The following is a 50,706-nucleotide window of genomic DNA, read 5'->3' as shown; positions in this document are numbered from 1 at the left end:
TCGCCACTCGCTATGAGAAGCTCGCACGAAACTTTCTTGCAATGGTGAAACTATCGATGATCGGTCGCTATCTTCGAATCATCGCCCCATGGAATTCCGCAATTTAAGGTTTTCAGACAGAGCCTAGGCTTACGATCACATTCATGTCATTGCTGGTATGGACATGCTGCTTTTGTACTACCTCATTGCGGTCGCCATTAACTAGCTTCCATTCGCTAAATAAGTCAGCCGCAACACTTGGACATTGATTTAATGCTTCAATTTCAGAAGGTATTTCGCCTGAGAAAGTCGAGGAGGCAACTATCACGGGGGTGATCGCACCGATTCGCTTTTGGACCAGGGGTGAATTACGGCGTGTTCCTGATTGAATGCCAATATCCACTGGAACCAACGACATATCATCCAACGGATCGGTGAGATGGATTCTCAGCACAATCTGGGGATATCGAGTGGCAAATCGCTCCCAGAACTCATTCAGGGGGCCGCTACCGATATTCGTTGGCATTGCGACAGTGAGTTTGCCCTCCATGCTGGTGATTGACTTTTGCAGGTTGTCGAGACGCGTATTCAATTCGTGAATAAAAGAAGCGCATTCCTGAAAGTACGTTTTGCCCGTAATCGTCAGAGAGAGCCCTTGCGTGGACCGGTGAAACAATTCCACACCCAAGTGCGATTCAAGTTCATGGACACGTCTCGACATCGTGGAGATCGTCATTCCCATCGATCTGGCGGCACTCGTGAAGCTGCCATGTTCCGCGGCAGCGACAAACGCCTTGAAATTATCAAGCATAAATATCCGTCCAACGAACGCTACTAATCCCCAAAACTACACCCCATTTGTAGTTCATGTAACCGGCGGTCTTCTGGGATGACGATACCGAAAAGCACGTTCTCAGCAAAGGCGAAATCGGATTTGCAAATGTGCAAAGCATGCTCTCAATTTCTTGGGTACACAGCTGTTTTGCTCCGTTCTACGATGCGTTGGATCGATCAAAACAGGTCGGTCATTCCGCAAACCCAAAATTGGAGAACCTATGAAACAGCGGATCATATTTGCAATCGCCATGTCGTGTGTATTGACGTTTTTGATGTCAGCCTGGGTGACATTTATCAACATTGGAATGATCGCAGGATTTGCCAATCATTGGATATCTGCTTGGCTGCTGGCGTGGCCGGCGGCAGGCATCATTTCATTTACGATCGGTCCGAGCATCCACCGCTGGTCAAACAAATTCGTCCCATAAAATGGTCAACTTGTTTCCCCTCACCTGTATTCCGCTGGGCCGATATCGAAAGCCGGTAGGCAACGTCCGATTAGATTCCCGGCTCGGAAGTCTTGAGTCATCGTACACGCGTCCCAAAGTTGTCGTCCATTTTTGCCCTCCAAAATCGGATGCAAATGCATTTTTGCGGTACAATCCTGCTCTACACTTCTGGAGAACACGATGAACATCTCTCGCCGAAAATTCTGTGGCACGCTCGCTGCCAGTCTCGCGGTGGCAAACGCCAGTTCATATGCGAATGATTCAACGACCACTCCTCTGCGAGTGATCGCCTACAACATCTATGGACTTACAGGGTGGCCCAAGCAACGCAGCTTGGCGAAGCAGGCGGTGGCGAAAGGCCAAATGGCGAGGCGAATGGCGATGGAGTTGGCTTTGCACGAACCTGACATCATCAACTTCTCAGAATCCCCCTCAGAGGAACTGACTCAAGAAGTTGCGAAGCTGCTGGGAATGAATCACGTCCGCTTTGCGAGCGGCGGAAGTTGGCCAGGCACGCTGCTTAGCAAATATGAAATTAGCGAATTTCACAACGCGCCGATGGCGACCGAACGACCAAAAGAATTGTTCACTCGGCACTGGGGAAGCGCCACGATCCAACTGCCCGGTGGTGAGCCGCTCGTTGTTCACTCGGCTCATCTCTATCCCACCGCCGAGCCCACGGTGCGGCTGAAAGAGATTCGGGTGATGCTCGAATCGATGAAGCCGGATCTTGATGCCGGACGGTCGATGCTTCTCATTGGCGATCTGAATCACGGACCTGACACCGAAGAATACCAGCTTTGGATCGACGCTGGATGGACCGATACATTCGCTCGCGTTGGCAAGGGCGACGGCCCGACGATCAAAGCGGATATCCCTAAGTGGCGGATCGATTACGTCATGGCCGCGGGACCGATCGCAGATCAGATCGTTGAATCGAGACCGCTATTCGAGGGCGCGTTCCGCTTGCATATCGACGACAAGGAATCGTTTGCCTTGAGCGACCATCTGCCACAACTGGCCGTGTTTGACGCAGTAAAACGCTAGCCAACTAACCTTCGTTGCTCCAAAACGCTTAACCCGGAGCATGACCCGCACTCGAAGTCTGCTGCGGGACAAGCTATTGCGGGCGGTCGGCGCGGGGTGAGGCGGCGAGCAATAGCAGTGCGACGACGGCACACAACAACGTCGCCGCTTGGTAGCTTCCAAAACGGTCGTGCGAGACGCTGAACAAGTACGGCCCGACCGCGGTTCCCGCCACCACGATCGAGGTCGAAAATCCCGAGATCGCGCCGAGATGCGTGCGGCCATAGAACCGCGGCCAAGTCACTCCGGAAATGATTCCGAACATGCCTTGCATCAGCCCCATCCCCAACACCACAAAAACAACCGATGGCCCTGGCGACAAGAACGACAAACTCAAGGAAAGCATCACGATGCCTACCAGCTGGACCATCGCCAAGTATTTCAATTTGACAAAGTCGCTGAGCCAGCTGCCGACAAATTCGACAACGACGCTGACACAGGCGGCCGGCACAAAAATGGCAACGGCCTGACTTCGCGACATGCCACCATCGGCAAAGATCGAGACGACATGAAACGAGAAGGCCGTTAACACCAGACCGGACATGACGACGCTGAACGTGAATACCCAAAAACTGTAGGTGCGTCGAGCTTCGGAAAGTGTGAATTGACGTCCGCTTAAGGTTTCGGCATGCGTCTTTCGATCCTTCTTGGCAAAGGGTCCGTCGGGCAGCAAACCGTGGTCTTCCGGTCTTGACCGACCGAAACAAAACGCGAGCAACGCGTAAACCGCAACGACCACCGCAATCGTTTGCCAAGCCCACGACCATCCGCCTCGTTGGATCAGCCATTCAAAAATGGGCGGAGTCACTGAGAAACCGAAGGCGACCGAGATCCCAATGAACGCCAACGCCATTCCACGTCGCTGTTCAAACCACTCCAACACCATGTTCCGCGACGACAGCGTCAACATTCCCTGGCCAAAGAAACGCATCGCAAAAAATCCGAGCGTCAAGACCACAAAGGAGGTGTGATCGCGGTACGTGGCGGGCAAGATCGATGCGACGGACTCGGCAATCACGGCGGAATAGCTCATCCCCGTCAACACGACCGCCAGCATACCGGCCGAGATCGCCGACACCCAGCGGCCGCCGAATCGGTCGTACCAGCGACCGGCGCGGGTGATCAACATCGCACTGGCAATCGTTCCGGCGAGGTAGGCGAAACTAATCCAGCTCCGCGACAACTGGTGTGCTTGGATCAGAAAGTCGGTGAACACCGACACGCCCACGGTCTGTCCTGGGGCACTCGCCAACACCCCCAACGTGCCACACACCATCACCACCGTGCCATAGAAGAACGGTAATCGAGTGGGATTGAAGGGAAAGTTGACCAGCCGCGGGGGGTGGTGGAGCCGCGGCGTTTCGCTATCAGAGTTCATACACGATGCCATCGCAATTCAAGGACGAAGGGATCATTGGAGTTCACTTCGCTCTGCAAGTCAGCGGGGATTGACATGACGATCCCGAACGACCTTGGCGAAAATCGTGGAGTTGTCCTTCCCCCCGTCGATGCATTCAATGCCATCGACTCTGGGTAGCGATCGCGGCGTTTTTCCCGCCCGCTTCGGCGAGTAAAACGTTCGATTTTGACCGGGGGGGAATCCACGCCGCTCCGCTATAAAAACCAGTGGCCGCAAGCACCTCCGCGCGATACGAGATGCCCTGCGTCCTAGTGCGGTTCGGCGGCTTGCTTTCGTTTCGCTCTTTCAATCGCGGCGGTATCGGTGTTCGCCCCGGTCTTCGGATCATCAACTATGATGGATGACACCACAACCGGCACAACTGGCCCTCCCCTTTGTCATCGACATCACAGGCAGACTTGAAAGTGACCCCTCGGACAACATTGCCCCTTGTCGGCCTCTTCGCCGCCCTGACTTCCACCGCGTTCTGCCAAGATCATTGGCCAGAGCATCGTGGGCCTCAGCGAAACTATCACCTGAGCTCGCAGACCGAGTACCCGACGGACTGGAGCGTCGCCACGGGCAAAAACATTCGCTGGAGAATGCCCTTGCCGGAAACAGGTCACAGCGGCATCGCCGTTTGGGGTGACCGGCTGTTTCTGACCTGTTTCCGTCAACTGACCGCAGAAGACATCGGCCCCAAAGGAACGTGGGTATCGGAAACTCGCGGCTATTGTCTCGACGCGAACACGGGCAAGATCCTGTGGAGTTGTGATTTGCCGGGCCAGCGGCCGAACCAGGTCAACGGCACCTTCACCGATTCGACCACGCCAACCCCGGTGACCGATGGCAAGCATGTCTGGTTCGTCAACGCGGGCGGCTTCATGGCGTGCCATACCCTGGACGGCCAACGCGTGTGGGGCAAGGAATTTGAAGTTCGCACCAAACATTCGGCGAAACAATTTCAACCGTTTTTGCACGGCGGCAACCTTTACTACGCAATGATGCGTGACGCGAGCGATCCCCAGCGCCGCGAACAAACGGCGACCGATTACGACAAGAACAGCAAAACCGGTTGGCCGTGGATGTACATCCGATGCTTCGATGCGCTGACCGGACAGCCGACCGCAATCATGCCGGACGGCATCAGCGTGCACAGCAAAGGTGCGCTCGGATTGCTGCACGGCGAGACCGTGTTGCTGCACGCCCGAGGCGGCAGCCACAGCCCTCCGGAAAAACCCTACGGTGTTAGTCTGTCTCGGCTGAACGATGCACACGACTTGGTCTGGGAACGACAGGGATTGTCGTTTGAAGGGACTGACTTTATCGACGAGAAGTACGCCTATTGTTTCGACCGCAACGATTTCTTCGTGCTCGATCTGGCAACGGGCGAGACCGTGAAACAAATCCGCATTCGCGGCACCGGCAGCCTCATCGCGTTCGACGAAAACGTCGGCCGCTACCTAGAGCCCGCAGACGCGCCCGAACTAAAATCACCTCATCTGCTGACGCACCGCACCAACATCGGAGTTGGCAAGTACTACTTCTTCATGGGCGGCCAGCCAGGCATTTTGGGGCGGATCGATATCGAGACCGAGGAAGTCAGCTACCTGCAAGTGCCGATGCAAGTCGTTATCGAGAACGGCAAGAAGAAGTTTTCGTGGAGTGAATTCAAATCCGGCGACATGACGGGTTCTGGATTCACGGTCGAAGGCGATAAACGCCGACTGAATCACGGGTTTGGTCACATCTCGGCCGCCACACCGATTGTGGTGAATGATCGCGTTTACTTTTCAACCGTGCTGGGGACGGTCTACGTTGTCGATGCGACGGCAGAGCAATTTGACGAAAACGCTTTGGTGGCAGTGAACGATCTTGGAATGCCAGGCGAGACGTGGACCTTGAGTCCCTTCTCGGCCGCGGGCGGACGTCTGTACCAACGCACCAGCCGCGAAATCATCTGCATTGGTAGTGGACACTAAGTCAGTGTTAAAAAGCCGACTCCGTACCGACGTCATGTTTGAACTAGTGGCAAACCAACGCTGGGTGTTGGCCTTCGTTTGCGAAACCACATTGCAATCGCGACGATGCCGGCCAGGATCAATCCAGCAATCATCATCCATGATCTGGTTCGCGTCCGCGTGTATTGATAGTCCAGCGTACCTTGGGCCAAGGTGATGTCGGCGATGCTTTTCAGCAGCTCGTCACGCGTGACTTTGGTCGATGCAAAGTCGGGATTTTCGGACAACGCGTAGACCGTGATATGGTATTCCTTAACACCGGGTCCTTTTGATCGCATCGGGTCATAGGTCGCGTGCCCTTTGTCGTTGTAGCCTGCGGTCCCAATCCCGCGTGCATTCGCTGGCAAACGGGTGACATCGGCTGGGATGTCGTAAAGCAACCAATATGATTTAATGTCGCCGGGGCCGGGCGTATGCCACAGGTTGAGCGCATAGCACTGCGTCCCCTCCGGCCCCTTTGTCCATGCCAGCGGAGGCGATTGCCCCACTCCGTCTCCGGTGAACTCGATGGGCATTTCAGAGCCGGCAACAAAGGCTGGGCTGGTGACCGTCAACATGGGCATCCCACTTGGTGAGTGATGGCTCAAATCGACATCGGTTTCCGATGCATCCCGCTGGGGCAGGTAGGGCTTGCCCATGCGACTTTGATAGGACTCGGTTCGCGTATTTCCCGAGGGATCCTGAAACGTGAAATCGACGCTGCCATTTTCCTTGACGACATAATCGATCCTGCCTTTGCGTCCCGAAACGTCGTAGACAAGTTGAAATTGGTTGCCGGTTCGATTGAACCCCGTGATCTTTGCATCGCGAAGGGGTCGCAGCGCAGGGCGTAGCGGTTCGGCCCGGGGTTGCGGATCGACTTGACCGTCTCGTTTGGTGACTTCGCCATAGAAACCGCCATTCAGATAGGGATAGGTTTTCTGGGCGTGATAGTGGTAATTGCCGGAGGCATCTTTGTGTCCCCCCAGGCTGTCGAGCGGCGCGAAATCCGCAGCTTTCTGGTCTTGATAACCAAAGATCGGATAGCCGTCCAAGGCATAGGCAATCGGATTGCCATCACCGGTTGTTTCTTCGAGATGGACCGGAGCGATGTGGTAGTGGTAATCGTCCGCGCGACCACAATGACCACCGTACTGATCCAATTCGCCAAACAAAAATGCGTCGTCGCCACGATTGTTCAGCGGATTAAAGACAGGAACCCCGTTGACTGCCAGCGCGATTGCACCACGCAAAAAGTCATTCTTGGTGGACATCGGATTCTTCGCCGGCACGGGGTGCAGCGGAATTCGCCAAGCGTTGTCGCCAAGGTACTTCTGTGGGATCGGAACCTGCTGTTGCCATGCGCGAATACCGATCATCATCGGATGTTCGGGCAGCCCATTGGAACCAACGTAAAAAAAATCATCGTCCCAACGCAGCTGCAGCATCCGCTCAAACGGCTTGAAGTGCTCGCCAATGGCCGGCATTGACTTGGTATCGGTCGTGTTTCGGTGATCGGTATCGCTCGGCTGATTCAGCATTACAAGTCGCATATCGCGGTGCCGATTCAGAAGTTGGATCTCTTCTTGCCGAGCTTCGATCCAAGCTTGATCCGAAGCGACCAAGCGGTTGATCGCGATCCTCGTCAACTTGCCATCCCCTCGGCGAATCTGGACATCACCATCGATGACGCAGACAAAGGTTCCGTGCAAGTGAGTGCCGTCGGCCGCGACTGACCATGTTCGTGACGCACTGGACACGGGTGAATCATCGTGATGGCCCCCTTCGTGTGCCGACAAATTCACCGAGCCGATGCCCAGCAATAGGCCAGCAACGAGGATAGCGAGGTAGCGAACGTTCATGCGATTGATTTTGTGGTGAGAAAAACGTTTGGTTCGAAATGGCCCGTGCACTCAGCGATCGTACTCGTTCAGCAACGGCAACGTCATCGCTTCGGTTTTCGAGGCGGAGCACTGGGAACGAGGTCATTGAGATTCGAGAAATCGGGGCGAGATTTACCATCGGGCGGTGAGGTGACCACATGGCGAAAGATGACGGTGTTATCGAGTTCGATATCGTCAGTCCAAATGAATCTCGCTCCTGCGAAATCATGGGCAAAGAACGGTTCCTTCGGCCCCACTCGCTCCTGCGTATACTCTTTTGCATTCCCCCACGAGCGATCATCAAAGTCGATCGCGTACCAATCCTCGGGCATCGCTAGGTTTTCGACTCGCGGGTTTTTGGTATCACGATCAATCGGTCCGTGTGAAAACGCCTTCGCTTTCCAGTCGGCATTGGTGACGGTGCCATCGCCAAATTTCAGAATGAAACCGGCGTCCCCGATTTGGGTATTGGCGTACTCCATGCCTGTTTCGGCATCGGCATTGTCCTTCGCCATCACGGCAATCGTCATGGGATAAGCCGGCAAAATATCGACCGAGACAACGTTGTGCGGCATGAATTTAATCGAATCGACTGCGACCAATTCGCCGTTGATGTACATCACAAACCAATTGTCGGCGTAAAGGTTCGCTTTGACGGTGTCGCTCAATTGAGGTTTGCCAATTTTGCCTCGAGAGGAAGTCGGATTCGACGAACGCTGAGCCCAAGCATATTGGGCTAGTTGGACGGTGCAGACGAGTGCTACGATTCCGACCATGCTAAAGACGAGTCGTTTCATATTGTCTTTCTCTCTATTACTCGAATTCCACGACACGTTCACGGTCGTGATGGGATTGGTGATCAAAATAGTTAGGTGCAAGCGTTCGCTCTTCGACCAAGGTCATGCTTAAGGTTACGTTATCGGGTCCGTAGGGCATCTCGAAGAACCGCATCTGACGAATCTGGCCGCTTGCTGCAACGTAACGAATTTCGACTCGGGCAGGCCCTAGAAACCCTGGTTTCTTAACCGCTACCATTAATCGGTTGGGCGCAATGTCCGCTTCGTCGACTGATGTTAAAGACTCTCCGTCGACGGGGATGACGTGCAAATCGTAGGCGGTGTGCAACGCATCAAGTCCGTCATGAAGATTATTGATCGGCAATGAATGCTCGTGACCGGGTAGGTCTCGATTGAATCGCGTCCGATCATCACTGAACCGCACCGGTCCATCTGGCCGCACGGCCCAGCTCGTCAACCCATTGCTTCCTGTGATAAAAAATTCTCCTTGCCCGACTTTTCGCTTCAACACAAATTGGTGTGCCCCACGCAAATCCAAGATCGCACCATCGAGCGATGGTTTGGGAGGACGATGATGCTCGGGCGACTTGCGTTCCCGGTCTCCTTGAGGCCTTCGAGTCTCTTCGACCGAAATCACGAACGTGCGATCCAATGATCGAGCATTGGCTTTCATGATTCGGTCCAGCTCCAATCCCGCCGCGGATGCAGTGGGAGCACTCCAGGAGTGCCAAAACAAAAAGGTGCCGAGCAACACTACGCACGCGGTCGTCGCCAATGCAATCGGGGCACGTTTCCACCATTGGTCTGCAGAGGCGTTTGTCTGCAACTGCACTTGTGGTTCACATTGATCCAAAGCCGCCAATTCGGTCTGCGTCATCCATTCATTACGCAGCCGGTCATGCAGCATCAATTCCGAGGCAAACTGTCGGGCATGCAGCGGATCCGATTGGATCCACTGGCTCAGTTGCTGCAGTTGCTGCTGGGACAGCAAATCGTCGAGGTATCCGTCAATCAAATCTCGCATGTCCGAGTTCATTGAACGCCAGCCTCCAAGCTTTTTCGCTGGACACACTCTCTTAGTTGGTCGCGAACTCGTTGCAATGCCTTGGCGACCGAGTTGGCGGTCATGCCAACGCGATCTGCGATCGCAGCCGGTTTCATGTCTCTCTGGTATCGCAACTCGAACAAACGTTGGGCTCGCCCCTCGAGTCCACCGAGACAATCCTGCAAGAAGTCAAGTTGCAGTGATTTCTCTTTCGCGACTTCATCAATCGCCACGGCAAGACAAGCAGCGGTATCATCGTCAAAAACTAACCGATCTCGCCGCCGACTTCGCAGATAAATCCCCACCTGATTGCGGGCGACGCCAATCGCCCAAGCGACGAACGGGTGGGCAGGATCGTAAGACGCATAGGATTCGATGACGGCCACGGCGATGTCCTGAAGCACATCATCACGATCACGAAAATCGCGAACCATGGACGTCACGAATGCCGATACCGCGGGCTGAGCCAGCGTCCATTGCCGGGCGGCTTGTCGGGCTGTTTCGTCCACACTTGATCTCCATTGAAAAGTAAAAGCCTCACACTCTTACTTATCCGAATGGTCGAATTCATGACCGACTTTTTTCAAAATTGTCGCAAATGACCAGCTCGAGTCTCTCGTCCACTGCTCGTTTGTCACAGGAGAACCCGAGAATCAACGAGGTCGCGATTGGCAGGACACACGGCAGAGCTTTGTCGTCGCCCACGCGACGGCGGCGGGAAAGCAAACACGTAAACCCTTTACGAAAAAGAGGTTACTGCGACGCGGACATGGTTGGCGGTTAATTTGCGATGTTGATATCGAAGCGTCAAGAAAAGTCGCGAAAGAGTCGCAGACACTTTGGGAAGATCCGAAAAAAAACAGCTCGCCGCAAACGAGTGCGACAAGCTGTTTTTCGATAAAAGTCGGGCCGACTGGATTTGAACCAGCGATCTCCACACCCCCAGTGTGGCGCGATATCCAGGCTTCGCTACGGCCCGTGATTCGTCAGAAACACCCCTCAAACGCGGGGAAGACTATCGTCTTTCTCTTCGTTTTTGGGACGTTTGAATCAACGTTCTGAAGATGCTAATCCAATCCGCTCGCTCTCGCTAGCCCGGATTGAGCCGGAAGCCAAATTCTGAAATGCGCCTCAATCGGACCGACGCCAATCCAGGAAAACCAGACGCTCGGTTTTGCGAAATCGTCCCATTGGATAATCTATTGCCTGTCTCGTTCGCTCCCATTTCCCCTGTTACCCCACAGCTGCCACGATGCTCGTTTCTTGGAATTGGCTCTCTCGCTACCTCGATCTGCCGATGAGCCACGAAGAATTGGCTCTCCGCCTGAGTTTGTCAGGGCTGAACCACGAAGAAACCACCACGGTCGATGGCGATGTCGTGATCGATCTGGAAGTGACCAGCAACCGCGGCGATTGTCTCGGTCACCTCGGCGTGGCTCGCGAAATCGGCGTTTTGTACGACTTGAGCGTCAAAACGCCCGAAATCGAACTCAGCGAAGCAGGCCCGAAAATCGAATCGCTGCTGAGCGTCGAAAACCGCTACACCGAGGCTTGCCCTCGCTACACCGCCCGCGTGATCCAAGGGATCAAAGTCGGCCCGAGCCCCGAGTGGATGGCCACGGCACTCAAAGCGGTCGGCATCGGTGTGGTCAACAACGTCGTCGACGCCACGAACTACGTGATGATGGAATGTGGCCAGCCGCTGCATGCGTTCGATTACGCCAAAATCGCGGAGCAAAAAGTGATTGTCCGCCGAGCCGAAGAAAAAGAGACAATCGAGGCGATTGACCATCGCAACTACGAACTCGACGAAGCGATGTGCGTGATCGCGGACGCCAAGGAAGCTCAAGCGGTCGCGGGCGTGATGGGAGGTGCCGTTTCCGAAGTCGACGACATGACCACCGATCTGGTGATCGAAGCGGCTATCTTTACCCCGCTGATGGTGCGTCGTGCGGCTCGCAAATTGAAACTGCAAAGCCCGTCGTCCTACCGATTCGAACGACGCGTCGATCCCGTCGGCGTCGATTGGGCGAGCCGCCGAGTTTGCCAATTGATCCTGGAAACTGCGGGCGGCCAATTGGCCGCAGGCGTGATCGACACGGCGCCCGAAATCACACCGAACCCGCCCGTCACGCTGCGGCTGAGCCAGGTCGAACGTGTGCTGGGGATCAAAATCGAGCGTGAAGAGATCGAGCGAATCTTGGTCAAGCTCGGCTGTGAATCCGAAAGTGGCAGCGACACGTATGTACCACCGTCGTGGCGACACGACTTGGGACGCGAGGCCGATTTGATCGAAGAAGTCGCACGGATTCATGGTTACGAAAACATTCCCGAGGATGCTCCGATTGCCGTCGCGCCGAGCAGCAAACGTGACTTTGATGTCGCGATGGAACGCGTTCGATCGGTGATGACCAGTGCAGGATTCTCCGAAGCGATGACGCCAAGCGTTGTCACGAACAAGCTTGACGAATCGCTCAGCCCGTGGACCGATTTGCCAGCGCTGAAAACCGAAACCGCGATGCTCAAAGGAGCTCGTACGCTGCGTCGGTCCTTGATCCCAAGCCTGTTGGAAGGACGTGCGAACAACTGGGCTTCGGCCAGCATTCATGCCGATCTTTTCGAGATCGCTCACATTTACTTGCCACAACAGAGCAACGAAGCGTTGCCGAGCGAACAATACTCGTTGGCGATGGTTTCGGGTTGCGACTACTTGGAAATGAAGGGAGCGATCGAAACGCTTTGCCAACGCATGGGCGTCGTCGATCCTGTCCAGGTGAAGGCGATCGAGCGGAGTGGGTTTGCCAAGGGCGCCGTGGTCGAAGTCAGCTGTGGCGAGCGAATGGTGGGCTACCTCGGCATCGTCGACCCGAAAGTGTTGAAATCGTGGAAGTTGCCTGTCCCGGTCGTTGCCGCCGAGTTCTCGCTACCGACTCTGCTGGAGGCGGCATCGCTTGTGCCGCAACAGCAGAGCGTCAGCATGTTCCCCTCGGTCGAACGCGACTTGAACTTTGTCGTTGCCGAGTCGGTCCGCTGGAGTGAGCTGGAACGCGTCGTGCGGGCGGCGGTAGGCGAAGAGCTTGCGGGGGTTCGCTACTGTGAAACGTACCGTGACCCGGCCAAAGACGGCAAGGATCGCAAACGCGTCTTGATGTCGGTGTCCTTGCAACTGCACGACGGCACGCTCAGTGGCGAACAAGCCGACCAATTGATTGGTCAAGTCATCGGCGCGTGCAAGCAAGAGTTGGCCGCCGAGTTACTGTCGTAGGCCGGACTCGACGATTGCGAGCGTTCATGCTGCGGCAGACTCAAGTGCTTTCTGAACCTTCACAACGCTGTCGTAGCGATTGACGTCGAAAAGTTCATCGTCCAATACTTTCGAGCAGATGCTCCGGAGAGGTGGATTGCGGTATGTCACCTCTCCCAAACGCAGTTTGGGAGAGGTCGAGCAGAGCCTTCAGCGATTGCTCGGGTGAGGGTCGTCCGAGCAAGCCGGGTCGAACGATACGTCAAGATGGCTCACCGCGGCCCTCACCCGGACGAGGCCTAAAGGGCCCGCCCGACCTCTCCCGAGCAGACGCTCAAGAGAGGTATCTTGCAACATGCCACCTCGCCCAAACGCAGTTTGGGAGAGGTCGAGCAGAGCCTTTAGCGATTGCTCGGGTGAGGGTCGTCCGAGCAAGCCGGGTCGAACGATACGTCAAGATTGCGCGGTCGGCCCTCACCCGGACGAGGCCTAAAGGGCCCGTCCGACCTCTCCCGAGCGGACGCTCGGGAGAGGTGGATTGTCCGCCCCGCCGGCAGCGTTTGTGAAGGTGAGTCGGTTACCGCCGCGTCCCGGCCTACAATGACTACACTTACGACACGAAACGTTCGTGCAAGTCTTTGTAGAGCCCGTTTTGCTTTAGCAGTTCCTCGTGCCGGCCTTGCTCGGCGATTTGTCCGTGCGACATGACCAGGATTTGATCGGCGGTCCGGATCGTACTGAGGCGGTGAGCGATCACGAGACTGGTGCGATTCTCAAGTAGCCGTCCCAGCGCTTTTTGAATTCGCAATTCAGTTAATGTGTCCACCGCACTGGTGGCTTCGTCTAGGATTAAGATCCGTGGGTTGGCGACCAACGCGCGGGCAAAACAGATCAGTTGGCGTTGCCCCAGCGAGACGCGGCCGCCACGTGATCCGGCTTGCGTTTGCAGTCCCTCGGGCAAATCCTCAATCAACCACTCGCAATCGAGCGACCGCAAGGCTTCGACTGCATCGGATTCGGTCGCGCCGGCACGTCCCGCAACAATATTTTGCAGTACGCTGCCCGTGAACAGATAATTCTGTTGCGGAATGACTGAAATGGCACGCGAAATCGACTCGCTTGTCAGCTCGCGAGTATCCAATCCATCGATGAAAATTTTCCCGTGGGTCGGTAAGTAGTAACGAGAGACCAAATTGGCAATCGTCGACTTGCCGCTGCCGGTTTCACCGACAAGTGCCACCATTTGGCGTGGCTCGGCGACGAACGAAACATCCCGCAGCACCCAATGTCCTGGATCATAGGCAAACGAAACGTTTTCGACGGTTAGCTTGCCGTCCACTTGAAGTGGTAACGAAACTGCCGTCGGCAAATCGGTCCATTCGGGCGGCGTATCGAGCAAGCGAAAGACGCGTTCGGCGCCGGCCATCGCCGTCAGTGCTTGGTTGTATTGATTGCCCAAGACTTGGATGGGGCTAAAAAATAATCCTGCCAGGAACCAGAACTGGATCAAATCGCCCACGGGCATTGGATCGCTGGCCACAATCGCTCGGTACGCGCCGACGATCAAAACGAGTCCCAACGAAACTTGGCCCGTTAATTCCAACAGCGGCATTAGCAAGCCGTTATGCCGCGCGCTATTCATGTTGTATTCAGCGTGATCGGCGGTCAATTGGCGAAACAATTCGGCATTGGTATCTTCGCGAGCCAAGGCCTGAGTGACGCGAATCACGGCGACCGATTCGGCAATCGTGGCGGTCACGCGACTGAAACTTTCTTGGACATCGCGATACGCTTCGCTGAGTCGGTTTCGCATCACCCGGCCAATGATCCACATCACGGGACTCATCGCCAACACAACCATCAACAGCGGCAGATCGTACCAGGCCATGATCACCGCGGCGCCGATCATTTGCCCACCCTGGACGAGACTGACGAACAACACGTCCTGGACACCGACGCGGACGGCGTCACAGTCGCTGGTGATACGGCTGATCACTCGCCCTGTTTTCGTCTTCGCATAAAAACTCATCGGCATCTGCTGCAAATGCGAATAGACCGAACCGCGAAGGTCGTGCACGATTGCTTCACCTAACTCCAGTGCCAAGCGTTGACGAAACACCAGCGTGAATTGGGTCCAAGCAGCCAGGGCCAATACGCCAAGCGAAGCGACGATGATGGATGCCATCGTCCCCGCATGAGAGATCGGACCATTGATGACCGCCCCAATCGACCACGCCAGTAGCGGCAATTGGATCGCGCGGAGCAGGACGAGCGTGAGCAGCACGTTTCGCTTAGCCGCATACGGACGCATCAATCCCCACAACCGAGCCACCAGCGACAACGACAGCGGCCGCCGATGCGGATCCGCATCAGGGTCGCGTGTGACGCGGACCATGGGGGCAAAGGTACTGCTCATAAGAAATGCATGATGCTGAAAGGACGTTTGGTTTGGAAAAATTGTCGCTGATCGCTCCGCGATCTTTGCGTTTTGACTGCGGTGCGGTCTACGACGTTAGGAGCTTCGCGTTATGATCGCGGAGCGATCAACGACTTTGATTCAACGACATTGGCTTTGTGCAACTTGGTGGTAGGGGCCGGGCTCTCGCATTAATTCTTCGTGCGTTCCTTGCTGGACAATCTCTCCGCGATCTAACACGATCACGCGATCGGCCCCCCGCAATGTACTGAGCCGGTGTGCGACGATCAGTGTCGTTCGCCCCTTGGACGCTTCCTCGAGTGCCGCAAGGATTTCATGTTCGGTTTCCGGATCAATGGCCGATACGGGATCATCCAACAGCAAAATCGCGGGGTCGGTTAACAATGCTCGGGCCAGAGCAAGCCGTTGCCGTTGGCCGCCCGAAAGCGACATGCCGTATTCGCCGAGGACCGTGTCGTAGCCATCCGGTGTGGCTTCGATAAAGTCGTGAGCGGCGGCAAGCCGAGCGGCCATTCGCACTTGCTCTCGCGTCGCTCCGGGACAACCAAACGCAATGTTCGCTCCGATCGTGTTGCTCAACAACAGCGGTTCTTGCAGCACCAAGGCGACTCGGCGTCGGAGCGTTTTCAGGTCCCACGCTCGGACGTCAACACCATCAATTTCGACCACGCCGAGAGTGGGATCGTAGAACCGCGGAAGCAAACTGAGCAGCGTCGATTTCCCCTGGCCCACTGCGCCCAGAATTGCCACCCGTTCGCCTGGGCGAATGTGTAGCGAAATGTCCTTTAGAACGGGATTACCGGCGACATATTCAAAACTGACATTGTGAAAGTGGATTTCGCCGCGAATCGAATCGGGCAGCCACGCATCGTCGGGTTGCGAGACTTCTTCGGCCGCATCGAGCACCTCGAACACTCGCCGTGCCCCCGTCAATGATTGCTGGATCGTTCCGGTCAAACTTGAAAGGTTGCCGACTTGGTTGCTGAATTGTTGCAGCAGACCGGCAAAGACGATCAGACCGCTGCCCAGTGGCAGACGGCCGATCGAAGTCAGGTAACCACCGTAGATCAACAGCACGACGAGATTGATTTGCGTCAGTAATTGGATCGAGGGCCCAAACCGGCTAACACGCCGAAAGACGTCTTGCTGTTGGTTCAACAGATCATCGTTGGCTCTGTCGAATGATTTTGTTTCGGCCGATTGTCGACCCAGCGACTTGATCACTGCGACTCCGTCCACCGATTCGGCCACCCGCAAAACCAACAGGTCAAACAAATGACGCGACTGGTCGTACATCGGCCGCACGATTCGCGAAAATCGAATACTCGACCACCAAACCACAGGCGTCGTCGCCAAGCAGACCAGCGTCAACATCGCATCGATCCGGATCATGAACGTCAAATAGAAGACCAGCGACATCGCCAGGATCGACAGCTGAATCAACACGCCATCGATGAACGCACGCGTGGCTTGGACGTCACCGGTGACACGGTTGATGATCGTGCCGGCAGGTTGATTGTGATAAAAACTCAAACTCAGCCGCTGCAGTTTCGCATAAACCTCGGCACGCAAATCGACCACAATTTTTCGGTGTACCAGCGTGCCCGAGATGATCGCGTAACTGTAATTCAGCAGCGCACGAACGATCGCGACGACGGTCATGGCGACCGCAATGGCGATGACCTGAGTCAGCGGCGACCAGTGAACCGGAAACAGAATTCCGAAGGGTAGGGTAGGGAAGTTGGGGGTATCGTGCGAATAGAAACGGATCACATCAATCGCGAGTCCGCCGAGTTGGACCAAGGCAACGGCTAACCCCATCAACACCGCTTGCAGGAAAAGCATTGCGGCGCACCAACCACGGTACCGCCACGCCAATTTCAGTAATCGCTGAACGACTTGATAATTTGACATATCGCTCAGCGAGTCTTGTGGAAGCAATGGAGGAAGGGGGGCGAAGCGAGATCGAACAAGGCGTTGCCAAGACTAAATGCAAGAGATGTCCCACTCGATTCCGGTTCGACCGAAACATCTTGCCACAATTCGACGATCCAAACAGTGGCTTTCCGAATGAAAAAGGGGCACTGAAACGGATGATTTTGATAGCTTTCGGTTGCCTTGGATGCGAGAAATGCGGGAAAGACGAGGAAGCTGGGTGATGGTGGCGTGATTCGTCGAGGTGGGGATTCGTAGCCTCATCCACTACGTGTTTTGTGGGGGTGGGGATTCGTAGCCTCATCCACTACGTGTTTTGCTGGGACTTGTTGCCTCGTCCACTACGTGGTTTTGCGGATTTCCTTTTTTGGACCGGTTCCCTGGTTTTGGCGACATTGACGCTTTGCCCTCCGCGGTCGACAATCGTGTCCGCCGTGGTGCGAAGATCGCAAGCTTACTTCTATCCTCCTCCCCCAATTAAAAAAACTCATGAATTGGCTGCAGCAGCAAGACCCTGAAATCTGGGAAACCATCCAAGCCGAAGCCACCCGCCAGCAGGACGGGTTGGAGATGATCGCAAGCGAAAACTACACCAGTTTGGCGGTGATGCAGGCGGCCGGCAGCGTTTTGACCAATAAATACGCCGAAGGCTATCCCGGACGCCGCTACTACGGTGGCTGCGAGCACGTCGACGTGACCGAATCGCTGGCGATCGAACGAGCCAAAAAGCTGTTTGGTGCCGAAGAAGCAAACGTCCAGCCGCATGCGGGATCCCAAGCCAATACCGCCGTTTACCTGTCTTGCCTGGAACCAGGCGATTCGGTTCTCGGGTTGGACTTGGCTCAAGGCGGCCACCTGACTCACGGCATGAAGCTGAACATCAGCGGCCGGCTGTACAATTTCCACTCCTACGGCGTCGATAAAGAGAACCATCGCCTCGATTTTGACCAAATCGCCAAATTGGCTCGCGAGCACAAGCCAAAGCTGATCGTCGCCGGAGCGAGTGCCTACCCACGCGAAATCCCGCACGATCGCTTTGCGGAAATCGCCAACGATGTCGGTGCCAAGTTGATGGTCGACATGGCCCACTACGCCGGCTTGGTCGCCTCGGGACAACACAACAGCCCGGTGCCGTACGCCGACTACGTCACCACGACGACGCACAAAACGCTGCGAGGACCACGCAGCGGCCTGATTTTGTGCAAAAAGGAGCACTTGAAATTGGTCAATCGCAACGTGTTCCCGGGCACCCAAGGCGGCCCGTTGATGCACATCGTCGCGGCCAAAGCGGTCTGTTTCGCCGAAGCGATGACGCCCGCATTCAAAGAGTATGGCAAATCGCTGGTTTCCAATGCCAAAGCTTTGGCGGAAACCTTGATGTCGGCGGGGCTGCCATTGGTCAGCGGCGGCACCGACAATCACTTGATGCTGGTCGACGTCACCGCATTGGGATTGGGTGGCAAGAAAGCCGAAGCGGTGCTCGAAGCATGCGGCATCACGGTCAACATGAACATGATCCCGTTTGACGAGCGTAAGCCGATGGACCCATCGGGAATTCGCATCGGCACCCCCGCGCTGACGACTCGCGGGATGGGCACCGACGAGATGAAGCGAATCGGCGGCTGGATTCATCAAGCATTGTCGAATTCCGATGACGAGTCGCTGCACCAATCGATTCGCAGCGAGATCCGCGAACTCTGCAAGAACTTTCCCGTTCCTGCAGGCGATCACGCCACTGCCTAGTGCGACGTCGAGCACTCGATCGCTAAAATGACGGTGGCAACCCGGTAGTGGGTTGCCACCGGTTCCGCCCCCCTTTTTCACGTCGTCCACGATTCTGACAACGCTATGCACCGCATTCTGATTGCTGATGACAACATCGCGAACCGCGAACTGCTCGAAGCCTACCTGGTAGGCGTCGACTGTGACACGGAAACCTCGGTCGATGGCCAAGACACGCTGGACAAGATCGAATCGTTCAAACCGGACTTGGTCCTGCTTGACGTGATGATGCCCAAGTTGAGCGGTTTCGAGGTCTGCAAGAAAATCAAAGACAATCCGGCGACCAGCCGAGTGATGATTTTGATGGTCACGGCGCTGAACGAATTGGGCGATATCGAGCGAGCCGTCGCTGCGGGCACCGACGACTTCCTCAGCAAGCCGGTCAACAAAGTCGAACTCGTCAAACGAGTCGAAAACATGTTGAAGCTAAAAGGAACCGAGGACGAACTGGAACGACTGCGCCGCTACATCCAAGAGATGGAAGACGGCAACGACCAGATCCAACCGCCCGCGGACGCGTAAAACGACGTCGATGAAGCCGACCATTGTCGCTCGGCTTTCCAAGCCGTTGGCGGTGCCTCAGGCCTGAACGTCAAAACGAGAGCGACTGCGTTCCACCGGCCGAACGTTCGATCGTAACGGTACCAGCTTGGAAAGCTGGCCGAAGATTGTCGCTCGGCTTTCCAAGCCGTTAGCGTGCCTCACGTTTGAACGCCAAAACGAGAGCGTCTGCATTCCACCGGCCGAACGCTCGATCGTAACGGTTCCAGTTTGGAAAGCTGGCCGACCATTGTCGCTCGGCTTTCCAAGCCGTTAGCGAGGCCTCACGTTTGAACGCCAAAACGAGAGCGACTGCGTTCCACCGGCCGAACGCTCGATCGTAACGGTTCCAGCTTGGAAAGCTGGCCGACATTGTCGCTCGGCTTTCCAAGCCGTTAGCGAGGCCTCACGTTTGAACGCCAAAACGAGAGCGTCTGCATTCCACCGGCCGAACACTCGATCGTAACGGCTCCAGCTTGGAAAGCTGGCCGAAGATTGTCGCTCGGCTTTCCAAGCCGTTGGCGAGGCCTCACGCCTGAACGTCAAAACGAGAGCGACTACGTTCCACCGGTCGAACGCTCGATCGTAACGGTTCCAGCTTGGAAAGCTGGCCGAAGATTGTCGCTCGGCTTTCCAAGCCGTCGGCGAGGCCTCACGCCTGAACGTCAAAACGAGAGCGACTACGTTCCACCGGTCGAACGCTCGATCGTAACGGTACCAGCTTGGAAAGCTGGCCGACCATTGTCGCTCGGCTTTCCAAGCCGTTAGCGAGGTCTCACGTCTGAACGCCAAAACGAGAGCGACTACGTTCCACCGGCCGAACGTTCGATCGTAACGGTACCAGCTTGGAAAGATGGCCGACATTGTCGCTCGGCTTCCCAAGCCGTTAGCGAGGTCTCACGTCTGAACGTCAAAACGAGAGCGACTGCGTTCCACCGGCCGAACGTTCGATCGTAACGGTACCAGCTTGGAAAGCTGGCCGAAGATTGTCGCTCGGCTTTCCAAGCCGTTAGCGTGCCTCACGTTTGAACGCCAAAACGAGAGCGACAACGTTCCACCGGCCAAACGCTCGATCGTAACGGTTCCAGCTTAGAAAGCTGGCCGAAGATTGTCGCTCGGCTTTCCAAGCCGCTAGCGTGCCTTACACTTGAACGCCAACGCGAAAGCGACTGCGTTCTACCGGCCGAACGCTCGATCGCAACGGTTCCAGCTTGGAAAGCTGGCCGACCATTGTCGCTCGGCTTTCCAAGCCGTTAGCGGGGCCTCACGTTTGAACGTCAAAACGAGAGCGACTACGTTCCACCGGTTGAACACTCGATCATAACGGTTCCAGCTTGGAAAGCTGGCCGACAATGTCGCTCGGCTTTCCAAGCCGTTGGCGTGCCTCACGTTTGAACGCCTAAACGAGAGCGACTGCATTCCAGCGGCCGAACGTTCGATCGTAACGGTACCAGCTTGGAAAGCTGGCCGACATTGTCGCTCGGCTTTCCAAGCCGTTAGCGGGGCCTCACACTTGAACGCCAAAGCGAGAGCGACTGCGTTCCACCGGCCGAACGATCGATCGTAACGGTTCCAGCTTGGAAAGCTGGCCGACATTGTCACTCGGCTTTCCAAGCCGTTAGCGTGCCTCACGCCTGAACGTCAAAACGAGAGCGACTGCGTTCCACCGGCCGAACGCTCGATCGCAACGGCTCCAGCTTGGAAAGCTGGCCGACATTGTCGCTGTGCTAGAAGTTGCAGCGTCCACGATCATCGCATCCAGCCCTCCCCGGGAAACTCGTTGAAGGCTCGTTCCCCGCCCCTCCCTGGCTTCGCCGGGAGGGTAAAGCTTGTGATGCCTGCGGACGTCGAGCAAGACGAAACGTTTGACGGCTTGTTGAGTTAATGAGCCGCGACGCGTCAGCGGCCGGGTCCCACGCACTACCCGGTGCCTTACGGCCCACGGCTCACAGTTTTGATTTGCGTTTGGATTAAATCAACAAGCCGTTTGCCGAGTTTCGCTTCGGGGCAGCTTACATGCCGCCGAAGGGGTCGGCGCCAAAGGGATCTTCGCCGCCTCCGGGCGCGGCGAATGGATCCGCTCCGGGGGCTGCAAACGGATCGGCTCCGGGAGCCGCGAAGGGGTCGCTCGCAGGGGGAGCACCAAAATCATTCGACTCGGCAGGCTTCTTCTCTTCTTCCTTCTTCTCCTCTTTCTCCTCTCCCTTCTTCGCCTCGCCATGCCCTTCGCTAATGATCGGCAAATCGGCGTCGATGCTACGCAAACACTGAACCGCTCCGGTTTTGCCGATCAGATACAGTCGATCGGTCTTCGAATTACGCAGTAATCGCTGGGGCCGAATCCCAGGAAACGACTCGACCTGCTTTCCGGTCTCCAGATCCAACACGGCAAACGCCCCACTGAGCGTGGTCACGTAAAGCTTGTCACCGATGGTCCCCACCAATTCATCGATGTTGGACGCCGCGTCCTGCCACGTGCTGATCCCATCGTCCAAGCCAAGTGAATACAGACTGCCGTAGGTGGAACGAATCAGTAGCTGATCGCCCGCGACAATCGGTTGATTGTAAAACGGCTCGCCATACGGTCGGCTCCACAACACTTGGCCCGTTCGCGTGCCTTTGATGCCATAGACTTGGCCTGCTTCGGAACCGAAGAAGAACCGATCATCACTCGCTGCGGCAATCCGCGCGCTTACGATGCCATCGGTATTCAGACGAAACATCACCGACGGCTCGCCCGAGGTTTCCATGCAATAGACAAATCCTTGATCGGTCCCCCAAGCGATTCGAGTCGACCCAGGTGCTTTGACAGGCAACGCCAATGCGCGACCGGCCACACGCTCACGAAATGGAAGCTGCGAAGTGTCGTACAACGGATAACCTTCGATCCCATTTTGAATCGTTGCAATCACAGCGAAATCGCCTGCGTTGATCGCACCAAAGATAGGAACATTGATAGTGCGTTGCTGCTGAATCAGCTCGCCGTTGGTCGCATCGATCCTCAACAAGTTGCCGCCATTGACCACGCTGACGAAGGACTCGCCCACGCCAATTGCTTTGTAGCCAAGGCGTTTGACCCCGACGCGAACCATCCAAATCGATTCGCCCGACTCTGCGTCACGGCACTCCAGCGTTCCATCGTTACCCAGCGTGTAAAGGCAAACCCTTGGAACCATTCGGGTTTCCATCTTCGCTTCGATCCCACGACGCTTCAGCCGCCGAATCTCATTTTTTGCCAGCCGCTCGGCTTCCGATTTACCAATCGCTCTGCCGTGGGCATCGACGCGATCGGTGGGGATCCGCACCAGCACGTTCTTGGGCGGGGCCGCTCCGTTCTCGATTGGCTTGGCTGCTTCGTTTACCGCATCCGCCTCTCCGCCATTGGACGGTTTGGGCACAGACTTCACCGCGACGACTTCAACGTACTCGCGTGGATTTTCCGCATGCACATAGATCTGCTGATCGACCATCGACTGGACGCCCGCAGGAACCTCGGTTTGTCGGCGCCACGCTTCGACCAATCCCAAGCGAGTGGCCTGTTGGGCAGTTAAGAAATCAGCCGCCTGGCTGGTGCCGGCACCACCCCCGACGATCATCATCGAAGCGATGAAACAAACAGCAACCGGACAGCTTACGAAACGAAAACCAAGGGGCATGCGCACGGCGAACACCTAGCTCAATCAATTGGAGGCACGAGCAACGAGAATAGTCCCGCTTATTCTAATCGCTTGCTGGGGCGATGGCGAATCCTTGGAAAAATCGTGGTGATGAAACTCCATTTCGAACGGATTACACCGATTTTAAGGTAAAAAGACGCCACCGATGGTGCGGTCGCGACATCGATGATTAAATGTCGACACGGATTCGGGCGGCCCGCTTCCGTCGATTTCAATTTTTAACCAACCAAGCAAAACCGAAGATCATGGCCAACAAACAAATCTTGATGCTCGTGGGAGACTATGTCGAAGACTACGAGGCGATGGTCCCGCTGCAGATCCTGAAAACGTTTGGGCACGAAGTCGCCACGGTATGCCCTGGCAAATCGCCAGGCGATACGGTCGCGACCGCAATCCACGACTTTGACGGCGACCAGACCTATTCGGAAAAGCCCGGACATCGATTCGCCATCACCGCCGACTTTGATGCCATCGACGTCACGAAATTTGACGCTTTGGTGATCCCTGGCGGACGGGCACCGGAATACCTACGGCTAAACGAAAAAGTCCTGGAATTGGTGCGTCACTTCTTTGAGACCAACAAACCGGTTGCTGCGGTCTGCCACGGCCCGCAAATCCTGGCGGCCGCCGGCGTGCTAAAAGGACGCCAGTGCAGCTGCTATCCGGCGTGCAGCCCCGAAGTCACACTCACCGGTGGCCAGTACATCGAACCGGCCGAGACGATGGACTCGGCGCATGTCGACGGCAACCTCGTCACCGCACCGGCTTGGCCCGCCCATCCCGCTTGGATGCGGGCGTTCGTGGACCTGCTATAACCGTTACGAGCGATCGTTCGGCGAAGGGAACACGGGTATTCTCGCTTCGATGTTTAAACGCCGGGCACGCTGACGGCTTGGAAAGCCGTGCGACAATGGCCGGCCTGCTTGCCAGGCTGGAACCGTTACGAGCGATCGTTCGGCGGTTGGAACGCGGGCGGTCTCGCTTCGATGTTTAAACGCCAGGCACGCTGACGGCTTGGAAAGCCGTGCGACAATGGTCAGCCAGCTTTCCAAGCTGGAACCGTTACGAGCGATCGTTCGGCGGTTGGCACAGGGGTACTCTCGCCTCGACGTTCAAACTTCAGGCGCGCTAACGGCTTGGAAAGCCGTGCGACAATGGTCGGCCAGCTTGCCAAGCTGGAACTGTTACGAGCGATCGTTCGGCGAATGGGACGCGGGTATTCTCGCCTCGACGTTCAAACGCAGGACACGCTAACGGCTTGGAAAGCCGTGCGACAATGGTCAGCCAGCTTGCCAAGCTGGAACCGTTGCGAGTGATCGTTCGGCGTATGGGACGCGGGCGGTCTCGCTTCGATGTTTAAACGCCGGGCACGCTGACGGTTTGGAAAGCCGTGCGACAATGGTCGGCCAGCTTGCCAAGCTGGATCCGTTACGAGCGATCGTTCGGCGGATGGAACGCGGGCACTCTCGCCTCGATGTTTAAACGCTAGGCACGCTAACGGCTTGGAAAGCCGTGCGACAATGGTCGGCCAGCTTGCCAAGCTGGAACCGTTACGAGCGATCGTTCGGTGGATGGAACACGGGCGGTCTCGCCTCGACGTTCAAACGCCAGGCACGATGACGGCTTGGAAAGCCGTGCGACAATGGTCAGCCAGCTTTCCAAGCTGGAACCGTTACGAGCGATCGTTCGGCGAATGGAACGCGGGCGGTCTCGCTTCGATGTTTAAACGCTAGGCACGCTGACGGCTTGGAAAGCCGTGCGACAATGAATAGCGGGGACAATTACTTGCTTGGCGGTTGGCTCGAGAGCAGCTGCAATGCCTCGAGCACCTTGGGCCGCAAGTCCTCGCGAACCAAGATGTATCGATCGCGACCGTTCGCAGCAGCCTTGAACGTGGTCACTCCATCATCCGCCATCTCAACCGCCCCCGGCTCGGACAACTCAAAATAGCCGTGGTCGGGGCGGACTCCGTACAACACACTGGTCAGGTCCCAAGTCGGGCGGTCATGCGGCGGTGGCATGTAAAGAATGTAGGCTTCGGCTAGCGGATGATGATCGACGTACCCGTAGTCCTTTAAAATGCTTTGGTGCGGATACGTCAGCGATTTTCCGACCGCGTAGCCGCTCCATACGATCGGCGTTGGCCAATCGGCGACAATTTTCTTTGCCGACGGGATGTCCTTGATCAGGTTGTACTCTTTGTGGTCATCGGTGAACGCGCCAGCCATGATCGACAACAATCGGACTTTCTTTTTGACCAATTCGGTGCCCGAGAGCGGACTGATTTCATCGCCGCTAGAACCAAGCAAGTTTGCCAGGTTCGTGGAAAACCCAACCTGGGCGATCACGACCGAACCATCCTTTGCATCAGCCAATGACTTCCGCAACACCGCGACCGCGTCGGGTGCATCTTTGCCCGAGGTCAAATCGTGTGGATAACGCAGTTTGCCATTGTCCTTCTGAGTTGCCAGCGTATTGAACCGACCAGCAGTGTTGGTGACCCCGCTGCGACAGACACCGATCGGAATGTCTCCGCGACCATAGAACGTATTGACCGCGTCGACAAAGGGTGCGGCAAGTTCATGGTCCTTGGTGATCGTGACGGCCAGCAGTTTGCATTCACCGCGCGACTGCAACGAGTGAATCATGCCTAGCGCCAACGCGTCGTCGACGTCATTGCCGATGTCGGTATCAAAGATCAGCGGAACCGGATCTGGCCGCTGCTGCGAGAACGAGATTGAAGGCGTGAGAGCAAAAAGTGACACGAAAAGTGCGCACAATGACAAACGCATTGAAAGAACCTTTGGGGGTCGAGGGAGGAGGGAGGGAAGGTTGGACCGACCATCATACCTCGCACTCTGTTGACTTGCACGAGCGAGACGCCGGCAAAATCTGCACGCCGTCGATTGGGGGCTGAAAAACCGATAAGATAGACTCCGCGACTTCCATGCCCGCCCTCGTCCCTCGATTGGCAATGACCTCACCATGCCCACACCTTCCACTCCTCCGCTGAATCCTCGTGAACGCATCTTGATGGGACCAGGGCCGAGCACGGTGCCGGCGCGGATCCTTCGTGCGCTTGCCGCGCCGACACTTGGCCATCTCGATCCGCAATTCATCGAGATCATGGACGAAACATGCCAATTGATTCGCGATGCCTACCAAACCAAAAACCTGCTGACGTTCCCGGTTTCCGGAACGGGAATGGCCGGGATGGAAGCGGTCGTCGCCAATCTGATCGAACCGGGTGATGAAGCGATCGTCTGCATCAACGGGGTGTTTGGCGGGCGAATGAAAGACAATATGGAGCGGTGCGGCGCGACCGTGCATGCAATCGAAGTCCCCTGGGGCGAAACGTTCAGCAACGAAGCGATCGCCAAAGCAGTCGAAAAACACCCCAACGCCAAAATGCTTGGCATCGTGCACGCGGAAACCTCTACCGGCGCCCACCAAGATCTAAGCGGGCTGGCCGAGATCGTGCATGATGCAGGAATGCTGCTCGCGGTTGACGCGGTCACCTCACTCGGCGGCCACGAACTAAAGGTGGATCAGTGGGGGATCGATGCGATTTATTCGGGAACCCAGAAGTGCCTGTCGTGCCCTCCGGGTCTTTCGCCCGTCTCGTTTTCCGAAAGGGCGCTCGAGCGAATCGACCAACGCAAAACCAAGGTGCAGAGTTGGTACTTGGACGTTTCGATGCTGAAAAATTACTACACCGGTTCTGGCGGCCGAGCGTATCATCACACCGCCCCGATCAACATGATCTACGCGCTACGTGAATCGCTGGCGATTGTGATCGAAGAAGGACTCGAAAACCGCATCGCTCGGCATCGCGAGATGCACTTGCTGCTTCGCAAGGGACTCGAGGAACTCGGATTCAGTTACATTCCGAAACGATCGCTGTGCACACTGAACTGCGTCGCGTTACCCGATGGCATCGACGACGCTGCGATCCGCAGTCGCTTGCTGAGCGAGTACGACATCGAAATCGGCGGCGGGCTAGGTGTGTTCGCGGGCAAGGCTTGGCGAATCGGATTGATGGGGCACTCGGCAACCAAACGAAACGTCGCCACGCTGTTAGCGGCACTGCGTGACGTGATGTAGAGCCGTGAGGCAGAGCGCATCGGCATGCGAAACTCGTCAACGGCTTGTTGATCTAATGAAGTTCCCTGCGGCAAGGGGTGTATGATGGACTTTCTAGTCCGTCAATGACGCATTCGACGGACTAGGAAGTCCATCGTACGACTAAAACAACAAGCCGTTAAGAGTTTCGTTGACTCAGCCCAAATTCAAATCGCAACGGTGAGCCGTGGGCAGTCAGGGCACCGGGTGCCGCGTGGGCCCCGGCCGCTGACGCGTCGCGGCTAAGTCAATCAACACGCCGTGCACGAAAGTCTTCGCGACTTTCGCTACGAGGCTATCCCACAAGCGCAACACGAAAAGCCCTGGTGAGGACCCACCAGGGCTTTCGGGTGATTCGAGCGATTGTCGAATAACAGCAAGTGGAGCGGCGAACTACTTGAGTTCGACGGTTCCGCCCGCTTCTTCGATTTCGGCCTTGATCTTGTCGCAATCTTCTTTCGATGCGCCTTCCTTCAAGGTGGCTGGAACGCCTTCGACCATCTTCTTGGCTTCCATCAGCGAAGCGCCGGTCAGGTTTTTGACAACCTTCACAACGTTCAGCTTCTTGTCGCCGAAGCCGGTCAGGACGATGTCCCATTCGGTCTTCTCTTCAGCAGCAGCGCCACCACCTTCAGCAGGTGCAGCCATCATCACTCCGCCGCCAGCGGCAGGTTCGATGCCGTGGACATCCTTCAAGTAGTCGCTGAGCTCTTTGGCTTGCTTCAGGGTCATACCGGCGATCTTGTCGCCCATTTCTTTTGCTTCGGCGCTAAATTCGGCGACCGCGGTGCCTTCTTCGGACATTTCTAATACCTCAAAAACAGTTGGTGATTTGTTACGGAACGACTAACAAAAGAGCAACTACTCGTCGCCTTCTGCGATTTTCTTAATTTGACTGTTGAGCTTCTTGCCCGGACCGAGAAGTGCGGCCGACAATTGCGATCCAGGACCAAGAATTTGACCTGACAACATCGAAATTTGCTCTTCGCGGCTTGGCCACTTGCTGACTTCTTTCAAGCGATCCGCATCAAGCTTTTCGCCATCCATGACACCGCCAGCAGCGGTAAATTTCTCGTACTTGCTGCTGTCCTTATCAAGTCGAACGATCTCCTTGACAAGCGAGACGAAATCAGACGCCCCCCAGCATACAGCGACTTGCCCACGAGCTCCCTCGAAGGCAGGTGCCAGCGAGGACCCTTCGGTCGCTCGCCGAGCAAGAGAATTCTTGACGACCAACATGCGAATGTTTTTCGCATCCAGCTCGCCACGAAGTTCGTTGGTAGTGATGGCGTCCATCCCGACATAGCTCACCAGCACGGCGTCTTCGACACCGTCCAGTTCGCGTTTGATGTCGCGAGTCACCAATTCTTTGACGTATTTACTCATCGGTTGGGTTCACTTAAGTGCGATTTGTGCGACAGAACGTCTAGTTCAAAAAGCCTGATACTCTAAAAGACTTGCTAGTACGCAACTCTCACACTGGGGCTCATCGTTGCACAGATGGCAACGCCTTTAATGTAAGTGCCCTTGACGGATTGGGGTTTCATGCCGCTGACAAAGTCAACGAATGCAGCGATGTTCTCGGTAAGCTTCTGTGGCTCGAAGCTCATTTTGCCGACCATCGCGTGAACGTTGCCGCCCTTGTCGTTACGAAACTCGACCTTACCAGCCTTGTATTCGCTAACCACCTTTGCGACGTCCGGGGTGACCGTTCCCGCACGCGGGCTAGGCATCAATCCACGAGGACCGAGGACACGACCAAGCGGCCCCACAAGACCCATCATGTCAGGAGCGGCGATACAAACATCAAAGTCTGTCCAACCGTCTTTGATTTTCTTAGCCAAGTCTTCTTGACCTACTTCATCGGCACCCGCTTCCTCAGCTGCCTTGGCCGCGTCGCCCTTGGCGAACACGACGACTCGCTGAGTCTTGCCGATTCCGTTTGGCAGCACGATGCTGCCACGGATGATTTGATCCGCTTGGTTCGGGTCGACGCCCAAACGCATGTGCACTTCGACCGTTTGGTCGAACTTGGTCAAATCGTATTTTTTGAGTGCGTCAACTGCTTCGCTGAGCGGCAGCAAATTTGCAGGCTGCTTTGCGAGCGCTGCACGATAACGCTTGGATTTCTTACCCATAGGGTCGCGACTCTCTTATATGTCGGGTGGTTCGGCGAGGTCACCTGGCCCTTCCGATGCACACGGTGACCGCATGGTTGCGATTCACAGCACGCCGGATGGCGGCAAACTCTCCCACTTATAAAACGCGAGATTTCGTCTCGCGAAGCGGGAGAATGTCGTCAATTCATTTCGCGACGTCAACGGCAAACGATGCTTGTTGATACAGTTTTTTGTAAGATTCTTATAAAATCTTGCTGAACCGAACCCTCTGAATCGTCAAATGACCATGTCAAAATCAAATCGAACCGTGAACTCGGGCCCAGATTCCCCGGAAAAAGCAAATCCAGAAAACGCAGATTCGCTGCGTGCCGCGAAGTGCGTGCCGTGCGAAGGAGGGGTGCCGCCCCTCGCTCGCGATCAAGCAAACGAATTAATGCGAGCGATCCCCGAGTGGGAACTCGACGCCGCTGCAAAGCGAATTTCTCGCACAAAGAGATGCCGCAATTTTGTCGACGCCGTCGCCCTGATCAACAAAATTGCGGAATTGGCCGAACAGGAACAACATCATCCCGATCTACACCTGACCGGTTACCGAATGCTGAAGATTGAACTGACAACGCATGCGATCGACGGACTCAGTCGCAACGATTTTGTGGTTGCTGCTAAAATAGATCCGCTGCTGGGCTATTAGGCCGAATCGCTGACGATCAGACGAGGCAGGCAACCGAAACCGCCGAGCAAGTCACTGTCTCTTTACGTTCCTAGTCCCACCCTCTCGCTAAAACGGACCCGAATTCCTCGTGATCGAAATTGCCCGCCATCGAGCTCTCGCGTTGCTGTCGGAATGCACCGGCGATGAAATCTGGAGCGTCGAGCATTGCCGCATTCGCCGTGTCCCGGACAAATGGATCGAAGAGGATCGCGAGGCGTTTGAATCGGGATTCCGCTCGGACGACCAAACCATTTACGTCGGACAGCGCCAAGTAAATCAGTATTTTGGCGTTCGCGATGTCGATTTGGCGGTCCGGATCGGCCGATCATTGGGACTGGACGTTGACCGAATCACGGCCAATTCGCTCAGCCGGCGAGGGGTCGTGGTGGCGATTAAAGAGGCCATCATGGAGGGGGAATGAGCTTTTTGCGTAAAAGCGACTTGCCCAAACCAATGGTTTCCTGCCATAATCCCAGGCCCGAAAGACGTTCTGATAACGATTTCCTTTCGCACCACACACATTGTGATTTAGATAAAAGAGAGTTCCGATGGCTGGTCGTAGCAAGAAAAAAGCAGATACCGTGTTCCTCGTTTGCGAAGAAACCGGAGATTACAACTACACGCTGCAACGCAAACCAGGCGGCGAAAAGCTGCGTCTGAAGAAGTACAGCGCACGTTTGCGTAAGCACACTTGGCACGTCGAAAAGAAAAAGTAGTTCGTTTCGACCGACCGATGGCGAGCATCGAATGGATGCTTGCCAACCGGTTCATGGCTACAACGAAAGTCGTAAAGACTTTTCCCGACGCCAGGAGCACCCAAAAGGCTCCTGGTTTTTTCGCTACCTGAAAATAACTAAAGCACCCTGCAATACCGCAAGGCAAAACAGGCTCCTCTTTGACGAGCCTGCGACCGCGCTGGATGACGGTGGGTCGTATGCAAACGCGTTTTTCATACGCATACCGCAGGTTCAGTGCCGTCTACGTTGGTAGCGGTGCCGTGCAAACCGCCCGGTTGCGGTGAGCAAATGGTTCGATTTTGACCGGACGGCTTGCACCACATTCGCTATAAAACGACCTGCGCCGTGTCAAATTGCCGGTGGCATGGGCCGCGTGACGCTACCGACTGCCGCGAGCGGCAAAACTATTCAAGCAACCGAATCTTTCGCCCCCTCTTTCTCTTTGCGGAGTCACGGATGCAGCGCCGATGGCGAATCATTCCCCATGATGCTTCTCGCGTCGAGCAACTTGCTCGCTCAGCCCGACTTCCCGCCGTGGTGGCCCAATTGCTGGTCAGCCGAGGGATCTACAACGCCAATGACGCCGCCCAGTTCCTGAGTACCAAACTAAAGGACCTGCGTGACCCCAAAGAACTGCCTGGCGTGGTCGATGCAACAAAAATCATCATCGACGCAATCGACAAGCGGTTGCCGATCACGGTCTACGGCGACTACGACTGCGACGGCATGACCGGCACCGCGATCCTGGTCAATGGATTGCAATTGATGGGGGCAAACGTCAGCTACCATGTCCCCAACCGACTCGAAGACGGCTACGGTTTGAACGAAGCGGCGATTCGCAAATTGGCTGACCGCGGAAAGAAGCTGATCATTTCGGTCGATTGCGGCATCACCAGTCGCCAACACGCTGAACTATGCCGCGAACTCGGGGTGAAACTGATCATCACCGACCATCACACCATTGATGGCGAACTGCCGCGCGCGGACGCGGTCGTCCACCCGCGGCTTCCTGGCACGAATTACCCGTTTGGCGAACTGTGTGGAGCCGGCGTCGCATTCAAGCTCGCCTGGGCAATCTGCCAACAAGTTGCAGGTAGCGAAAAGGTCACCGAACCGATGCGACGCTACTTGATGCAATCGATTGCACTTGCCGCTATCGGAACGGTAGCGGACGTGGTCCCGCTGTTGGACGAGAATCGCGTGCTGGTTGAACATGGACTGAAAACGCTTCGCGCCAACCCGTTGCCGGGACTCGCAGAGCTGATGAAAATCACCAAGGTTGACCAAGCATCGGCGGTCACATCTGACAGCATTGCGTTCACCATCGCGCCGCGGCTGAACGCGGCCGGTCGACTTGGACAGGCCCAATTGGCAGTCGAGCTATTGACCACCCCCGGTGGCGAACGCGCCGAGGCGCTAGCGGAATACATTCACCAACTAAACAACGATCGCGACACCTTGCAGCGGAGCGTTTACCTCGCGGCGCAAAAGCAAGCCAAAGAGGAATTCGATGTCGATGCCGACGCCGCACTTGTTTTGGGCGGAGTCGGGTGGCACCCTGGTGTGATTGGCGTGGTCGCAGGCCGATTGGCTGAAAAACACGCCAAACCGGTGCTGATTCTTTCGCTCGACGCGACGGGAAAAACGCAGGCCGTGGGCTCAGGCCGGGTCGGCGGCACCGGGATCGATCTGCACGAAGCGCTCAGCGATTGCAGTGAGCGACTGGTCAAATTTGGCGGCCACAAAGCGGCTGCGGGACTGACGATCGAAGAAGACCAAATTGATGCGTTTCGCGGCGATTTCTGCGAAGCGGTGGCCCGTCAATGGTCCGAGCGAGACATCGTGCCCGAGATCGTGATCGACGCCGAGGCATCGTTTGGGCAACTGAATCTGGAAACGGTCAAACAGATCGAAACACTTGCCCCGTTTGGCGCCGGCAACCCACGTCCGACGCTGTTTTGCAGCAACATCGAACTGGACGAACCGGCTCGACGAATAGGCGGCGGCGACCGCCACTTGAGCGTCAAACTGCGGCAAGGCGTAAAATCGATCCGCGGCGTTGCTTTTGGTGCCGGTGATTGGTGCGACGCGCTGAACCAGTGCGAAGGCCCCATCGAAATCGCCTACCGACCGGTGATCAATGAGTTCCGCGGTTTCCGTAAAGTGGAAATCCATCTCGTCGATTGGCGACCGAGTGACCGCCGCGACCACGCCGAGCAACGATCAAACGCCGGCACGGTGGCCGACGCCTAGCTTCCCGCGATGGACCTCAGCAGCCCTCTTTCCGGCGATAGCCCAACGCCATCTACCTTGGCCCCGACCGAGTACTCTTTATTTTAGAGCGGCGATGGAAAGCGTCGCTAAGAAACGAAAGCGGGGCAGACTCTTGGTCAGAGCCTGCCCCTTTCGGCGCGACGGAGCGCTTCGCCGGCAGCCGAAGCTTACGTTTTCAACAAAGCACTAAAAAATCATTCTTCGGTATCGGAGGACCGTTCGCCACGATTGCCGCGATCTCCACGACCACCTCGATCGCCGCCACGCTCACCGCCTCGTTCGCCACCGCGGCCGAAACCACCACGTCCACCTTCACCGCCGCGAGCACCGCCACGCATCCCGCCTTGCATGCCTTCAGGCATCTCGAACGTTTCGCCCTTCATCTTTTCAAAGGCGTCCTTCTGCTCCGATGTCAGCACCGCCAACACTTGCGACTCGACATCTTCACGGACCTTGCCGAAAGCCTCACGCATCTTGTCGCGGTCACCCGAAGCCATTAGCTCACGCATTTTCTCACGCATCTCGGTTTGAATCTTCTCGCGAGCCTCTTCCAATTCCTTCTTTTGAGCTTCGGTAATCTTCAACTCTTTCTGAACTTCTTCGTTACCAAGAGCCGCCACGCCTTGGACCTGGATCGAGATTTCCTTCAGACGTGCGAGCTGGCCAGGCAACAAGACTTCCTCGAGCTGTTCACGCAATTTAGCACTGCGTTCCTTACGCTCTTCCTGCATCTTCTTGAAGAATTCAGCGCGTTCTTCTTCGCTTGCTTCACGGAAATCGAAATCGGGACGCTCGCCTCGGCCGCCACCATCTTCGCGAACCTTCTTGAGTGCCTCGACTTGGTCGGGCATCAATTCGATTTCTTCACGCACCTTTTCGATCATCAACAAACCGAAGGTAGGGTCGCCGCCGCCAACCCCTCCAGGGCCGCCTGCGCCTCCTCGACCGCCGAAACCGCCGCGGTCACCACCACGTCGGCCGCCTTCTTGAGCCGACAATTCACCCACCATCAATGCCGACAGCGCGACCGCTACTAGGCAAAACGCAACGTGTTTCATTTTCATCCCAAATTTCCCTGAACGAGTAAGAGTAGTGTCTCTTGTTGATTTGTATTGAGAGGCGGCGGAACCGATACCGCTAGGCCAGCTCCTCAATCATGTAACCAACCAAACCCAAGAAGGTTTCGGTCGTTTCAAGAAAGCCTAAAAAAAGCGAAAAAAACACTGGTTGTCGCCTTCCCATCGAGACTGCGATGCCATGCCACACCGATCGGATCACCCCACATGCGAGCGACGCGATCCAACAACAAGCCAGCTTACGTCCGGCCCAGCGACGCTATCTACCGCGTACGGGACGTTCGAACGTGTCGCGAATGTCCCCGCCAAGCAAGACGCACTTCCCAAAAATCGCGTCTTCGGAAAAGGTCAACACAAAGACGTGACTGCCCTGGTCAGCCATCCCAGGCGACTGCAAAAACCACCGCTCGGTCTTGGGAGTCCGCTGGCCGACCCCCAATCCGCCTTCGCCGATATAGACGATGCCGGTGTCATCATGCTTGCCGTTACGGATGGGAACCGTCCGCTTGATATTGTGGCCGTCGGCTTCACAAACCAAGTCGACGTCGTACGCTTCAAACAGAGGCACCCAGCTCTGCAGCGCCGAGCTTGGCGTTTTGACCGCAGGAAAGGCAGGGCGGTGATATTGGGCGACGACCCAGCGGTGAGCGGGACGCGACGACGCCAATTCACGCCGCAACCACTTTGCTTGGCTGCCCGCGGTACTGGTTTCCGTATTGAGCGTGATCAATCGAACTGCAGGAGTAAGGTTAATGGCGTAGTAGTTTCGATCATCCTCGGGAAACCCAAAGACCTCGTTAAATGGTTTCCCCGAATCGTGATTGCCCCGTGCCGGAATCACGGGAAGCAACCGATTGTCATCGGTCACCGTCAACTCATGATCGGACAACCACTCCGACCACTGCGCGACGTTTGGCCCGCTAACGATGTAGTCTCCGCCGTGAACCAATGCCAAGATATCGTCGGCCGGATCGTCATTTGCAAACGACTGCCCCACCATTTTGGCAATCATTTGGTTCACCTTGCGTCGCTCTTGCTGATCGCTTCGAGAATCGCCACCATTGAGCAAACTGAATGGCCGATCGGTATCCGGCGCCGTCAAGAAGTAAAAAACAGGCGATGATTCGTCGTCGCTCATCATCTGGACTTCATAGCGAGTCGCCGGCTTTAGCCCCGTCAACTCAGCGTGGTGATAATACAGTTCGGCGTGACCGCCCGTGAACCGGCCACTTTTTGCCGCTACAACGCCTTCGTCTCGATCACTGCCTTTGATCCGGTAACGCACGCGGTGCTGCGTCCCTTGTTCGGCGGTACTCCAGGAAACCGTTGCCGACGTGGCTGGATCTGAACGCCATGTCACTCGCCATTGCGCCGGCTTGGTTCCCACCAAAGGCGCATCCGCATAAAGACACTGCGTGGCAGCGAAGCAAAACAGACCAAGACAACTGACGAAACAGTACGAAGCCAACGAAGAACTTGGTTTCATGAACTAGACACAATGTTCGGAGGGCGGCGGGAAAGGGGAGGGAGTCTGATTGTACATCAACTTGCCACGGGGCGTGAACACAACCGCAGCCAAAACCAATGCAATCGGCACTCCTCCATTGGCCGCGCGGATCAACGTTTCCGGCCACGCATCGACTCCGAATGCCGTCATCCGGCTCAGCGCCGTGATGACACCCCAGCACCCCATGTAGACCGCAACAGCCCCCCAGCGAAACGCCAACAACAGAATCCCGGCGACGATATCGACCAACCCGATCATCCACAGCGCTCGCTCGGCGGCGGCTTGTTCAATCTGCAGTGCCGTCCATGATGCGTCGGACAGTAGGATCAGATCGGTAAAGGGACCGTACAACTGCATCGCCTTGTATCCGTGCACGATGAAGGTCGCGGCAGCGGCAACACGCAGCACCCACACCCCAGCGGAACTCGTTTGCGGAAGCGAAAACATCAGCAACGCTAGCGGCAAACCATATCGCACCGCATGCTCGCCTAGCGAGAGTTCCGAAAACCGATCTCCACGAATCATAAAGATCAGGGCGAGCAGGAACATCCATAGGCAGATCCAGGCCAACGAGACACGGAACACCCATAGCCCAAACCAAGCACGCGATGTTCTCGTTGTCGGCGTGTCGGCGGGCCAGGCTCCATGCGGCGGAAGCGACCTCGCCGCGGTCAGCACCACCAAAACCGCGGCCGCACAACAAGACAAAGTGCCGAAGTCATCAAAACGCTGGGCAAACGTCTCGGACCACCCCCAATCGAAATAGAGCAAACCGTAAACGTCGCTTTCGGTTTCATTGGTCGACCAGTAATACCGCCCCGCCACCCCGACGCACTGCAACAGCAAGACCAGAACCAGCCATCGATACAACCAGTTCATTTAGCGATTTCCCATCTCGAATGGTTGGACCAATGGACGTAACGGTTGACCGCTTTGGTCACATTTTCGATCCACGCTTGGCTACCCTGTTTTTTGTTCAGAAATTTTGCGGCCATTTTCGTTATCATGCCGACGGCACGGCAACAGGGTACCATAGACACCACGCCGGCGTCCGTGCCGGAGCCGACACCACGGGACTCACCGCCCCTTTTTACTGCTTGATTTACCCCCAGACATGTCATGAAAACGGTTGCTCTCGCCAGCTTGCTGTTCGCCGCTATCCCCGGTTCGATTGCAGTTGCAGGCGACTACACGATTGTAATCCGTCGCGAAACGCACCAGGACGCTCCGTGGCGACGCGTTGTTGACGCTCTCCGCCAAAAATATGCCGGCGCCGATGTCGTGCTGTGGGACCAAGAGGTGCAAGAGAGCCTCGAAAGTTTGCAGATTCAACATCCCCGGTACACCTGTTTTGTCGCAACGCCGCAGCAAGCCAATCGTGACTTCGTCGCCGCGGTCCATCAAATGACTCGGCAACTTGACTCGGATCCCTACACCGACACCCAGTGGGGCATCATCACGGGATACGACGCCGCCGGAGCATTGCGGACAGCCGAGCAGCGCGAACCACTGACCGTTTCGCATGTTGCCGCGGGTACCGAGATCGCACTTGAAATGTGTAACTCGGGCGTTTGGTTCGACGAACTGGTGAAATCAAAAACGGTCAGCAAGACGCCCGGCGATACGGCTCGACAGCAACAAGGACCAGCGGACACCACGCATGCCTTGGCAAAATCATTGAGCGACAATACCGCCGATCTGTTTGTGACCTCAGGCCATGCCACTCAGCGAGATTGGCAAATTGGATTTCGCTATCGCAACGGTACGTTTCAATCCAAAGCAGGCAAAATGTTTGGCGTCACCACCGATGGCGAACGCTTTGAGATTCAATCCGATAACCCCAAAGTCTATTTAGCAGTGGGGAACTGCTTGATGGGTGACATCGATGGCCCGGATGCGATGGCATTGGCGTGGATGAACCAACTCGGCGTTCGCCAAATGGTCGGATACACCGTCGTGACCTGGTACGGCTATGGCGGCTGGGGACTACTGGATTACTTTGTCGAACAACCCGGCCGCTACACATTGGCCGAAGCGTTTCACGCGAACCATCACGCACTGATTCATCGTCTCGACACCTGCTTTGACGACATCGTCGACGCCGAGCTGCAAGTGGGATCACGACCGCGGGTCAGCACCACACCGAATTCACACGGAAAATCGCAGGGACTAACCGCACACGATGGTGCCGGATTGTTGTGGGACCGCGACGTCGTGGCGTTTTACGGCGATCCCGCGTGGCAAGCCAAGATGGATGACCGTCCCAAAGCGTACGATCAAACCTTGAGCGTCGACGGCAATCACTACACGCTGGTGATCACCCCCAATCGTGGCGAGGAATCATTCAAACCGATCAACACCAACGGAGCCCAGCGGGGATGGCGGCCGATCGTTGAACTACTGCCTCATCGCATCCACCAGATCCAACTTATCGATGACGGTGAGCTTTCCCCCGTCATCACGGACGATTTCATCTTGGTCCCCAACCCTCGTCAATGCGACCCGAATCGAGAATACCGAGTCGAATTCACGGCAACACGAGTGCCGTGATATGCCGTCCAAGGCGACAAGCAAGCGGCAAAAAAAAGCCGTCGCTGGCAGCCACGACGAAACCAAAATCGTCGCAAAACAGCTACCGCCGGCAAAACTTACACCTTGACGTGCAGATTAGGCCAACCTAGTTTAATGGAGGCTGGTGCCGTGCTTGGCGACCCGAAAACTGCCTGTCGGGTCGGTATACGGACGCCTCCCCACGCTGCAGACGCAACACGCCTGCAGCGTGCCTGCCTTGGTCGATCGTCGAGGACCTGATGAACGCACTTATCCTGCATCCATTCCGCTCCCCATCGCGCCGTGTCCTGTATGGGATATTGGCAATGATGACCAGCTTTCTTTGTGGAGCGACCGCAAGGGCGCAGCAGGATTCGTTCGAGGGTCCGCCGATTAACTACATGACCGCAGCGACAAATGATCCGGTGTCGGATCTTGCTGCCAAGGTGGAAGCTGGCGAAGTCAAATTGAGTTTCGACCCACAACATGGCTATTTGAAATCGGTACTCGAGGCGCTTGATGTGCCGGTCAGCTCGCAAACGCTGGTGTTTTCCAAGACAAGTTTGCAGCTTCGCCGGATCAGCCCGCAGCGGCCTCGCGCGTTGTACTTTAACGACAACGTCTACGTCGGCTGGTGCCAACGCGGCGATGTGATTGAATTTGCCGCGACCGACGCCAAGCAAGGCGCGATGTTTTACACGCTCAGCCAATCCGAGGACGCGGCGCCGAAATTCGTACGCGACCGGGGGCAATGCTTGACGTGTCACGCATCGCACCGAACCCAAAACGTTCCCGGCTACCTTGTCCGCAGCGTCTTTGCCGATTCCGGCGGACAACCCATTCTTGGCAGCGGGACGTACAACACCGACTTAACGAGTCCGTTCGCCGAGCGATGGGGTGGATGGTACGTGACGGGCACGCATGGCCAGATGCGGCACATGGGCAACATCACCTATGAGGAAGACGATACCGAGGGTGACCGAGAAGCGGGAGCCAACCGCGAGTCACTCGAAGGCATCGTGTCGACCACGCCCTACTTGTCGCCGCATAGCGATTTGGTGGCATTGATGGTGCTCGAGCATCAGACGCAAATGCACAACGCCATTGCGGCCGCCAACTATGAAACGCGCGAAGCGATCCACCAGTCGTATCAGATGAACGAGTTTCTCGATCGAGCCCCCGATTACTTGAGCGAAAGCGCGCAGCGCCGCATCGCCTCTTCGGCCGATCGCGTGGTTCACCACATGTTGATGTGCGACGAATTTGCGTTGACGTCGCCTGTGGCAGGGACCAGCCGGTTTGCCGAGGAGTTTGCGGCAAGGGGGATTCGCGACGCCAAGGGGCGCTCGCTACGAGACCTGGACCTGAACACGCGGCTATTTCGTTATCCCTGCAGCTACCTGATTTACTCAGACGCCTTTGACGGGTTACCAGATCAAGTCCGCCGCCAGATTATCGCTCGATTGACCGCGATTTTGGAAAACGGGGACGATGATGCCAAATTTGCCCACCTGACCCCACCGATGCGATCCGAAATTTTGGCGATCTTACGGCAGACGAAGCCCGAATTTGCCGACAAAAAAGAGACCAACTCGCTGTAAAGCATTTCGTAGCGGATCTCGCGACGGCTTGTTGTTTTCGTCGTACGATGGACTTCCTAGTCCGTCGAATGCGCCATTGACGGACTAGAAAGTCCATCATACACCCCTTGCCGCAGGAACCTTCATTAAATCAACAAGCCGTCAAGAGTTTCGGGGGGCATACACCACCGAACGAAAGTCGTTGACGACTTGCGCTACGCTAAATTAGCACGCCCCCTGTAAGAGAAGATGCTTCACAGCGTTGCCCAACCAAGGAAGAAAACAGCGACGATTTGATCAGGAAAAAACGCTGGTAGGGGGCCATTTAGCGGGCGTTTTGTGGTTTTTGGCAGGAAAACGGGAAGTCAACTTGTCAAAAATCTCCAAAGCCGCTATTTTGCGAGGCCCCTAAACGTTCAATTTTATCCCTCTCTCGAATTTGACCGACTGAGCCGTAATATGACCATGGATCGCAGCCTCAAGGTGCAAGCCGGGGCTATCAAGTCGCGAAACGTGTTAACTCGGGCCGAGCGTATCGCTCGCCTGACTGAACTGGACCGTTTTGACCCTGAAGCCAACATCATTGGCATGGCGAAAGTACGCGTTCCCAAAGTTTCGCTGAAGAGAAAGAAGAAAGTAAAGAAGGAAGACGACCCCAAGGACGCCAAGAAGAAGAAGTAGTCGCGGTGTGGTTTGCGGCTGCCGCTGCAATCGATTTGCGGGCAGCACGTCATCGCTACGGCGACTTCGTTTTCGGTTCCTTCAATCCCTTCACCTCGCTTTTTGCGGCGCAGCAACCCTCCAGCACCGCCGATATCGCTAGCAGCGCGGCGGAACCGTCCCGATATCCCGGAAATCGGTCATTCACCCAAGTGACCGATCCAAAAGGACGGACGAAGGAAAAGTTGAAAAGCGAAGGGGGGAGCACCGAGAGCCCCCATTTGGTCTCGCCTTGCATTACGCAGCACAGCAAAGCCGATCGAGTAACATTGAGTGAACTCGGTCGGCTTTTTTTATCGAATTGGATCTAGATTTCCGGCGTCAACACTAGACCTGATGGGAATGTTGAAGAACATGGATGGCATGACCCCCTCTCAACAAACCACCTCCGAGTCGGATCCGATCTTGCGAGCTTCCAATACCGCGTCGGCTGTCGAAGATCGCAGCGAAAACGCAAGCGTCACGACTCAGCCAAGCTCGACTCAGCCAAGTCCGGCTCAGACCGCTGCTGAAAGCGACATCTGCGACTCGGCGCTGCCTGCATCGGGAATCGACCCTCAACAGCTGCCGCGCCCAGAGGAAACCGAGCCACTGAAGATCTTGTGGCAGTACGTGATCGTACTTTCGGCGGTCCATCTGATTGCATTGCTGGCGTTTTTGCCATTCAGCTTTAGCTACTTGTTTACATGGTCAGGTTTGATCCTGGGGATCCTCGGTCACTTTACCTTTGGCATGCTGGGGATCACGGTGGGGTACCACCGATTGCTGACGCACCGAGGGTTCACGTGCCCCAAATGGCTTGAACACACCTTCGCGCTGCTTGGCATGTGCAATTTGCAAGACAGCCCGTCACGCTGGGTTGCAATTCACCGGATGCACCATCAACACAGCGACCATCAACCCGACCCGCATTCGCCGCTGGTCAATTTTCTGTGGGGGCACATGGGCTGGGTGGTTTGCCGCCACAAGACGCTGGATCGCACGAGCCATTACGAGCGTTACGTGCGCGATCTGCTGCGTGACCCGTTCTACTTGAAACTGGAACGGCATGGCGGTTGGTTTTTCGTCTTTGTCGCCCACGCCTTGTTGATCATCGCCGCGGGTGCGTTGGTGGGATACGCGGTCAGCGGCGGCCAATTCGGGGAAGCACTCCGCTATGCCTACAGCTACGCCGTTTGGGCGGTCGCGGTGCGCACCGTGTTTGTGCTGCATGGCACCTGGGCGGTCAATTCGCTGTCCCATGTCTTTGGATATCGCAATTACGAAACACGCGACAACAGCCGAAACAATTGGTTGGTCGCGTTATTTTCCCACGGCGAAGGCTGGCATAACAATCACCACGCCGAACCACGCTCGGCCGCTCACGGCCATCGTTGGTACGAATTTGACATGTCATGGCGAGTGATCCAATTGCTTGAAATGGTGGGACTGGCCAAGGACGTCGTTCGTCCCAAGGCCGTGACCAAGGCAAAACAAACGGCTGGCTAACCGGCTGGGCTGAAACGCTGCGAACCAACGCGTCGGCAAATTGCAGCGTTTGCATTTTGTATACTACGCTCTCGCTAGAGCGTGGATGGTTGCCTCGAAATTGCGAGTCACCCATCTTCTGGCGGAGGCAGCTACCAAAGGATGCTTCACCGCGTTGCCAGTGACTGCAACATTAGAAGTAAAACAATGAGTACCCACGATCCTGATTTTCTCGGCGATGACAAAGTGACCTCAGGCAAGCCAAGTGCGAATGATCGCGGCCCCATCATCCGGCTCGATGACTTTCTAAAATGCCGCGGCATGGTTGGTACCGGGGGCGAAGCCAAAATCCTGATTCAAGCTGGCGACGTATGCTTGAACGGCGAAGTCGAAACACGGCGGCGAAAACAGCTGGTCATCGGTGACGTCGTGGACATTGACGACGAAACCTTGATCGTCAACGAAACCGATTTTGACTGATCGCTGCGTCCCTAATCACGATTCGATCGGATCGATGTCAAAGCCCGCCCTCGCCAATCTATTCAGCGACCTGCCCACGTCGCTTGCTGCCGAGTTAGTGAACGTCTTGGTCGAGACGCCAGCCATTCGGATCGAACGAATCGTTTCGACCGGCCACTGCAGTGAGCCCGGATTCTGGTACGACCAAGAGGAAAGCGAATGGGTGATCGTGCTGCAGGGCGAAGCACAGCTCTGCTTTGCTGACGGCACTCCGCCGAAAACACTTTGCACCGGAGACCATCTGATCATCCCGGCGCACCAAAAACATCGCATCGAGTGGACTTCGGCAAGCGAGCCCACGGTATGGCTGGCCGTCTTCTTTCCCGCTTGACTATCGCGTCTCGGTCAGGGGAGCAGAATTAGTAGCGAGAGCGTCAGAGAATCGTTAAACGGCTTGCTGATTTAGTGAACTTTCCTACGGCAAGGGGTGCATGACGGACTTCCTAGTCCGTCAATGGTGTATTCGACGGACTAGGAAGTCCGTCGTACGACTGAAGCAACAAGCCGTAAAGCGATTCAGTCGGATCCAAGTGAAAAGAGCTGATTGCTTGGTGGACGTTTGCGACAGGTAAGTGAAATCGCATCGTAATCATCGATTGCGATGGCATCGGCATCTTTCGGATCAAGCAATACGTTTTGACCAGGCGCGTTTTTCCCGTGCCGCTCAGCATTATCCGCCATCTCGTTTAACAGCGATGCCATAAACCGATAGGCCTCAGGGGTCCCATCAAGTTCCAAATACTTGCGTTCAATTGACGACGAGTCACCGCCTTGCTTGACCGTCTGTTGATGCGAATAAATCCGCAAACTTCCGCTGGCTAAATTAGTAAGCAGGGATCGAACTTTCATGAATTTTCTTATCGGGGAACAAGAGTACAGGGCTGCCCTGCAAAACCGGACAGGGACCGAATCGCTCGAGATGAATGGAAAAGCCAAACTCGACACACGAGCACAGGACGAGATTTACGATGTCGGCGTGGGCAGTATAGCGAAAAAATTAGAGTGTGCTTTGCGTGAAATCTCTTCTTTTTCAGCGAACCGCGCAAGCAATCGAGCCGCTATCGTTGCTGTCTCGGGCATGACCCGCGTGTCTCGATTTGCAAAGGGTACACGAACACGGATGACGCTGCGAAAACGCTACATTTCCGCTGTTCCTTCACTCCTCATTCCCAAAGTGCGACTCGGTCATCTCACCGGAAATTTGGCCTCGCCAGCGGCAACCGCTGATCGCCACCGCCGGCCGTGGCGAACTCTCTTCTGGATGCATTTGAACCCAACGATTCAGGCTCACTGTGGTTTGGGCTGACGATGGCATGGCGTTTGCCGCCGGCCGATTGGGCAACGCCGAGTCACCACGCTTGCCGCTCAAAGCGGATCGGTCACTGTTGGGTTTCCCACGTGATCATCTCAGAAACAGAGATGCACGACGAGACTTCCCCCACTCTAATAGGGAAGTAATGACGCGGTCCACGCTGAAATCACGCCCCCCAACCTGGAGATCATCATGCTTGGCATTCCGACCCCCAACCTACTTGCAATTTCATCACGTGCAAAAGGGAAGACGGGACGAAACCGAAAGTCGCCATGTCCCAGAAAACGGTCACGGATTCGACGTTTGTTAGCAGAACCACTTGAGGACCGTCGAGTGCTGGCAAGCTTTATCGTCAACACTGCCGCCGACATTGTCGCCGAAGATGGACTGCTTAGCTTGCGGGAAGCGATCCAGGCAGCGAATACAAACGCGGTGATCAACTCCGATACGATCGCCGGTGACGCTGGACCAGGCATCATCGATTCGATTTCATTCATTCCCGATTTATCGACGATCACGCTCACCAGCGAATTGTCGATCACTGACTCATTAGCGATTGCGTTGGTGGACGCCACCGAGATCACGATCAGTGGTGGTAACGCGTCACAAATTTTCTCGATCGATGCGAACGCAGATCCCGCGATTAGCAACGAGGTGTATCTTCAAGGATTGACGTTGCTTAACGGGACCGCGGCCGTCGGCGGCGCGATTTATGTTGCCGCCGGTCAATCACTCTTTCTCGATTCGGTGACGTTGTCGGGTAACACCGCGAACGGTGACGCGGCAAGCGAAGGGGGCGGCGGGATCTTCAACGATGGCGGAACCCTGAACATCGCCAATTCCATCCTCAGTGGAAACACAGCGTCGGGAGTCGCTGGCAGTGGCGGGGCGATTTTTAACGCAAACGGTGGCGCACTCGCCATTGCGAACTCGACCATCTCGGGGAACGTGGCCAACCGAGCCGGCGGAGGAATCGAAGACGCCTCGGGGTTGAATGGAAGCGTTGCTCTGAGCGGAATCACACTGAGCAACAATAGTGCCGGTGTTGGCAACGGCGCCGTAGCAAACCCTGGTAATGGAGGTGGACTTCATATCAGTGGGGCTGGTGATGTCTCGATCAGTGGGGGTACCGTTACGGGCAACACCGCCGCGGCCGAAGGGGGTGGCCTTTGGAACAGCGCCAACGGAACATTGACGCTATCCAATGTGACAGTCCAATTGAATTCGGCTAGCGGCAATGAGGCAACTCAGGGAGGCGGCGGGATTTTTAACGATGGCGGGACGCTTTCGATCAGTGGTGGCTCGATTGAACAGAATTTTGCGGACGGAACCAGCGGCAGTGGGGGTGGTTTGCTAAGCGTTGATGGCGACGTGACCATCACGGGAACGGTGATCGATCAGAATGCGTCGCACCGCGCAGGCGGTGCGATCGAAATCATTCTCGGATCGGTCGAGTTGAGTAATACAACTGTCTCAGGTAACGTCGCCGGACCAATCGGTTTCGCGGCGCCGGGAAACGGCGGCGGTCTGCACGTTACAGGTGGGGCCGACATCATGATTACCGGCGGCACGATCTCGGGGAACTCTGCGGCACTCGAAGGAGGCGGTCTGTGGAACGGCACCGGAACGATGACGATCGATGGCACCACCATCGATGGAAACACCGCATCGGGCGATGCCGCGGACGACGGGGGCGGCGGGATCTTTAATAACGGCGGCACGCTCACCATCACCGGCAGCTCGACGGTAATCAGCAACAATGTCGCCGATGGCACCAGCGGCAGTGGCGGCGGAATTTTCAATGCCTCCGAGGGAACGATCTCGATTACGGACGCGACCATCACGGCAAACACAGCAAACCGAGCCGGCGGTGGGATCGAAGACGCCTCGGGGGTCGACGGTGGAACCGACTTGACGGGCGTGACATTGACCAACAACATCGCCGCAGCGAACCCCGGCAACGGTGGTGGGCTACATGTAACAGGTGCGGCCGACATCTCGATTTCCGGCGGCACGATCTCGGGTAACTCTGCGGCACTCGAAGGAGGCGGTCTGTGGAATGGCACCGGAACGATGACGATCGACGGCACCACCATCGATGGAAATACCGCATCGGGCGATGCCGCCGACGACGGAGGCGGCGGGATCTTTAATAACGGCGGCACGGTCATCATCACCGGCAGCTCGACGGTAATCAGCAACAATGTGGCTGATGGCGTTAGCGGCAGTGGCGGCGGAATTTTCAATGCCTCCGAGGGAACGATCTTGATTACGGACGCGACCATCACGGGAAACACTGCCAACCGAGCCGGCGGTGGGATCGAAGACGCCTCGGGGGCCGACGGTGGAACCGACTTGACGGGCGTGACATTGACCAACAACATCGCCGCAGCGAACCCCGGTAACGGCGGCGGGCTGCACGTAACAGGCGCCGCCGACATCTCGATTTCCGGCGGCACGATCTCGGGTAACTCCGCGGCACTCGAAGGAGGTGGTCTGTGGAATGGCACCGGAACGATGACGATCAATGGCACCGCCATCGATGGAAATACCGCATCGGGCGATGCCGCGGACGACGGGGGCGGCGGGATCTTTAATAACGGCGGCACGCTCACCGTCACCGGCAGCTCGACGGTAATCAGCAACAATGTCGCTGATGGCGTTAGCGGCAGTGGCGGCGGAATTTTCAATGCCTCCGAGGGAACGATCTCGATTACGGACGCGACCATCACGGGAAACACTGCCAACCGAGCCGGCGGCGGAATCGAAGACGCCTCGGGGGCAGACGGTGAAGTTGATTTGATTGGTGTTGAGTTAAGCAACAACAGCGCCGGGGTTGGTAACGGCGCCGCAGCGAATCCAGGCAACGGCGGTGGGCTGCATATTAGCGGGGCTGGCGAGGTCACGATCAGCGGTGGCTTGGTATCAGGCAATACGGCGGCTGCCGAGGGAGGAGGCTTGTGGAACAGCGTCAGCGGAACACTGACGCTATCCAATGTGACAGTCCAATTGAATTCGGCTAGCGGCAATGAGGCAACTCAGGGAGGCGGCGGGATTTTTAACGATGGCGGGACGCTTTCGATCAGCGGTGGCTTGATTGAACAGAATTTTGCCAATGGAACCAGCGGCAGCGGGGGTGGTTTGTTGAGCGTTGATGGCGATGTGACCATCACCGGAACGGTGATCGATCAGAATGCGTCGCACCGCGCAGGCGGTGCGATCGAAATCATTCTCGGATCGGTCGAGTTGAGTAATACAACTGTCTCAGGCAACGTCGCCGGACCAATCGGTTTCGCGGCGCCGGGAAACGGCGGCGGGCTGCATGTAACGGGCGCCGCCGACATCTCGATTACCGGCGGCACGATCTCGGGGAACTCTGCGGCACTCGAAGGAGGCGGTCTGTGGAATGGCACTGGAACGATGACGATCGACGGCACTACCATCGCTGGAAACACCGCATCGGGCGACGCCGCGGACGACGGGGGCGGCGGGATCTTTAATAACGGCGGCACGCTCACCGTCACCGGCAGCTCGACGGTAATCAGCAACAATGTCGCTGATGGCGTTAGCGGCAGTGGCGGCGGAATTTTCAATGCCTCCGAGGGAACGATCTCGATTACGGACGCGACCATCACGGGAAACACTGCCAACCGAGCCGGCGGCGGAATCGAAGACGCCTCGGGGGCAGACGGTGAAGTTGATTTGATTGGTGTTGAGTTAAGCAACAACAGCGCCGGGGTTGGTAACGGCGCCGCAGCGAATCCAGGCAACGGCGGTGGGCTGCATATTAGCGGGGCTGGCGAGGTCACGATCAGCGGTGGCTTGGTATCAGGCAATACGGCGGCTGCCGAGGGAGGAGGCTTGTGGAACAGCGTCAGCGGAACACTGACGCTATCCAATGTGACAGTCCAATTGAATTCGGCTAGCGGCAATGAGGCAACTCAGGGAGGCGGCGGGATTTTTAACGATGGCGGGACGCTTTCGATCAGCGGTGGCTTGATTGAACAGAATTTTGCCAATGGAACCAGCGGCAGCGGGGGTGGTTTGTTGAGCGTTGATGGCGATGTGACCATCACCGGAACGGTGATCGATCAGAATGCGTCGCACCGCGCAGGCGGTGCGATCGAAATCATTCTCGGATCGGTCGAGTTGAGTAATACAACTGTCTCAGGCAACGTCGCCGGACCAATCGGTTTCGCGGCGCCGGGAAACGGCGGCGGGCTGCATGTAACGGGCGCCGCCGACATCTCGATTACCGGCGGCACGATCTCGGGGAACTCCGCGGCGCTCGAAGGAGGTGGGCTGTGGAATGGTACTGGAACGATGACAATCGATGGCACCACCATCGATGGAAACACCGCATCGGGCGACGCCGCGGACGACGGGGGCGGCGGGATCTTTAATAACGGCGGCACGCTCACCATCACCGGCAGCTCGACGGTAATCAGCAACAATGTCGCTGATGGCGTTAGCGGCAGTGGCGGCGGGATTTTTAATGCGACCAATGGGACGATCTCGATTACGGGCGTGACCATCACGGGAAACACTGCCAACCGGGCCGGCGGTGGGATCGAAGACGCCTCGGGGGCCGACGGTGGAACCGACTTGACGGGCGTGACATTGACCAACAACATCGCCGCAGCAAATCCTGGTAACGGCGGCGGGCTGCATGTAACGGGCGCCGCCGACATCTCGATTACCGGCGGCACGATCTCGGGGAACTCTGCAGCGCTCGAAGGAGGCGGTCTGTGGAACGGCACCGGAACGATGACGATCGATGGCACCACCATCGATGGAAACACCGCATCGGGCGACGCCGCGGACGACGGAGGCGGCGGGATCTTTAATAACGGCGGCACGCTCACTATCACCGGCAGCTCGACGGTAATCAGCAACAATGTCGCTGATGGCGTTAGCGGCAGTGGCGGCGGGATTTTTAATGCCAGCGATGGGACGATGTCGATTACGGACGCGACCATCACGGCAAACACAGCCAACCGAGCCGGCGGTGGGATCGAAGACGCCTCGGGGGCCGATGGTGGAACCGACTTGACGGGCGTGACATTGACCAACAACATCGCCGCAGCGAACCCCGGTAACGGCGGCGGGCTGCATGTAACGGGCGCCGCCGACATCTCGATTTCCGGCGGCACGATCTCGGGGAACTCTGCGGCACTCGAAGGAGGTGGTCTGTGGAACGGAACCGGAACGATGACGATCGATGGCACCACCATCGATGGAAACACCGCATCGGGCGATGTCGCGGACGACGGGGGCGGTGGGATCTTTAATAACGGAGGTACCGTGAACATCACCGGCGGTTCCATCAGCAACAATGTTGCCGATGGCGACAGTGGCAGCGGTGGAGGAATTTTGAACCTTGGCGGCACGATAACCATTTCAGACGTCACAATCACGTCCAATTCAGCGAGTCGGGCCGGAGGAGGCATCGAAGACAACGCGGGCGACTCGATCGTGATCAGCGGAGCTCAGCTGCATGGCAATTCCACAGGTGACGCACCGGGAAATGGCGGCGGACTGCATATCACTGGCGCGGGGAGCGTTTCGATCACCGACAGCACGATTTCGGCAAACACGGCGACCAACGAGGGTGGCGGGCTGTGGAACAGTAGCGACGGCACGCTTGTCGTCCATCGTTCTACCGTGTCAGGAAATACATCAGTCGATGGCGGCGGTATCTTCAACGATGGAACAAGCGGTGATATCACCATCACCAACTCGACGATTGCCGCCAACATCGCGACCAACAACGGTGGCGGCATCAGCAGCGAAGGGGCCAATGTCACGTTGACCAGTGTTACGATTGCCGGCAACACCGCGGTCGCTGGCGGAGGAATCAATACGCTCGGCGGCGTCTTCACCGTCACCAACACGCTCGTTGCCAACAACAATGCGACGACCGGGACGGACGCCTCGGGCTCGATTACCAGCGGTGGCAACAACCTGTTTGGAAATTCGACAGGGGTCTCTCTGACGGGTTCATTGCCGAGCGACATCATCGATGTCGACCCGCTACTAGACATGCTGGGGGATAATGGTGGTCCGACGCCTACCATTGCATTGCTGCAAGGCAGTCCAGCACTAAACGCGGGCGTCGCCGCTGGATTGGCCATTGACCAAAGAGGAGTCGCACGTCCCCAAGGTGCCGGGTTTGACATCGGAGCATTCGAATCGAATTTGAACGGGACGGTTACTCCAGCCCGGTTGTCCATCACGGCGACCGATGCCCTCAAGAACGAAGGCAACTCGGGGTTCACACCGTTTTCCTTTATCGTGACACGTGCGGACAATACAGCGGACGCGACCACGGTCGACTTTGTGGTTACCGGTATTGGCAACAATCCCGCATCGGCCAACGATTTCGAGGATGGCGTTTTTCCAAGTGGCGAGGTCCGTTTTGCGGCCGGTGAGTCAAGCAAGACGATCACCGTGAACGTTGCCGGAGACACCACGATCGAAAACAACGAAAGCTTCCGCGTGACGCTGAGCAACGCGACTGGCAATGCGTCGATCGATATCGCGACGGCTGATGGAACCATCCTTGACGATGATCGTCCGCCTACCGTTCCTCGCGTGGTCATCCCCAATCAGGTCGAAGGAGGACAACCTGTCCCCGGCGACGGTACAACGACTGCGATCTTGTTCCAGTCGCTCGTTGACACGATCGTCACCATCACGCCGGTGGGTACCGCGTCGCTGAGCGAAACGGTTCTGATCTTTGACACCGATGCGATGATCGTGAGCAACATGATCGGTACCGTTGCCACCGCATCACTCGAAGCCGGGGGAGTGTATGCGGTTGTGTTTGAACCTCAATTGGAAGATCGCATTTTTGCGATCCGCACCTCGACGGGGCCTGGATCGCTTTCCAATGCCCCTCCGACCAACATTCTGCAGCC

Annotated in this window: 37 protein-coding genes and 1 tRNA gene (1 of these 38 running past the window's edge); 20 read left to right on the top strand and 18 right to left on the bottom strand. The window is 56.5% G+C overall.

The genetic code is table 11. The annotated features are described in order from the left end of the window. Positions 1-112: 112 nt before the first annotated feature. On the bottom strand, positions 113-790 hold the full coding sequence (locus ABEA92_RS23960; protein ID WP_345686998.1) for a LysR family transcriptional regulator: 678 nt from the start codon (positions 788-790) through the stop codon (positions 113-115). A gap of 244 nt (positions 791-1,034) precedes the next feature. Between ABEA92_RS23960 and ABEA92_RS23955 the strand changes: the two genes are divergently transcribed. Then, positions 1,035-1,244 (top strand): DUF2798 domain-containing protein, encoded by a 210-nt coding sequence (locus tag ABEA92_RS23955; RefSeq protein ID WP_345686996.1) that lies wholly within the window; start codon positions 1,035-1,037, stop codon positions 1,242-1,244. Between the two features lie 201 nt (positions 1,245-1,445). Beyond that, a complete protein-coding gene (locus tag ABEA92_RS23950; RefSeq protein WP_345686994.1) occupies positions 1,446-2,312 on the top strand; it encodes an endonuclease/exonuclease/phosphatase family protein in 867 nt (288 codons plus the stop codon). A 73-nt stretch (positions 2,313-2,385) separates the two neighbouring features. On the opposite strand, the gene ABEA92_RS23945 is transcribed toward ABEA92_RS23950, so the two are convergent. Beyond that, positions 2,386-3,729 carry an MFS transporter gene (locus ABEA92_RS23945; RefSeq protein ID WP_345686992.1) on the bottom strand — a complete coding sequence of 448 codons (1,344 nt, stop codon included), beginning with the start codon at positions 3,727-3,729 and terminating at the stop codon, positions 2,386-2,388. Positions 3,730-4,175: 446 nt separating this feature from the next. On the opposite strand from ABEA92_RS23945, the gene ABEA92_RS23940 reads away from it, so the two are divergent. Further along, positions 4,176-5,732, top strand: a complete 1,557-nt coding sequence (locus ABEA92_RS23940) for an outer membrane protein assembly factor BamB family protein (RefSeq protein ID WP_345686990.1) — start codon at positions 4,176-4,178, stop codon at positions 5,730-5,732. Between the two features lie 32 nt (positions 5,733-5,764). Here the strand turns inward: ABEA92_RS23940 and ABEA92_RS23935 are convergent, their stop codons facing one another. The 5 genes from ABEA92_RS23935 to ABEA92_RS23915 form a co-directional block, all read right to left on the bottom strand. Then, on the bottom strand, positions 5,765-7,612 hold the full coding sequence (locus tag ABEA92_RS23935) for a YHYH protein (protein ID WP_345686988.1): 1,848 nt from the start codon (positions 7,610-7,612) through the stop codon (positions 5,765-5,767). An 83-nt stretch (positions 7,613-7,695) separates the two neighbouring features. Further along, the gene (locus tag ABEA92_RS23930; RefSeq protein ID WP_345686986.1) at positions 7,696-8,430 is read right to left on the bottom strand and encodes a hypothetical protein; all 735 of its coding nucleotides are present in this window, start codon (positions 8,428-8,430) and stop codon (positions 7,696-7,698) included. A gap of 16 nt (positions 8,431-8,446) precedes the next feature. After that, positions 8,447-9,466: a hypothetical protein gene (locus tag ABEA92_RS23925; protein ID WP_425572485.1), complete on the bottom strand. Its 1,020-nt coding sequence runs from the start codon at positions 9,464-9,466 to the stop codon at positions 8,447-8,449. Beyond that, positions 9,463-9,984, bottom strand: coding sequence for a sigma-70 family RNA polymerase sigma factor (locus ABEA92_RS23920; RefSeq protein WP_345686982.1), 522 nt, complete (start codon positions 9,982-9,984; stop codon positions 9,463-9,465). The genes ABEA92_RS23925 and ABEA92_RS23920 overlap by 4 nt, the downstream gene beginning before the upstream one ends. 395 nt (positions 9,985-10,379) lie before the next feature. Continuing rightward, positions 10,380-10,454, bottom strand: a tRNA-Pro gene (locus tag ABEA92_RS23915). 273 nt (positions 10,455-10,727) lie between these two features. Between ABEA92_RS23915 and pheT the strand changes: the two genes are divergently transcribed. Continuing rightward, the gene (pheT, locus tag ABEA92_RS23910) at positions 10,728-12,740 is read left to right on the top strand and encodes a phenylalanine--tRNA ligase subunit beta (protein ID WP_345686980.1); all 2,013 of its coding nucleotides are present in this window, start codon (positions 10,728-10,730) and stop codon (positions 12,738-12,740) included. Between the two features lie 589 nt (positions 12,741-13,329). Here pheT and ABEA92_RS23905 read toward each other — a convergent pair. After that, positions 13,330-15,135 (bottom strand): ABC transporter ATP-binding protein, encoded by a 1,806-nt coding sequence (locus tag ABEA92_RS23905; RefSeq protein ID WP_345686978.1) that lies wholly within the window; start codon positions 15,133-15,135, stop codon positions 13,330-13,332. Positions 15,136-15,276: 141 nt separating this feature from the next. Next, positions 15,277-17,070 carry an ABC transporter ATP-binding protein gene (locus tag ABEA92_RS23900; protein ID WP_345686976.1) on the bottom strand — a complete coding sequence of 598 codons (1,794 nt, stop codon included), beginning with the start codon at positions 17,068-17,070 and terminating at the stop codon, positions 15,277-15,279. A gap of 510 nt (positions 17,071-17,580) precedes the next feature. Here ABEA92_RS23900 and ABEA92_RS23895 point away from each other — a divergent pair. Both ABEA92_RS23895 and ABEA92_RS23890 read left to right on the top strand, forming a co-directional pair. Then, positions 17,581-18,834, top strand: a complete 1,254-nt coding sequence (locus ABEA92_RS23895; protein WP_345686974.1) for a serine hydroxymethyltransferase — start codon at positions 17,581-17,583, stop codon at positions 18,832-18,834. Between the two features lie 105 nt (positions 18,835-18,939). Next, entirely contained in the window at positions 18,940-19,395 is a 456-nt protein-coding gene (locus tag ABEA92_RS23890; RefSeq protein ID WP_345686972.1) for a response regulator, read from the top strand. Positions 19,396-21,425: 2,030 nt separating this feature from the next. On the opposite strand, the gene ABEA92_RS23885 is transcribed toward ABEA92_RS23890, so the two are convergent. Then, the gene (locus tag ABEA92_RS23885; protein WP_345686970.1) at positions 21,426-23,012 is read right to left on the bottom strand and encodes an outer membrane protein assembly factor BamB family protein; all 1,587 of its coding nucleotides are present in this window, start codon (positions 23,010-23,012) and stop codon (positions 21,426-21,428) included. Positions 23,013-23,335: 323 nt separating this feature from the next. On the opposite strand from ABEA92_RS23885, the gene ABEA92_RS23880 reads away from it, so the two are divergent. Next, positions 23,336-23,905 (top strand): DJ-1/PfpI family protein, encoded by a 570-nt coding sequence (locus tag ABEA92_RS23880; protein ID WP_345686968.1) that lies wholly within the window; start codon positions 23,336-23,338, stop codon positions 23,903-23,905. A 966-nt stretch (positions 23,906-24,871) separates the two neighbouring features. Here the strand turns inward: ABEA92_RS23880 and ABEA92_RS23875 are convergent. Beyond that, a complete protein-coding gene (locus ABEA92_RS23875; protein ID WP_345686966.1) occupies positions 24,872-25,882 on the bottom strand; it encodes a nucleoside hydrolase in 1,011 nt (336 codons plus the stop codon). A gap of 193 nt (positions 25,883-26,075) precedes the next feature. Here ABEA92_RS23875 and ABEA92_RS23870 point away from each other — a divergent pair, with 193 nt between their 5' ends. Further along, positions 26,076-27,194, top strand: a complete 1,119-nt coding sequence (locus tag ABEA92_RS23870; protein ID WP_345686964.1) for a pyridoxal-phosphate-dependent aminotransferase family protein — start codon at positions 26,076-26,078, stop codon at positions 27,192-27,194. Positions 27,195-27,605: 411 nt separating this feature from the next. On the opposite strand, the gene rplL is transcribed toward ABEA92_RS23870, so the two are convergent. The 3 genes from rplL to rplA form a co-directional block, all read right to left on the bottom strand. Then, on the bottom strand, positions 27,606-28,016 hold the full coding sequence (gene rplL / locus ABEA92_RS23865) for a 50S ribosomal protein L7/L12 (RefSeq protein WP_345686962.1): 411 nt from the start codon (positions 28,014-28,016) through the stop codon (positions 27,606-27,608). Between the two features lie 57 nt (positions 28,017-28,073). After that, complete coding sequence (gene rplJ / locus ABEA92_RS23860; RefSeq protein WP_345686960.1) at positions 28,074-28,598, bottom strand: 50S ribosomal protein L10; 525 nt, start codon at positions 28,596-28,598, stop codon at positions 28,074-28,076. Positions 28,599-28,672: 74 nt separating this feature from the next. Next, positions 28,673-29,350, bottom strand: coding sequence for a 50S ribosomal protein L1 (rplA, locus tag ABEA92_RS23855; protein WP_345686958.1), 678 nt, complete (start codon positions 29,348-29,350; stop codon positions 28,673-28,675). Between the two features lie 268 nt (positions 29,351-29,618). On the opposite strand from rplA, the gene ABEA92_RS23850 reads away from it, so the two are divergent. The 4 genes from ABEA92_RS23850 to recJ all read left to right on the top strand — a co-directional run bounded on the left by ABEA92_RS23850 (position 29,619) and on the right by recJ (position 33,034). Further along, positions 29,619-30,023: a 4a-hydroxytetrahydrobiopterin dehydratase gene (locus ABEA92_RS23850; protein WP_345686956.1), complete on the top strand. Its 405-nt coding sequence runs from the start codon at positions 29,619-29,621 to the stop codon at positions 30,021-30,023. Between the two features lie 109 nt (positions 30,024-30,132). Beyond that, on the top strand, positions 30,133-30,465 hold the full coding sequence (locus tag ABEA92_RS23845; RefSeq protein ID WP_345686954.1) for a hypothetical protein: 333 nt from the start codon (positions 30,133-30,135) through the stop codon (positions 30,463-30,465). Positions 30,466-30,592: 127 nt separating this feature from the next. Further along, positions 30,593-30,760 (top strand): 50S ribosomal protein L33, encoded by a 168-nt coding sequence (gene rpmG, locus ABEA92_RS23840; protein WP_345686952.1) that lies wholly within the window; start codon positions 30,593-30,595, stop codon positions 30,758-30,760. Between the two features lie 477 nt (positions 30,761-31,237). Continuing rightward, positions 31,238-33,034, top strand: coding sequence for a single-stranded-DNA-specific exonuclease RecJ (gene recJ / locus ABEA92_RS23835; protein WP_345686950.1), 1,797 nt, complete (start codon positions 31,238-31,240; stop codon positions 33,032-33,034). 215 nt (positions 33,035-33,249) lie between these two features. Here the strand turns inward: recJ and ABEA92_RS23830 are convergent, their stop codons facing one another. From ABEA92_RS23830 to ABEA92_RS23820, 3 genes are all read right to left on the bottom strand, one after another. Then, the gene (locus ABEA92_RS23830) at positions 33,250-34,119 is read right to left on the bottom strand and encodes a hypothetical protein (RefSeq protein WP_345686948.1); all 870 of its coding nucleotides are present in this window, start codon (positions 34,117-34,119) and stop codon (positions 33,250-33,252) included. A gap of 271 nt (positions 34,120-34,390) precedes the next feature. After that, positions 34,391-35,617: a purple acid phosphatase family protein gene (locus ABEA92_RS23825; protein ID WP_345686946.1), complete on the bottom strand. Its 1,227-nt coding sequence runs from the start codon at positions 35,615-35,617 to the stop codon at positions 34,391-34,393. 3 nt (positions 35,618-35,620) lie between these two features. Further along, entirely contained in the window at positions 35,621-36,517 is an 897-nt protein-coding gene (locus ABEA92_RS23820) for a hypothetical protein (protein WP_345686944.1), read from the bottom strand. A gap of 240 nt (positions 36,518-36,757) precedes the next feature. On the opposite strand from ABEA92_RS23820, the gene ABEA92_RS23815 reads away from it, so the two are divergent. From ABEA92_RS23815 to ABEA92_RS23790, 6 genes are all read left to right on the top strand, one after another. Continuing rightward, positions 36,758-38,188 (top strand): hypothetical protein, encoded by a 1,431-nt coding sequence (locus ABEA92_RS23815; protein WP_345686942.1) that lies wholly within the window; start codon positions 36,758-36,760, stop codon positions 38,186-38,188. Between the two features lie 326 nt (positions 38,189-38,514). Next, on the top strand, positions 38,515-39,789 hold the full coding sequence (locus ABEA92_RS23810) for a hypothetical protein (RefSeq protein WP_345686940.1): 1,275 nt from the start codon (positions 38,515-38,517) through the stop codon (positions 39,787-39,789). A gap of 438 nt (positions 39,790-40,227) precedes the next feature. After that, positions 40,228-40,449, top strand: a complete 222-nt coding sequence (locus tag ABEA92_RS23805) for a small basic protein (protein WP_345686938.1) — start codon at positions 40,228-40,230, stop codon at positions 40,447-40,449. Positions 40,450-40,824: 375 nt separating this feature from the next. Further along, on the top strand, positions 40,825-41,976 hold the full coding sequence (locus ABEA92_RS23800; RefSeq protein WP_345686936.1) for an acyl-CoA desaturase: 1,152 nt from the start codon (positions 40,825-40,827) through the stop codon (positions 41,974-41,976). A 186-nt stretch (positions 41,977-42,162) separates the two neighbouring features. Next, positions 42,163-42,435, top strand: coding sequence for an RNA-binding S4 domain-containing protein (locus ABEA92_RS23795; protein ID WP_345686934.1), 273 nt, complete (start codon positions 42,163-42,165; stop codon positions 42,433-42,435). Positions 42,436-42,469: 34 nt separating this feature from the next. Next, complete coding sequence (locus tag ABEA92_RS23790; RefSeq protein ID WP_345686932.1) at positions 42,470-42,805, top strand: cupin domain-containing protein; 336 nt, start codon at positions 42,470-42,472, stop codon at positions 42,803-42,805. A 185-nt stretch (positions 42,806-42,990) separates the two neighbouring features. Here the strand turns inward: ABEA92_RS23790 and ABEA92_RS23785 are convergent, their stop codons facing one another. Next, the gene (locus tag ABEA92_RS23785) at positions 42,991-43,323 is read right to left on the bottom strand and encodes a hypothetical protein (protein WP_345686930.1); all 333 of its coding nucleotides are present in this window, start codon (positions 43,321-43,323) and stop codon (positions 42,991-42,993) included. Between ABEA92_RS23785 and ABEA92_RS23780 the strand changes: the two genes are divergently transcribed. Both ABEA92_RS23780 and ABEA92_RS23775 read left to right on the top strand, forming a co-directional pair. Continuing rightward, entirely contained in the window at positions 43,322-43,780 is a 459-nt protein-coding gene (locus tag ABEA92_RS23780) for a hypothetical protein (RefSeq protein WP_345686928.1), read from the top strand. The genes ABEA92_RS23785 and ABEA92_RS23780 overlap by 2 nt on opposite strands. A gap of 309 nt (positions 43,781-44,089) precedes the next feature. Further along, positions 44,090-50,706: the 5' portion of a choice-of-anchor Q domain-containing protein gene (locus tag ABEA92_RS23775; RefSeq protein WP_345686926.1), read on the top strand. The gene runs 466 nt beyond the window's last position; the window shows 6,617 of its 7,083 coding nt (coding positions 1-6,617); it begins with the start codon at positions 44,090-44,092; the stop codon falls past the right edge of the window.

Origin of the sequence: Novipirellula caenicola (genome assembly GCF_039545035.1) — a bacterium.
GTDB classification, from domain to species: Bacteria; Planctomycetota; Planctomycetia; order Pirellulales; family Pirellulaceae; genus Novipirellula; species Novipirellula caenicola.
This window is presented reverse-complemented; position numbering and strand designations above follow the sequence as displayed.

Coding starts and splice junctions, on each gene's coding strand:
- ABEA92_RS23785 (WP_345686930.1), bottom strand. CDS start 43,323: ATGAAAGTTCGATCCCTGCTTACTAATTTAGCCAGCGGAAGTTTGCGG.
- ABEA92_RS23960 (WP_345686998.1), bottom strand. CDS start 790: ATGCTTGATAATTTCAAGGCGTTTGTCGCTGCCGCGGAACATGGCAGC.
- ABEA92_RS23800 (WP_345686936.1), top strand. CDS start 40,825: ATGGGAATGTTGAAGAACATGGATGGCATGACCCCCTCTCAACAAACC.
- pheT (WP_345686980.1), top strand. CDS start 10,728: ATGCTCGTTTCTTGGAATTGGCTCTCTCGCTACCTCGATCTGCCGATG.
- ABEA92_RS23925 (WP_425572485.1), bottom strand. CDS start 9,466: ATGAACTCGGACATGCGAGATTTGATTGACGGATACCTCGACGATTTG.
- ABEA92_RS23880 (WP_345686968.1), top strand. CDS start 23,336: ATGGCCAACAAACAAATCTTGATGCTCGTGGGAGACTATGTCGAAGAC.
- ABEA92_RS23950 (WP_345686994.1), top strand. CDS start 1,446: ATGAACATCTCTCGCCGAAAATTCTGTGGCACGCTCGCTGCCAGTCTC.
- ABEA92_RS23885 (WP_345686970.1), bottom strand. CDS start 23,012: ATGATGATCGTCGGGGGTGGTGCCGGCACCAGCCAGGCGGCTGATTTC.
- ABEA92_RS23815 (WP_345686942.1), top strand. CDS start 36,758: ATGAAAACGGTTGCTCTCGCCAGCTTGCTGTTCGCCGCTATCCCCGGT.
- ABEA92_RS23805 (WP_345686938.1), top strand. CDS start 40,228: ATGACCATGGATCGCAGCCTCAAGGTGCAAGCCGGGGCTATCAAGTCG.
- ABEA92_RS23875 (WP_345686966.1), bottom strand. CDS start 25,882: ATGCGTTTGTCATTGTGCGCACTTTTCGTGTCACTTTTTGCTCTCACG.
- ABEA92_RS23780 (WP_345686928.1), top strand. CDS start 43,322: ATGAATTTTCTTATCGGGGAACAAGAGTACAGGGCTGCCCTGCAAAAC.
- ABEA92_RS23945 (WP_345686992.1), bottom strand. CDS start 3,729: ATGAACTCTGATAGCGAAACGCCGCGGCTCCACCACCCCCCGCGGCTG.
- ABEA92_RS23810 (WP_345686940.1), top strand. CDS start 38,515: ATGATGACCAGCTTTCTTTGTGGAGCGACCGCAAGGGCGCAGCAGGAT.
- ABEA92_RS23955 (WP_345686996.1), top strand. CDS start 1,035: ATGAAACAGCGGATCATATTTGCAATCGCCATGTCGTGTGTATTGACG.
- rplL (WP_345686962.1), bottom strand. CDS start 28,016: ATGTCCGAAGAAGGCACCGCGGTCGCCGAATTTAGCGCCGAAGCAAAA.
- ABEA92_RS23830 (WP_345686948.1), bottom strand. CDS start 34,119: ATGAAAATGAAACACGTTGCGTTTTGCCTAGTAGCGGTCGCGCTGTCG.
- rpmG (WP_345686952.1), top strand. CDS start 30,593: ATGGCTGGTCGTAGCAAGAAAAAAGCAGATACCGTGTTCCTCGTTTGC.
- ABEA92_RS23895 (WP_345686974.1), top strand. CDS start 17,581: ATGAATTGGCTGCAGCAGCAAGACCCTGAAATCTGGGAAACCATCCAA.
- ABEA92_RS23935 (WP_345686988.1), bottom strand. CDS start 7,612: ATGAACGTTCGCTACCTCGCTATCCTCGTTGCTGGCCTATTGCTGGGC.
- ABEA92_RS23825 (WP_345686946.1), bottom strand. CDS start 35,617: ATGAAACCAAGTTCTTCGTTGGCTTCGTACTGTTTCGTCAGTTGTCTT.
- rplJ (WP_345686960.1), bottom strand. CDS start 28,598: ATGAGTAAATACGTCAAAGAATTGGTGACTCGCGACATCAAACGCGAA.
- ABEA92_RS23890 (WP_345686972.1), top strand. CDS start 18,940: ATGCACCGCATTCTGATTGCTGATGACAACATCGCGAACCGCGAACTG.
- ABEA92_RS23820 (WP_345686944.1), bottom strand. CDS start 36,517: ATGAACTGGTTGTATCGATGGCTGGTTCTGGTCTTGCTGTTGCAGTGC.
- ABEA92_RS23900 (WP_345686976.1), bottom strand. CDS start 17,070: ATGTCAAATTATCAAGTCGTTCAGCGATTACTGAAATTGGCGTGGCGG.
- ABEA92_RS23795 (WP_345686934.1), top strand. CDS start 42,163: ATGAGTACCCACGATCCTGATTTTCTCGGCGATGACAAAGTGACCTCA.
- ABEA92_RS23905 (WP_345686978.1), bottom strand. CDS start 15,135: ATGAGCAGTACCTTTGCCCCCATGGTCCGCGTCACACGCGACCCTGAT.
- recJ (WP_345686950.1), top strand. CDS start 31,238: ATGCAGCGCCGATGGCGAATCATTCCCCATGATGCTTCTCGCGTCGAG.
- ABEA92_RS23850 (WP_345686956.1), top strand. CDS start 29,619: ATGTCAAAATCAAATCGAACCGTGAACTCGGGCCCAGATTCCCCGGAA.
- ABEA92_RS23870 (WP_345686964.1), top strand. CDS start 26,076: ATGCCCACACCTTCCACTCCTCCGCTGAATCCTCGTGAACGCATCTTG.
- ABEA92_RS23790 (WP_345686932.1), top strand. CDS start 42,470: ATGTCAAAGCCCGCCCTCGCCAATCTATTCAGCGACCTGCCCACGTCG.
- ABEA92_RS23930 (WP_345686986.1), bottom strand. CDS start 8,430: ATGAAACGACTCGTCTTTAGCATGGTCGGAATCGTAGCACTCGTCTGC.
- rplA (WP_345686958.1), bottom strand. CDS start 29,350: ATGGGTAAGAAATCCAAGCGTTATCGTGCAGCGCTCGCAAAGCAGCCT.